56 protein-coding genes and 1 pseudogene (1 of these 57 running past the window's edge) are annotated in these 55,144 nt (G+C 69.3%); 21 read left to right on the forward strand and 36 right to left on the reverse strand.

The genetic code is table 11. From position 1 onward, the window contains the following. Together AC3EO7_RS06810 and glpK (AC3EO7_RS06815) are read right to left on the reverse strand one after the other, a co-directional pair. Positions 1-1,744, reverse strand: partial view of a glycerol-3-phosphate dehydrogenase/oxidase gene (locus AC3EO7_RS06810; RefSeq protein WP_431969702.1) — the 5' portion only. Its footprint begins 11 nt before the window's first position; only the first 1,744 of its 1,755 coding nucleotides appear in the window; its start codon is at positions 1,742-1,744; its stop codon lies beyond the left edge, outside the window. A gap of 65 nt (positions 1,745-1,809) precedes the next feature. Next, the gene (gene glpK, locus AC3EO7_RS06815) at positions 1,810-3,324 is read right to left on the reverse strand and encodes a glycerol kinase GlpK (RefSeq protein ID WP_431969701.1); all 1,515 of its coding nucleotides are present in this window, start codon (positions 3,322-3,324) and stop codon (positions 1,810-1,812) included. Between the two features lie 140 nt (positions 3,325-3,464). Between glpK (AC3EO7_RS06815) and AC3EO7_RS06820 the strand changes: the two genes are divergently transcribed. The 3 genes from AC3EO7_RS06820 (at position 3,465) to AC3EO7_RS06830 (ending at position 6,342) form a co-directional block, all read left to right on the forward strand. Further along, positions 3,465-4,238, forward strand: coding sequence for an IclR family transcriptional regulator (locus AC3EO7_RS06820; protein WP_431969700.1), 774 nt, complete (start codon positions 3,465-3,467; stop codon positions 4,236-4,238). 73 nt (positions 4,239-4,311) lie between these two features. After that, complete coding sequence (glpK, locus tag AC3EO7_RS06825; RefSeq protein ID WP_431969699.1) at positions 4,312-5,829, forward strand: glycerol kinase GlpK; 1,518 nt, start codon at positions 4,312-4,314, stop codon at positions 5,827-5,829. A 129-nt stretch (positions 5,830-5,958) separates the two neighbouring features. Then, positions 5,959-6,342, forward strand: a complete 384-nt coding sequence (locus AC3EO7_RS06830) for a DUF1304 domain-containing protein (RefSeq protein WP_431969698.1) — start codon at positions 5,959-5,961, stop codon at positions 6,340-6,342. A 45-nt stretch (positions 6,343-6,387) separates the two neighbouring features. Here AC3EO7_RS06830 and AC3EO7_RS06835 read toward each other — a convergent pair whose 3' ends face one another. Genes AC3EO7_RS06835 through AC3EO7_RS06860 form a run of 6 tightly spaced genes read right to left on the reverse strand, consistent with a single transcriptional unit; the run spans position 6,388 to position 11,619 of the window. Continuing rightward, positions 6,388-7,614, reverse strand: coding sequence for a cytochrome P450 family protein (locus AC3EO7_RS06835; RefSeq protein ID WP_431969697.1), 1,227 nt, complete (start codon positions 7,612-7,614; stop codon positions 6,388-6,390). 14 nt (positions 7,615-7,628) lie between these two features. Beyond that, complete coding sequence (locus AC3EO7_RS06840; RefSeq protein ID WP_431969696.1) at positions 7,629-8,885, reverse strand: cytochrome P450; 1,257 nt, start codon at positions 8,883-8,885, stop codon at positions 7,629-7,631. Further along, entirely contained in the window at positions 8,882-9,487 is a 606-nt protein-coding gene (locus AC3EO7_RS06845; RefSeq protein ID WP_431969695.1) for a GTP-binding protein, read from the reverse strand. Before AC3EO7_RS06845 ends, AC3EO7_RS06840 begins: the two co-directional genes overlap by 4 nt. After that, positions 9,462-9,812: a DUF742 domain-containing protein gene (locus AC3EO7_RS06850; RefSeq protein ID WP_431969694.1), complete on the reverse strand. Its 351-nt coding sequence runs from the start codon at positions 9,810-9,812 to the stop codon at positions 9,462-9,464. The genes AC3EO7_RS06845 and AC3EO7_RS06850 overlap by 26 nt, the downstream gene beginning before the upstream one ends. Beyond that, the gene (locus tag AC3EO7_RS06855) at positions 9,809-10,240 is read right to left on the reverse strand and encodes a roadblock/LC7 domain-containing protein (protein ID WP_431969693.1); all 432 of its coding nucleotides are present in this window, start codon (positions 10,238-10,240) and stop codon (positions 9,809-9,811) included. Before AC3EO7_RS06855 ends, AC3EO7_RS06850 begins: the two co-directional genes overlap by 4 nt. Further along, on the reverse strand, positions 10,240-11,619 hold the full coding sequence (locus AC3EO7_RS06860) for an ATP-binding protein (RefSeq protein WP_435590724.1): 1,380 nt from the start codon (positions 11,617-11,619) through the stop codon (positions 10,240-10,242). The genes AC3EO7_RS06855 and AC3EO7_RS06860 overlap by 1 nt, the downstream gene beginning before the upstream one ends. Positions 11,620-12,263: 644 nt before the next feature. On the opposite strand from AC3EO7_RS06860, the gene AC3EO7_RS06865 reads away from it, so the two are divergent. Further along, the gene (locus AC3EO7_RS06865; protein ID WP_435590725.1) at positions 12,264-13,136 is read left to right on the forward strand and encodes a hypothetical protein; all 873 of its coding nucleotides are present in this window, start codon (positions 12,264-12,266) and stop codon (positions 13,134-13,136) included. Between the two features lie 112 nt (positions 13,137-13,248). On the opposite strand, the gene AC3EO7_RS06870 is transcribed toward AC3EO7_RS06865, so the two are convergent. Continuing rightward, positions 13,249-13,797 carry a YceI family protein gene (locus AC3EO7_RS06870; RefSeq protein ID WP_431969690.1) on the reverse strand — a complete coding sequence of 183 codons (549 nt, stop codon included), beginning with the start codon at positions 13,795-13,797 and terminating at the stop codon, positions 13,249-13,251. Between the two features lie 176 nt (positions 13,798-13,973). Continuing rightward, a complete protein-coding gene (locus tag AC3EO7_RS06875) occupies positions 13,974-15,068 on the reverse strand; it encodes an LLM class flavin-dependent oxidoreductase (protein ID WP_435590726.1) in 1,095 nt (364 codons plus the stop codon). Between the two features lie 143 nt (positions 15,069-15,211). Between AC3EO7_RS06875 and AC3EO7_RS06880 the strand changes: the two genes are divergently transcribed. Next, complete coding sequence (locus AC3EO7_RS06880; protein WP_431969688.1) at positions 15,212-15,643, forward strand: type II toxin-antitoxin system Rv0910 family toxin; 432 nt, start codon at positions 15,212-15,214, stop codon at positions 15,641-15,643. 118 nt (positions 15,644-15,761) lie between these two features. On the opposite strand, the gene AC3EO7_RS06885 is transcribed toward AC3EO7_RS06880, so the two are convergent. Continuing rightward, complete coding sequence (locus AC3EO7_RS06885) at positions 15,762-17,297, reverse strand: DHA2 family efflux MFS transporter permease subunit (RefSeq protein WP_435590727.1); 1,536 nt, start codon at positions 17,295-17,297, stop codon at positions 15,762-15,764. A 145-nt stretch (positions 17,298-17,442) separates the two neighbouring features. Then, entirely contained in the window at positions 17,443-18,366 is a 924-nt protein-coding gene (locus tag AC3EO7_RS06890; RefSeq protein ID WP_431969686.1) for a LysR family transcriptional regulator, read from the reverse strand. 144 nt (positions 18,367-18,510) lie between these two features. Between AC3EO7_RS06890 and AC3EO7_RS06895 the strand changes: the two genes are divergently transcribed. After that, positions 18,511-19,053 (forward strand): YaeQ family protein, encoded by a 543-nt coding sequence (locus AC3EO7_RS06895; protein ID WP_435590728.1) that lies wholly within the window; start codon positions 18,511-18,513, stop codon positions 19,051-19,053. 87 nt (positions 19,054-19,140) lie between these two features. Here the strand turns inward: AC3EO7_RS06895 and AC3EO7_RS06900 are convergent, their stop codons facing one another. From AC3EO7_RS06900 to AC3EO7_RS06925, 6 genes and pseudogenes are all read right to left on the reverse strand, one after another. Then, positions 19,141-19,398: a hypothetical protein gene (locus tag AC3EO7_RS06900; protein WP_435590729.1), complete on the reverse strand. Its 258-nt coding sequence runs from the start codon at positions 19,396-19,398 to the stop codon at positions 19,141-19,143. 172 nt (positions 19,399-19,570) lie between these two features. Continuing rightward, positions 19,571-19,897, reverse strand: coding sequence for a hypothetical protein (locus AC3EO7_RS06905; RefSeq protein WP_431969683.1), 327 nt, complete (start codon positions 19,895-19,897; stop codon positions 19,571-19,573). A gap of 387 nt (positions 19,898-20,284) precedes the next feature. Then, positions 20,285-21,112, reverse strand: a complete 828-nt coding sequence (locus tag AC3EO7_RS06910; RefSeq protein ID WP_431969682.1) for an SDR family oxidoreductase — start codon at positions 21,110-21,112, stop codon at positions 20,285-20,287. Between the two features lie 39 nt (positions 21,113-21,151). After that, positions 21,152-21,460: pseudogene (locus tag AC3EO7_RS06915) on the reverse strand (hemerythrin domain-containing protein); the annotation flags it as partial. A 66-nt stretch (positions 21,461-21,526) separates the two neighbouring features. Continuing rightward, positions 21,527-22,501 carry an MBL fold metallo-hydrolase gene (locus tag AC3EO7_RS06920; RefSeq protein WP_431969681.1) on the reverse strand — a complete coding sequence of 325 codons (975 nt, stop codon included), beginning with the start codon at positions 22,499-22,501 and terminating at the stop codon, positions 21,527-21,529. A gap of 74 nt (positions 22,502-22,575) precedes the next feature. Continuing rightward, positions 22,576-23,469, reverse strand: coding sequence for a serine hydrolase (locus AC3EO7_RS06925; protein WP_435590730.1), 894 nt, complete (start codon positions 23,467-23,469; stop codon positions 22,576-22,578). A gap of 62 nt (positions 23,470-23,531) precedes the next feature. Here AC3EO7_RS06925 and AC3EO7_RS06930 point away from each other — a divergent pair, with 62 nt between their 5' ends. The 4 genes from AC3EO7_RS06930 (at position 23,532) to AC3EO7_RS06945 (ending at position 27,741) form a co-directional block, all read left to right on the forward strand. Beyond that, a complete protein-coding gene (locus tag AC3EO7_RS06930; RefSeq protein WP_435590731.1) occupies positions 23,532-24,527 on the forward strand; it encodes a LysR family transcriptional regulator in 996 nt (331 codons plus the stop codon). Between the two features lie 327 nt (positions 24,528-24,854). Continuing rightward, positions 24,855-25,415, forward strand: a complete 561-nt coding sequence (locus tag AC3EO7_RS06935; protein ID WP_431969678.1) for a DUF8020 domain-containing protein — start codon at positions 24,855-24,857, stop codon at positions 25,413-25,415. A 197-nt stretch (positions 25,416-25,612) separates the two neighbouring features. Then, on the forward strand, positions 25,613-26,023 hold the full coding sequence (locus tag AC3EO7_RS06940) for a DUF5360 family protein (protein ID WP_431969677.1): 411 nt from the start codon (positions 25,613-25,615) through the stop codon (positions 26,021-26,023). 512 nt (positions 26,024-26,535) lie between these two features. Further along, positions 26,536-27,741: a lipase family protein gene (locus AC3EO7_RS06945; protein WP_435590732.1), complete on the forward strand. Its 1,206-nt coding sequence runs from the start codon at positions 26,536-26,538 to the stop codon at positions 27,739-27,741. A gap of 75 nt (positions 27,742-27,816) precedes the next feature. Here the strand turns inward: AC3EO7_RS06945 and AC3EO7_RS06950 are convergent, their stop codons facing one another. After that, a complete protein-coding gene (locus tag AC3EO7_RS06950) occupies positions 27,817-28,995 on the reverse strand; it encodes an esterase/lipase family protein (RefSeq protein ID WP_431969676.1) in 1,179 nt (392 codons plus the stop codon). 116 nt (positions 28,996-29,111) lie between these two features. Between AC3EO7_RS06950 and AC3EO7_RS06955 the strand changes: the two genes are divergently transcribed. From AC3EO7_RS06955 to AC3EO7_RS06965, 3 genes are all read left to right on the forward strand, one after another. After that, positions 29,112-29,774 (forward strand): TetR/AcrR family transcriptional regulator, encoded by a 663-nt coding sequence (locus AC3EO7_RS06955; protein ID WP_431969675.1) that lies wholly within the window; start codon positions 29,112-29,114, stop codon positions 29,772-29,774. 72 nt (positions 29,775-29,846) lie between these two features. Continuing rightward, positions 29,847-30,326 (forward strand): cation:proton antiporter regulatory subunit, encoded by a 480-nt coding sequence (locus tag AC3EO7_RS06960; protein WP_431969674.1) that lies wholly within the window; start codon positions 29,847-29,849, stop codon positions 30,324-30,326. Between the two features lie 3 nt (positions 30,327-30,329). Then, positions 30,330-31,511, forward strand: a complete 1,182-nt coding sequence (locus AC3EO7_RS06965) for a cation:proton antiporter (RefSeq protein ID WP_431969673.1) — start codon at positions 30,330-30,332, stop codon at positions 31,509-31,511. Between the two features lie 43 nt (positions 31,512-31,554). Here AC3EO7_RS06965 and AC3EO7_RS06970 read toward each other — a convergent pair whose 3' ends face one another. Continuing rightward, on the reverse strand, positions 31,555-32,010 hold the full coding sequence (locus tag AC3EO7_RS06970; RefSeq protein WP_435590733.1) for a hypothetical protein: 456 nt from the start codon (positions 32,008-32,010) through the stop codon (positions 31,555-31,557). A gap of 342 nt (positions 32,011-32,352) precedes the next feature. On the opposite strand from AC3EO7_RS06970, the gene AC3EO7_RS06975 reads away from it, so the two are divergent. After that, complete coding sequence (locus tag AC3EO7_RS06975; RefSeq protein WP_435590734.1) at positions 32,353-32,943, forward strand: LppA family lipoprotein; 591 nt, start codon at positions 32,353-32,355, stop codon at positions 32,941-32,943. A 6-nt stretch (positions 32,944-32,949) separates the two neighbouring features. Here AC3EO7_RS06975 and AC3EO7_RS06980 read toward each other — a convergent pair whose 3' ends face one another. From AC3EO7_RS06980 to AC3EO7_RS07005, 6 genes are all read right to left on the reverse strand, one after another. After that, on the reverse strand, positions 32,950-33,783 hold the full coding sequence (locus AC3EO7_RS06980) for an RNA polymerase sigma factor SigF (RefSeq protein ID WP_435590735.1): 834 nt from the start codon (positions 33,781-33,783) through the stop codon (positions 32,950-32,952). Between the two features lie 174 nt (positions 33,784-33,957). Further along, on the reverse strand, positions 33,958-35,745 hold the full coding sequence (locus AC3EO7_RS06985) for a thiamine pyrophosphate-requiring protein (protein ID WP_435590736.1): 1,788 nt from the start codon (positions 35,743-35,745) through the stop codon (positions 33,958-33,960). 40 nt (positions 35,746-35,785) lie between these two features. Beyond that, positions 35,786-35,995 (reverse strand): CDGSH iron-sulfur domain-containing protein, encoded by a 210-nt coding sequence (locus AC3EO7_RS06990; RefSeq protein WP_431969668.1) that lies wholly within the window; start codon positions 35,993-35,995, stop codon positions 35,786-35,788. Continuing rightward, positions 35,973-36,623, reverse strand: coding sequence for a HemK2/MTQ2 family protein methyltransferase (locus AC3EO7_RS06995; RefSeq protein WP_431969667.1), 651 nt, complete (start codon positions 36,621-36,623; stop codon positions 35,973-35,975). The genes AC3EO7_RS06990 and AC3EO7_RS06995 overlap by 23 nt, the downstream gene beginning before the upstream one ends. A 31-nt stretch (positions 36,624-36,654) precedes the next feature. Then, complete coding sequence (locus AC3EO7_RS07000) at positions 36,655-37,671, reverse strand: iron-containing redox enzyme family protein (protein WP_431969666.1); 1,017 nt, start codon at positions 37,669-37,671, stop codon at positions 36,655-36,657. An 87-nt stretch (positions 37,672-37,758) separates the two neighbouring features. Beyond that, positions 37,759-38,760 carry a glycosyltransferase gene (locus tag AC3EO7_RS07005; RefSeq protein ID WP_435590822.1) on the reverse strand — a complete coding sequence of 334 codons (1,002 nt, stop codon included), beginning with the start codon at positions 38,758-38,760 and terminating at the stop codon, positions 37,759-37,761. A gap of 225 nt (positions 38,761-38,985) precedes the next feature. Here AC3EO7_RS07005 and AC3EO7_RS07010 point away from each other — a divergent pair, with 225 nt between their 5' ends. After that, positions 38,986-39,969 carry a TIGR03557 family F420-dependent LLM class oxidoreductase gene (locus AC3EO7_RS07010; RefSeq protein WP_431969665.1) on the forward strand — a complete coding sequence of 328 codons (984 nt, stop codon included), beginning with the start codon at positions 38,986-38,988 and terminating at the stop codon, positions 39,967-39,969. Here AC3EO7_RS07010 and AC3EO7_RS07015 read toward each other — a convergent pair. Continuing rightward, on the reverse strand, positions 39,956-41,362 hold the full coding sequence (locus AC3EO7_RS07015; RefSeq protein ID WP_435590737.1) for a hypothetical protein: 1,407 nt from the start codon (positions 41,360-41,362) through the stop codon (positions 39,956-39,958). The genes AC3EO7_RS07010 and AC3EO7_RS07015 overlap by 14 nt on opposite strands. A 264-nt stretch (positions 41,363-41,626) precedes the next feature. After that, positions 41,627-42,622 carry an aldo/keto reductase gene (locus AC3EO7_RS07020; protein WP_435590738.1) on the reverse strand — a complete coding sequence of 332 codons (996 nt, stop codon included), beginning with the start codon at positions 42,620-42,622 and terminating at the stop codon, positions 41,627-41,629. Positions 42,623-42,683: 61 nt separating this feature from the next. Between AC3EO7_RS07020 and AC3EO7_RS07025 the strand changes: the two genes are divergently transcribed. The 3 genes from AC3EO7_RS07025 (at position 42,684) to AC3EO7_RS07035 (ending at position 45,711) form a co-directional block, all read left to right on the forward strand. Next, positions 42,684-43,556, forward strand: a complete 873-nt coding sequence (locus AC3EO7_RS07025) for a LysR family transcriptional regulator (protein ID WP_435590739.1) — start codon at positions 42,684-42,686, stop codon at positions 43,554-43,556. 105 nt (positions 43,557-43,661) lie between these two features. After that, on the forward strand, positions 43,662-44,729 hold the full coding sequence (locus AC3EO7_RS07030) for an alpha/beta hydrolase (RefSeq protein WP_435590740.1): 1,068 nt from the start codon (positions 43,662-43,664) through the stop codon (positions 44,727-44,729). Positions 44,730-44,901: 172 nt separating this feature from the next. Next, on the forward strand, positions 44,902-45,711 hold the full coding sequence (locus AC3EO7_RS07035; protein WP_431969660.1) for a VOC family protein: 810 nt from the start codon (positions 44,902-44,904) through the stop codon (positions 45,709-45,711). Positions 45,712-45,795: 84 nt separating this feature from the next. Here the strand turns inward: AC3EO7_RS07035 and AC3EO7_RS07040 are convergent, their stop codons facing one another. The 3 genes from AC3EO7_RS07040 to AC3EO7_RS07050 all read right to left on the reverse strand — a co-directional run bounded on the left by AC3EO7_RS07040 (position 45,796) and on the right by AC3EO7_RS07050 (position 47,821). Next, on the reverse strand, positions 45,796-46,584 hold the full coding sequence (locus AC3EO7_RS07040; RefSeq protein ID WP_431969659.1) for a helix-turn-helix transcriptional regulator: 789 nt from the start codon (positions 46,582-46,584) through the stop codon (positions 45,796-45,798). Between the two features lie 432 nt (positions 46,585-47,016). Beyond that, entirely contained in the window at positions 47,017-47,280 is a 264-nt protein-coding gene (locus AC3EO7_RS07045; protein ID WP_431969658.1) for a cold shock domain-containing protein, read from the reverse strand. Positions 47,281-47,413: 133 nt separating this feature from the next. Continuing rightward, the gene (locus AC3EO7_RS07050; RefSeq protein ID WP_431969657.1) at positions 47,414-47,821 is read right to left on the reverse strand and encodes a RidA family protein; all 408 of its coding nucleotides are present in this window, start codon (positions 47,819-47,821) and stop codon (positions 47,414-47,416) included. Positions 47,822-47,895: 74 nt separating this feature from the next. Here AC3EO7_RS07050 and AC3EO7_RS07055 point away from each other — a divergent pair, with 74 nt between their 5' ends. Continuing rightward, positions 47,896-48,501 carry a TetR/AcrR family transcriptional regulator gene (locus AC3EO7_RS07055; RefSeq protein WP_435590741.1) on the forward strand — a complete coding sequence of 202 codons (606 nt, stop codon included), beginning with the start codon at positions 47,896-47,898 and terminating at the stop codon, positions 48,499-48,501. Between the two features lies 1 nt (position 48,502). Here AC3EO7_RS07055 and AC3EO7_RS07060 read toward each other — a convergent pair whose 3' ends face one another. After that, positions 48,503-48,994, reverse strand: a complete 492-nt coding sequence (locus tag AC3EO7_RS07060) for a VOC family protein (RefSeq protein ID WP_431969655.1) — start codon at positions 48,992-48,994, stop codon at positions 48,503-48,505. Between the two features lie 198 nt (positions 48,995-49,192). On the opposite strand from AC3EO7_RS07060, the gene AC3EO7_RS07065 reads away from it, so the two are divergent. Both AC3EO7_RS07065 and AC3EO7_RS07070 read left to right on the forward strand, forming a co-directional pair. Then, on the forward strand, positions 49,193-49,384 hold the full coding sequence (locus AC3EO7_RS07065; protein WP_431969654.1) for a hypothetical protein: 192 nt from the start codon (positions 49,193-49,195) through the stop codon (positions 49,382-49,384). Positions 49,385-49,535: 151 nt separating this feature from the next. After that, positions 49,536-50,489 carry a helix-turn-helix transcriptional regulator gene (locus tag AC3EO7_RS07070; protein ID WP_431969653.1) on the forward strand — a complete coding sequence of 318 codons (954 nt, stop codon included), beginning with the start codon at positions 49,536-49,538 and terminating at the stop codon, positions 50,487-50,489. A 4-nt stretch (positions 50,490-50,493) separates the two neighbouring features. Here AC3EO7_RS07070 and AC3EO7_RS07075 read toward each other — a convergent pair whose 3' ends face one another. From AC3EO7_RS07075 to AC3EO7_RS07090, 4 genes are all read right to left on the reverse strand, one after another. Then, positions 50,494-50,985 carry a hypothetical protein gene (locus AC3EO7_RS07075; protein WP_431969652.1) on the reverse strand — a complete coding sequence of 164 codons (492 nt, stop codon included), beginning with the start codon at positions 50,983-50,985 and terminating at the stop codon, positions 50,494-50,496. Positions 50,986-51,183: 198 nt separating this feature from the next. Further along, on the reverse strand, positions 51,184-51,585 hold the full coding sequence (locus AC3EO7_RS07080; protein ID WP_431969651.1) for an STAS domain-containing protein: 402 nt from the start codon (positions 51,583-51,585) through the stop codon (positions 51,184-51,186). A gap of 568 nt (positions 51,586-52,153) precedes the next feature. Continuing rightward, entirely contained in the window at positions 52,154-53,635 is a 1,482-nt protein-coding gene (locus AC3EO7_RS07085) for a long-chain-fatty-acid--CoA ligase (protein ID WP_435590742.1), read from the reverse strand. 79 nt (positions 53,636-53,714) lie between these two features. Beyond that, complete coding sequence (locus AC3EO7_RS07090; protein WP_435590743.1) at positions 53,715-54,998, reverse strand: PucR family transcriptional regulator; 1,284 nt, start codon at positions 54,996-54,998, stop codon at positions 53,715-53,717. Positions 54,999-55,144: the final 146 nt, after the last annotated feature.

Consider the following 55,144-nt stretch of genomic DNA (forward strand, 5'->3'; position numbering starts at 1 on the left):
CCCGGTCCTCTTCCGGCGCCCCCGCGATCCCGCGCGAGTCCGGCGCACTGAGCCGGACCACATCGGCCGACCGGTCGTCGGGCTGCTCGTTGGCGCGCAGTTCGGCCTCGACGCGGACCCGGTAGGTCTCGATCTCGCGCTCGACTCGCTCACCGCCCCAGCCCAGGTACGGGGCCACCAGCCGCGCGACCTCGGCCGCGACCAGGACCCCGCGGTCGCCGGTCTCCACCGACAGGTGGGTGCGGCGGGTGAGGATGTCGTCGAGGTGCAGGGCGCCCTCGTGGGTCACCGCGTAGACGATCTCGGCCCGCAGGTACCGGGAATTGCCCAGCGGGGCGCCGAGTTCCGGCTGCGCGGCGACGATCTCACGCAGTTCCGCCACGGCGCTGCCGTACCGGCCGAGCAGGTGCTCCACGGTCGCGAGGTCGACGCCGAACTCGTCGGCCAACCGGGCGCGGGAGAGCGAGAGCTCACGGTATCCGTTGGCGCCGACCAGCGGCACCCGCTCGGTGCACGACCGGGCCACCCGCCCTGGCAGATCCGCGACGGCGGCGTCGATGGCGTCCTTGGCCATCACGCGGTAGGTGGTGTACTTGCCGCCCGCGACGATCACCAGGCCGGGTACCGGCGTCGCCACGGTGTGCTCACGCGAGAGCGCGCTGGTCTGCTCGGAGGCGCCCGCGAGCAGGGGCCGCAGCCCGGCGTAGACGCCGACGATGTCGTCGTGGTCGATCGGCTGTTCCAGCAGCCGATTCACCTGGGCGAGAATGTAATCGATGTCGGCGCGGGTGGCGGCGGGGTGGGCCAGGTCGTGGTCCCATTCGGTGTCGGTGGTGCCGATGACCCAGTGGTCCTCGCTCCACGGGCACGGGATCACGAACAGCAGGCTCTTCTCGGTCTCGGTGATCAGGCCGGTCGCCGAGTCGATCCGGTCGCGCGGGACGACGATGTGCACGCCCTTGGAGGTGCGGATCCGGAAATCGCTCGTCCCGCCGAGCATCTCCTGGATCTCGTCGGTCCACGGACCGGCCGCGTTCACCGTGCGCTTGGCGCGAACGGGAATGTGCCTGCCGCTCTCCAGGTCGTGCACGAGCGCGCCGACGATCCGGCCGTCCTCGCGCAGGAAGTCGACGACCCTGGCGCTGGAGGCGACGAGCGCGCCGTGGCTCGCGGCGGTGCGCGCCAGCATCATGGTGTGGCGCGCGTCGTCGAGCTGGCCCTCGTAGAAGCTCACGCCGCCGCGCACCGTGCCGCGCTTGGCCCCGGGGAAGCGGGCCAGCGTGGCCCGCCTGCCCAGATGCCGATGATGCTGCGGCACACCACGTCCCGCGCCGAGCACGTCGTACACGCCGACGCCTGCGCCCACCCAGGCCCGGTCGAGGCCGGGGCGTTCCAGCGGGTAGACGAACTCCACCGGCTTGGCCAGATGTGGCGCCAGGGTCTCCAGGATCAGCGAACGCTCCCGCAGCGCCTCGAAGACCAGGGCGAAGTTGAGCTGCTTGAGGTAGCGCAGGCCGCCGTGGACCAGCTTCGACGACCGGCTCGAGGTGCCGGAGGCGTAGTCGCGCGCCTCCACCAGGCCGACGCTGAGGCCGCGGGTCACCGCGTCGAGCGCCGCGCCAGCGCCGACCACGCCCGCGCCGATGACCAGCACGTCCAGTTCGGTGCTCGCCATGGCGTCCAGGGCGCGGCTACGCTCGGCCGGGCTCATCGCGACCGGTGAAGTGAGAGAACGGTCGACCATGTCGGTCTCCTTCTGTGTTCGAAAAGTGGTGCGCGCGTGCGCAAGTGGTCGGTGAGTGGTGCCGCTCATCGCGTCGGCGCCCAGTCGAGGGTGCGGCCGATGGCCTTCTGCCAGCCCTCGTATCCGGCGGCCCGCTGTTCCTCGGTCCACTCCGGTCGCCAGCGCGCGGATTCGCGCCAGTTCTGTCGCAATTCGTCGGTGCCGCCCCAGAATCCGACGGCGAGGCCCGCGGCGTAGGCGGCGCCGAGCGCGGTGGTCTCCGACACCACCGGACGGCTCACCGGCACGCCGAGCACGTCGGCCTGGATCTGCATGCAGAGGTTGTTGGCGGTGACTCCGCCGTCCACCTTGAGGACCTCCAGCGCCACCCCGGAGTCCTTGAACATCGCGTCGGCGACGTCGCGGGTCTGGTAGCAGATCGCCTCGAGGGTGGCCCGCGCGATGTGCGCGTTGGTGGCGTACCTGGTCAGCCCGACGATCGCGCCGCGTGCGTCGGAGCGCCAGTGCGGCGCGAACAGTCCGGAGAACGCCGGGACGAAGTACACGCCGCCGTTGTCGGCGACCTCGCCCGCCAAAGTCTCGCTCTGCGAGGCGCCCTGGATGATGCCGAGCTGGTCGCGCAGCCACTGCACCGCCGAGCCGGTGACAGCGATGGAGCCCTCCAGCGCGTACACCGGGTCCTGTCCGGCGAACTGATAGCAGACCGTGGTGAGCAGCCCGTTCTTCGACCGCACCGGCGTGCCCCCGGTGTTGAGCAGGAGGAAATTGCCGGTGCCGTAGGTGTTCTTGGCCTCGCCCGCGGACAGGCACACCTGCCCGATCATCGCCGCCTGCTGATCGCCGACGGCCGCCGCGACCGGAACCTCGCCTGCCAGTGGGCCGCGCGCGGTGGCGCGACCGTAGCCCTCGGGCACGGCGGAGGGCCGGATGGTCGGCAGCATCGCGCGCGGAATGTCGAACAGGGCCAGCAGTTCGTCGTCCCAGTCCAGGGTTTCCAGGTCCATCAGCATGGTGCGGCTGGCATTGGTCACGTCGGTGACGTGCACGCCGCCGTGCACGCCGCCGGTCAGATTCCACAGCAGCCAGGAGTCGATGGTGCCGAACAGCGCCTCGCCGTGCTCGGCCGCGGCGCGCAGGCCGTCGACGTTCTCCAGCAGCCAGCGGATCTTGCCGCCCGCGAAGTAGGTGGCGGGCGGCAGCCCGGTGCGCTGCCGGATCAGTTCGCCCGCACGGGATTCCAGCTCGGCGGCGATCCGGTCGGTGCGGGTGTCCTGCCAGACGATGGCGTTGTGGTACGGCCGTCCGGTGCGCCGGTCCCAGACAACGGTGGTCTCACGCTGGTTGGTCACGCCGATCGCGGCCAGGTCGGCGGCGCGCAGGCCGTGCGAGTTCAGCGCCGTCTGGATGACGGCCGAGGTGCGCTCCCAGATCTCGACCGGGTTGTGCTCGACCCAGCCGGGACGCGGCAGGATCTGCTCGTGTTCGAGCTGGTGCTGGGCGACGACGGCGCCCGCGTGGTCGAAGACCATGAAGCGGGTGCTCGTGGTGCCCTGGTCGACCGCACCGATGAGGTCTGGCATGCGTCTCTCCATTTGTCCGTTGCCCGGCGCGCGTGGCAGCCGGTGCGCCATGCCGAAGGTAGGCAGGGGGCAGTGCCGCGACAACGGGGCACGTTCGACATTGTCGAACGTTGCTGATCCTCGGCTGTAGAGTCGACTCCGTGCCGGGACCGATCCAGTCCATCGAACGCGCCGCCGCCATCCTGCGCGTGGTGGCCGAGGCGCCCTTCGGCGTCGGCGTCGGCGAGCTCGCCGGCGCGCTCGGCCTGCCCAAGGCGACGGCGCACGGCCTGCTGCGCACCTTGCAACGCGTCGGCTACATCGAGCAGGACGACAGCACCGGCAAGTACCTGATCGGCGCCACTGCGCTCGGGCTCGCCGACGCCCGGCTCGACACCAACGTGTTGCGCTCCTACGCGATGAACTGGGCCGACACCCTGGCCGCGCGCTCCGGCGAATCGGTGCGGATCGGAGCCCTGCGGGGCGAGGGCGTGTCGGTCGTGCACCACGTGTTCCGGCCCGACGGCACCGAGCAGACCCTCCGCGTCGGCATCGAACTTCCCCTGCACGCGACCGCACTCGGCAAGGTGCTGCTCGCCTACACGCCCGGCCTGACCGAACGCGTCGCGGGCGCGCCGCTGCCCGCCTACACCCGGCGCACCGTGACGACGCCGCGCGCGGTGCAGGCCGAGATCGCGCGGGTGCGCGCCCAGGGCTATGCCGAGGACGTCGCCGAGTTCGCCTTCGAGCGTGCCTCGGTGGCGGCGCCGCTGCGCGACGCGGGTGGGCGCGTGGTGGGCGCGCTCGGCGTGGTGGGGGCCGTCGACCGGATCACCGATCCCGGCGTCCGGCCCCGGCTCGTCGAGCTGGTGCGCACCACCGCGGGCGCCGTCTCCCGCGATCTGAGCGCCGAACGGCCGCGGGTGGGCCGATGAGCGAACGCAGTGAGCGAACCATGTGCCAGCGCGCATCGCGCATGCCGGAGCCGAGCGCCAGCGAGGCGCGGGCATGAACGTCGAACGCGGCCGCGGCCGCTATGTGATGGCCATCGACCAGGGCACCACCTCCAGCCGGTCGATCCTGTACGACGCGGCGGGACAACTGGTTTCGATCGCCCAGCGCGAGCATCGGCAGCTGTATCCGGCAGCCGGACGGGTCGAGCACGACGCCGCCGAGATCCGCCGCCACGTCGCGACACTGGTCGACCGGGTCATCGCCAAGGCGGGCGTGGCCGCCGACCAAGTGGTGGCGATCGGCATCGCCAACCAGCGCGAGACCACCGTGCTGTGGGACCGCGAGACCGGCGCACCGATCGGCAACGCGATCGTCTGGCAGGACACCCGCACCGAGGAACTCGTCGCCCGGCTCGCCCGCCGCCCCGAGGCCGAGGAGGTGATCCGGCGCTGCGGCCTGCCGCTGCTGAGTTACTTTGCGGCGCCGCGCATCCGGTGGCTGCTGGACCGGGACGAGCGGCTGCGGGAACGCGCCGAGCGTGGCGCGGTGCTGTTCGGCACGATGGACAGCTGGCTGATCTGGAACCTCACCGGCGGTCCGCGCGGCGGCGTGCACGTCACCGATGTGACCAACGCCGGGCGCACCATGCTGATGAACCTCGGCACCCTGGATTGGGACGACCGGCTGCTCGACTTCTTCGACATCCCGCGCGCGATGCTGCCCGACATACGGTCCAACGCCGAGGTGTACGGCCGCACCGCCGCGGGCATCCCGATCGCGGCCGCGCTCGGCGATCAGCAGGCGGCCCTGTTCGGCCAGACCTGTTTCGCGGCGGGCGAGGCCAAATGCACTTACGGCACCGGCAGTTTCCTGCTCACCAACACCGGCACGACGCCGGTGCGCTCCACCCACGGACTGCTCACCACGGTGGCGTTCCAGATCGGCGGCGAACCCGCCCGGTACGCGCTGGAGGGTTCGATGGCCGCCACCGGGACGCTGGTGCAATGGTTGCGCGACCGGCTCGGGCTCATCGAGGCCGCACCCGAAATCGAAACTCTCGCAAGCACCGTCGAGGACAATGGTGGCTGCTACGTGGTGCCCGCCTTCTCCGGCCTGTTCGCGCCGCGCTGGCGGTCCGAGGCGCGCGGAGTGATCGCCGGGCTCACTTCCTACATCACCAAGGGGCATCTCGCCCGCGCGGTGCTCGAGGCCACCGCGTGGCAGACACGGGAGGTGGTCGACGCGATGAACGCCGACACCGGCTACGCGCTCGCCGAACTGCGCGTCGACGGTGGCATGACCTCCAACAACCTGCTCATGCAACAGATCTCGGACGCGCTCGGGGTGCCGGTGGAACGGCCGCTGTTCTCCGAGACGGTCTCGCTCGGCGCTGCCTACGCCGCGGGCCTCGCGGTCGGCCTGTGGCCCGATATGACTGGGCTGCGCCGCAATCGGAGCACCGCGAGCCGGTGGCTGCCGACGATGCCGGAGCAGCGCAGGGAGCGGGAGTACCGCCGCTGGTCTCGTGCCGCCGAGCTCACCTACAACTGGAACGAGCCCGGCGAGGCGTGATTCGCGCGCGTGGCGCGACGGCGCGTCGGCGAGCCGTTCGCCGCGCCGACGCTACGGTGCTGGAAGCAAAAGCTCGAATTCGTCCGGTACACCGCGTCGCCGCGTCGGCGCCCACCGAGGAGGGGCATCTTGCTCACGGTCGTCCAGATACTCGCTGTGCTCGCGGCGCTGCTGCACGGCTATGTCTTCGTGCTCGAATCGCTGCGATTCGCCGAGCCGAAGGTCTACGCGGCAACGTTCCACGTCGAGCGTGACGACTTGGCGGCCGTCCAGCCCTGGGCCTTCAACCAGGGCTGGTACAACCTGTTCCTCGCGATCGGCACGTTGATCGGCGCGCTGCTGCTGCCCACGCTTCCGCAGGCGGGTTGGGCGCTGCTGCTGATCGGTTGCGGGTCGATGATCGCCGCCGCGGGCGTCTTGGTGGCGACCGATCGGCGTTTCGTCAAGGCCGCCTTCATCCAGGGCACACTGCCCGCCCTCACGCTGCTCGCGGGCCTGATGTCCCAGATCTGAGCGCGGGGAGGGTCGCTCGCGCGGCCCTCCCCCGCGGACGACTCGTTACGGGTTCAGGTACACCGGCAGGCGGTGGTGACCGTTGGAGATGAAGCTGGGCACCGTGCCGAGTTCCTCCGGCTCGGCGGCCAGCCGCATGTTCGGGAACCGCGCGAAGATCGCGGGCAGCGAAACGGCGGCCTCCATGCGCGCCAGCGGAGCCCCGAGGCAGTGGTGGGCACCGTAGCCGAAAGCGAGGTGATCCTTGTTGGCGCGGTGGACGTCGAATTCGCCTGCGGTGTCGCCGTGCACCTTCGAGTCGCGATTGGCGGCCACGTAGGACGCCAGGATCGGCTCGCCCTTCGCGATGCGGCCGCCGCCGTCGAGTTCGATGTCGTCGACCGCGTAGCGCAGCGGCAGGTGCGCGACCGGAGCCTCGAACCGCAGCGCCTCCTCGATCAGATCGGACCACGCGGCCCGCTCCTCGATCAACTCGGCGCGCTGCTCGGGATGGGTCAGCAGCGCGTGAATTGCCTGGTCCAGCAGGTTCACCGTGGTCTCGTGGCCCGCGCTGATCACCAGCAGCAGGGTGTCGATCAACTCCTGATCGGTGAGCTGGGCGCCGTCCTCCTCGTCGTGGTGCGAGATGAGCAGGCTGGTCATGTCGTCGCCGGGATGCTCGCGCCGGTAGGCGACGAGCTCGCCGAGGATGCGGTACATCTCCATGTAGTTGGCCTGCGACTGCTCGGGGGTGAGCGAGGTGTCGAAGATGCCGTCCACACAGGTGCGCAGTCCCGCGTTCAGCGACTCCGGCACACCCATCAGCTCCGAGATCACCTGGATCGGCAGCGGATACGCGAAGCCCTCGCGCAGATCCACCGGCTCCCCGGCCGGGGCGGCGGCGAGTTCGTCGAGCAGGGCCGCGGTGATCGCCTCGATGCGCGGGCGCATGGCCTCGGTGCGGCGGTGCGTGAACGCGGGCGCCACCAGCTTGCGTAGTCGCCGGTGGTCGGTGCCGTAGGCGGTGAACATGTTGTTGACCGCCACCCACAGGAACAGCGGCCAGTCCTGCGGAATCTCGCCGTTGATGAACGCGGGCCAGTGCTGGCGCGCGTCCTTGGACACTCGAGGATCGACCAGCAGCTGCTTCAACAGTTCGGCATCGGTCACCGACCACGCACGCACACCGCCCGGCAGCTCGACGAGAACGACCGGTCCGCGTTCACGCAGGCGCGCGGACTCACCCTGAATATCGGCACCGGTGGGGTCGAGGACAAGGGGCTGACTGTCCATCGGGGCACTCTCCTTTAATACAGGTTCAGCGGGGGGGATTTCGGGAAGGTGACCGGAAGGGACACCAGAGCTCGATGGAAAGGCCCGGGCCGCCAGGTCAATTGATCGACGGGCACCGCGAGCCGCAACTCGGGCAGTGCGTCGAGCAGCTGATCGATGGCGTCCTGCGCGATCAGGTACGCTGCCGACTTCGCCGGGCAGGCGTGCGGGCCTGCGCTCCACGCCAGATGCGAACGGTTGTCGGTGTAGTCGCCCGCATCGATCGCCGGATCGTTGTTGCAGGCCGACATGCTGATGACCACGGGCTGATGCGCGGGCAGCCAGGCGCCGTCGATCAGGATGGGCTGCTTCGGGTACGAGACGCAGTAGTTCGCCATCGGCGGGTCGGTGAACAGCACCTCGTCCAGCGCGTCGCGGGTGGACAGGCTGCCGCCCAACAGGTTTCCGGCGAACCGGTCGTCGGTGAGCATGAGCAGCAGCGTGTTCACGATCAGGTTCTGTTCCGGCTCGATGCCCGCGCCGTACAGGGTGACCAGCTGGTGGATCATCTCCACGTCGTCCAGTCCGGCCCCGTGCCCGATCAGCCGGGAGACGATGTCGTCGCCCGGCTCCTTGCGCTTGCGGGTGGTCAGCTCGAGCAGCGCGTCGGTGAGCATCGCGTTGCCCTTGTCGGCGTTCACGCCCTCGAAGATGGCCGCCATGCCGGTGGCCACCTGCTGGCCGATATCGGATGGGCAACCGAGCATCTCGTTGAGCACGGCGAAGGCGAGCGGGAAGGCGTACTGACTGATCAGATCGGCCGCGCCGTCCTGGCAGAAGGCGTTGATCAGCGGGACCGCGACCCGCTCGATGGTCGCGTGCATGGCGTGCAGGTCGACCTCGGCGACCGCGGCGAGGTTGGCCTGCCGGTAGCGCAGGTGCTCGAGGCCCGCGCTGCGCAAAGCGTTGGGCCGCCATTCCAGCATCGGCAGGATCGGGCACTCGCCCGGCACGTTCTGCTGCCAGGTGCGCGGGTCGGCCGGAAAGTGCTCCGGATCGTTGAGGATTCGTAGCGCGGTGTGATAGCCGATCACCAGGGTGGCGGGCACGCCGGGCGACAGTTCGACCGGCACCAGCGAACCGTACTGGCGGCGCATCTGCCGATAGGCGCGGTGCGGGTCGGCGGCGAACTCCTCGGTGTAGAGCGGCACTCGCGGACCGTTGGTGTCGATCGGCGAGCCGTGCGGGACGGGGCAGACACCGGCGGGCGGCGCGTGCGGTGGCGTTGTCAAAGTCGGGACTCCAAACGGTGGAACAAGAATTCGACGAGCGTGATCAGCGATTGCAGGCACGTGCCGCGATGTCGTGCGTCCAGCATCGTCAGCGGCGTGCCCTCGGTGAGGTCCAGCGCGTCGCGGACCTCCTCCAGCGGATACTGCTTGGCGCCCTCGAACTGATTGACCGCCACCGAATACGGCACGCCGCGCTCCTCCAGCACCGAGAGCACCTCGTCGGCCTTCTCGATGCGCCGGGTGTCGACCAGCACCAGCGCGCCGAGCGCGCCGCGGGCCAGTTCCTCCCACAGCGGCACGAAGCGCTGCTGACCCGGCGTGCCGAAAAGGTACAGGGCCAGTTGCGGATTCAGCGTGATGCGGCCGAAGTCCATCGCGACGGTGGTCTGCGTCTTCCCCGGCAGGCCCGCCATGTCGTCGATGCCGATGCTGGCCTCGGTGATGGTCTCCTCGGTGCGCAGCGGCTTGATCTCGGAGATACTGCTGACGAACGTGGTCTTGCCGACGCCGAAATTGCCTGCCACCAGTAGCTTGACCGATCGGGTCACGGTCTCCGGCACATAGTCGACGACACGTTCAGGCCGAGAGAGCGCGGAGCCCATTCAGTACCTCCTCCAACAGGGCTATCTCCGGCAAGTTCTCGGCCGGGGTCGGTGTGGTCAAATGGCCGCCGTCCATGAGATCGGCTACGACGATCTTCACCACGGACGGCGGCAGGTCCAGGTACGCAGCGATCTCCGCGATGGACAGGACGCCGCGACCGCTGCACAGGTTCATTACGCGGCGGGCGTCCGGGCCCGCGCCGGGCGGTGGCGCCAGTGCCGCGACCACGAGCGTGACCAGATCCAGCTGGCGAGTGGGACGCGAACGCCCGCCGGTACGGACATAGGCCCTGACTAGGTCGGGGTCGCGGCGGGACCTGGTCATGACAAGCTGCTGTCTGTCCTCTGCCGAGACTGGCTGCCGAGCTCGTGCCCGACGCGACCGGCTAGCTCGTTCATCCGGTGCGCGATGAGGCTGACGTCGATGTCCGCGGTGGTGGAGACCCCGAGCAGCGCGCCCTCCCCCGCGGCGGTGATGAAGATCATCCCGTCGTCGTACTCGGTCATGTTCTGGCGCAAGCCCGTTTCCAGACCGCCGCAGAACTCGCCGAGCGCCTTGCCCAGGGACCGCAGTCCCGAGGCGGCCGCGGAGAAACGTTCGGCGTCGTCGCGAGCGATGCCTTTCGAGTGCGCGATGCGCAGTCCGTCGTCGGACAGCAGTACCGCGAACCGGACGCCTGGAATGTTGAGATCCTCGAGTAGCCAGCCGAGCTTGTTGCTGCTATCGGCCATGGCGGTAGTCGGTGTGCCCATCAAGGAGTCATCCCTTCCGTCTGTTCGGCGGCGGCGCGGCCGCTCTTGGAACCGGTGTGCCATGCGGCGGCGATATCGGGCCTGCCGAGCGCGGGCTCGGAGCCGGAATTCCTGGCTCGCGTTCCGATCGCGGGCGCCACCTCGCGGCGGCGCCGCTTCGGCAGGCCGCCCTCGGTGATCTCGTGCACCGCGAACCGGGTGTCCTCCGGCTCTTCCTGGCGCGGTGCGGGCGCCGGTTCGGGCGCGGGCGCGGGAGCCACGGCCGGGGTGGCCACGGCCGTCGCGTCGCTCCCGCTCGGCGCGGCGAGCAGGGCCTCGGGGATGTACACCATCGCGCGCATGCCTCCGTAGGCGTTGGGCCCGTCGATGTAGACCGTGAACCCGTAGCGACGCGCGAGCGCGGCCACACCGGGAAAACCGACCTTCGGCGACGGACCGAGCTGGTGGATGTCGACCGGGCGCTCGCTGGCGAGCACCTGCCTTGCCTCCTCCATCTGCTCGGCGTTCATCCGCACGCCCGCGTCGTCGATGATGACGGTGACGCCGTGGTGCCCCTCCTGGAAGCTGATGTCCACGAAGGAGGTCGGCGGCGAGTAGCGCAGCGCGTTGTCGAGCAGGGTGGCCAGGGTGTGCACGAGCGGTTCCACCGCTCGGCTGACGACCACGCGGTCCAGCTGCGTGGTGCGCACCCGCAGGTAGTCGCGCACGCGGCCGGTGGCGCCGCCGACCACGTCGGTGAGCGACTGGGCGGGCCAGCGCCTGCCCGGCAGGCCGCCACACACGATCACGTAGGACTGCGCCTGGCGGATCATCTGCTGAACCGTGTGGTCGATGCGGGTGAGGGTGGCGTACACGTCGTCGTTGCGGTGCGCGCGCAGCGCGGCGCTCACCACCTGGCTGGCGTCGGCGCCGAGGCTCACCACCGAGGTGCCGAAGGAGCGCACCGCGCCGCTGGTCGCGTCGCGCGCGGCGCCACCCACCTCGGCGCGCACCGCGTCCTCGGCAGCCTGAATCGCCTGCCTGGCATGCGCGTCGGCCTCGAGCCTGGCCCGGTCCCTCGCCTCGGTCTGCACCAGGCGCAGGTCATCGGCGTAGCGGTCGCCGATCCACTGCAGGCACTGGGCCAGCCGCGAATTCTGCAGTCCCGTCGGCACTTCGATCGTTCCGGTCGGTGCTTCGAAGCGCCGGACGGCGTCGGTGATCGAGGGGATCGTCTGTCCGGCGAAGCGCTCCAGCGCTTCGTCGCGTTTACGCTGGTCTTCCAGCAGGGACTCGGCTTTGCCCTGCGCTCCGCGTAGCGCGGTGATCAGATAAACGACCGCGGCGATCAGCAGCGCGGCGAGGATCCATGGAACAAGTACGGCGATATCCAGATTCATCAGTTCTCTCGTCGTTCACGGGATCGTGCCTCCCCCGATGCCCCGCCCCGCTACGGTCCGCGCCTGAACCAGCACCCTGTCACTACAGATCTCCGTCTTACCTTTATTCCTCACGACACCGATCGCATGACGCTCGATCGGATCCATTGCACGTCGGTGGATCCGGCACCCCGAAGACACCGACCGGAGGCTCACCGCACACCTCACAGTGCCTGCAGGACAGGCGATCAGCGAATAGACCGCCGGCTGACCGAAGCGACTCCGACCAGCCCGAACCCGACGACTCGCCCACCCTAGCAGCATCTCAACGAAGTCTCGACGTATCCCGGTGACCGGCTTCATTTTTCGGGGGCGCATGGATTTCCGACGTCGAAAAACGAAAGTAGCGCAGCCGATTGTGCCCGCAGACGAGCCATTGCGCCGGAAAGAGCGACCGGTGGAATCACGCGCTGTTCGGTGAATTCCGGCCCGCCGGTGGAACCGCGCGGACCGCCGCTGCGTCGGAGTAGACGAACACTCCGACCAGCACAACCGAACCGGGGGAAAGCAATCATGGATCCAGAACCGAGCACCGTGGACGCCCGTACGCCCGACAACGAAATCGCCGCGTCCGGCAGGCCGGGCCCGCGCCGATGTGTCCGGCGATGAGGTGCCGCCGACTGCTGATCGCGCTCGCGCTGGCCGCTCTGGCGACGGCCTGCGATCCTTACCGCCGCGGCCCCGACAACGCCGAGATCCTGCAGTCGACGGGTCTCACCGTCGAACAGGCGGAATACGCCCTGTTCGACAATCTGCTCGCCCTCTCACCCCATCCGGCCCGCTCCTACGGGGCGGAGGTGACGCGACACGGGTGCGCGACCAACGCGTCGGCGCGAACCGTCGGCCCGCCGTGGAAGCTGTCGGCGGGCGACCGTTTCACCGACCCGTCGCCGGAGCTGGTCGATGCGACGGAAACGGCACTGACGTCGATGGCCGAGCGTGGGTTCACCGCGCCCGTCGACAAGGCGCTCGCCGGCCGCCGCGGCGGGTATCGGCGCGACGGAAAGGGATTCGAGATCGGCTTCGAGGTGCGCGACACCGACGGCAAGCGCTATCTGTCGGTCGTCGCGACCACGCCATGCGCGGCCGAGAAATCGACTGGCGGCGGGCCGATTCCGCCGGTCGTGGACGCGGTCCGGCTGGCGACACGCAAGGCGGTCCACGCGTTCGGGGCCGCCGATCCTGCGGCGCTGCGCTCCGTCGCGTGCGGCAAGCTGGGCGAGCGCGTCGATTTCGCCGTTCCCGCCGACGAGCGGGAACGGCTGCGCCAGGCGATGGCCGCCGACGCCGAGACCCGCGGTGTCGGGCGGGTCGTGGAGATCGCGAGTTTCCGATGGCTCGGCGATCCGATGCTGCCGAGCGCGGCGAGCGCCGTGGTCACGGTGCGCTACCAGCGGCACCCCGACATCCGCTACCGGGCCGAGTACCGCGACTGGTCCGGCGGCTCCTGGCGGTTGTGCGCATTCGATCCGATCTGATCCGCGTCGTGGCGAAGGACCCGATAGGCTCGGCGGCCGAGGGCGATCGACGGGCCGCGCGCCGCGCTCGCGAGATGGCGCGCGCCCCGATCCCCCTCGGCCGGGCCCGACCTCAGCCCTGCAGGCCGGCCTCGATCTCCAGGGTCAGGGTGATCTTGTCACCGATGACCGCGCCGCCATCCGGCAGCGGCATGTCGATGTCGAGGCCGAACTCGCGACGGGAGACCACGGTCGTGGCCTCGAAACCGGCGACCGGGCCGTTGCCCATGCCCGCGTTCACGCCGAGGAATTCGACCTTCAGCGAGACCGGCTTGGTGTTCCCGCGCACGGTGAACTCGCCGTCGACGACGAATTCCGCACCGCTCGCCCGGAATCCGGTCGACTTGAAGGTCATCACCGGGAACTGTTCGGCGTGGAAGAAGTCGGCGGTGCGCAGGTGGGCGTCGCGCTGCTCGTTGTCGGTGGTCAGCGAGTTCACCCGGATCTCGGCCTCGGCCGACGCGGTGCCGTCCTCGGCGATGACGAGCGTGGCGCCGAAGTCGGTGAACCGGCCGCGGACCTTGCTCACCATCAGGTGGCGTACCGAGAAGCCGACGGTCGAGTGGGCGGGGTCGACGACCCAGGTGCCCGCGGTCAGTCCCTTGGCGATTCCGGTGGTCATGGTGCGCTCCTTGGAGTTGGTAGAACTTTCAATTACTACAATGATCGGGCGCGACATCCTCGGCGCCGCCCTGTTCTTGCGCACCGGGCCGGTGCGCAACGACTATCCCCGTCAGCTCGGCAGACGTCCCGCAAGCAGGTCCTCGAACGGCGTCGTGTCGCGATACGGATCGGTCGTCACGAGATCACCTCCTGCGCCGCGGTGCGCGCGGCCAGCAACGACGCGTGCGTCGGCGCGTCGGGCACGTGGGCGGGACGGCGGGCGGCGAACTCCTCGCGCAGCACCGGAACCACCTCCTCGCCGAGCAGATCCAGTTGCTCCAGCACGGTTTTCAGCGGCAGCCCGGCGTGATCGATCAGGAAGAGCTGGCGCTGGTAGTCGCCGAAGTGCTCGCGGAAGGTCAGCGTCTTGTCGATGACCTGCTGCGGGCTGCCGACGGTGAGCGGGGTCTGCTCGGTGAACTCCTCCAGCGAGGGACCGTGACCGTAGACCGGCGCGTTGTCGAAGTACGGGCGGAACTCCCGCACCGCGTCCTGGGAGTTCTTGCGCATGAACACCTGTCCGCCCAGACCGACGATCGCCTGGTCGGCGGCGCCGTGCCCGTAGTGCTCGTAGCGGCGGCGGTACAGCTCGATCAGCCGCTGGAAGTGCTCCTTGGGCCAGAAGATGTTGTTGGCGAAGAAGCCGTCGCCGTAATAGGCGGCCTGTTCGGCGATCTCGGGGCTGCGGATGGATCCGTGCCAGACGAACGGCGGCACATCGTCGAGCGGGCGCGGCGTGGCGGTGAAGGATTGCAGCGGCGTACGGAACTTGCCCTCCCAGTCCACCACGTCCTCGCGCCAGAGCCGGTGCAGCAGATGATAGTTCTCGATCGCGAGCGCGATGCCGTCGCGAATGTCCTTGCCGAACCAGGGGTAGACGGGTCCGGTGTTGCCGCGGCCGAGCATCAGGTCGACCCGTCCGTCGGCGAGGTGCTGCAGCATCGCGAAGTCTTCGGCGATCTTGACGGGGTCGTTGGTGGTGATCAGCGTGGTGGCGGTGGACAGCTGGATGCGGTCGGTGCGCCCGGCGATGTAGCCGAGCATGGTGGTCGGTGAGGACGGCACGAACGGCGGGTTGTGGTGCTCGCCCGTGGCGAACACGTCGAGTCCCACCTCCTCGGCCTTCTGCGCGATCGTCACCATCGCCTTGATCCGCTCGGCCTCGCTGGGGGTGCGGCCGTTCGTGGGATCCGCGGTGACGTCACCGACGGTGAAGATTCCGAACTGCACGAGGCCTCCTCGAGCTCATTTGGTTGACTTGGCAACCATAGTAACCGGAGTGCGCCGCAGCCTATTCCGCAGTGACAGGGCTCACAGCCGACGGCCGCGATCGACGATAGGCCGAACCGCCGGTACCGGATAACATGCGCGGCATGGCAAAGCTGAAGGTCTCCGTCGACGTCCCCATCAGCCCGGAAGCGGCGTGGACGCACACCGCCAATCTGTCCGAGCTGGACAAGTGGCTGACCATGCACGAGTCGTGGCGCGGCGAGGTCCCGGAGCAGCTGACCGTCGGGACCGAGCTGGTGGGTGTCGCGTCGGTGAAGGGTCTGCGCAACCGCGTGACATGGAAGGTCAAGACCGCCGAGCCGCCGCGCAAGCTGGTGCTGAACGGCTCGGGCAAGGGCGGCACCAAGTTCTCGCTGGGACTTCTGGTCGCCCCCAAGGGTTCCGGATCCGAGGTGACCGTCGACATCGAGCTCGGCGGGGCGCCGCTGTTCGGGCCGATCGGCGCGGGCGTGGCCCGCGCGGTGAAGGGCGATATCGAGCGTTCGCTGGAGAAGTTCGTCGCGCTCTACGGCTGAGGGCTTCGGCCGGGAAACGACTCGGGCCCACGGCGTATTCGCCGTGGGCCCGAATCGATTGGCAGCGCCGCGAACTCAGTGCGCCAGCGCCTGCACGCTCAATGCACCAGCCTCGCGCTCAATGCACTAGCACCTTCGCGTCGGCGTCCTGCGCGGTCGCCGGCTTGGTCCGCGGCAGGAAGAACGCCGGAACCAGGGTCAGCACGATGAGGACCAGCGCCACGATGTAGGTGTCACTGAACGCCTGCGCGGCCTGATCCAGACCCGTGGCGATGGCGTCGGGTCCGAGCTGCTGCGCGATGGCGGGATCGGAGTTCGCGACGATCGCGGGTCCGGCCAGGGGCTGGTCCTTCAGCAGGTTGGTCAGCACCACCGACATGGTGGCGGTGCCGATCGAGCCCGCGGTCTGGTTGATGATGTTCATCAGCGTCGAGCCGCGCGCCACCTGCTGGTGGGTCAGCGTCTGGATCGCGGCGGTCATGATCGGCATCATGGTGCAGCCCATGCCGAGACCCATCACCAGCAGCGCCAGGCACAGGACGACGTAGGACGTGTCCGCCTCGAGCTGGGTGAAGAAGGCGGTGCCCGCCGAGAGCAGCACGATGCCGATCATCACGATCTTGCCCGGACCGTACTTGTCGACGAAGCGGCCCGCGATCGGCATGGTGAGCATCGCGCCGAAGCCCTGCGGCGCGATCAGCAGACCGGCCGCCAGCGCCGACTCACCGCGCACCTGCTGCAGGTAGCTCGGCAGCAGCAGACCCGCGCCGAAGAACGCGATGGCGAACAGCACCATGGTGAGCACCGAGGCGGTCAGCGCCTTGTTGCGGAACAGGTGCAGGTCGATGAGCGGATGCTTGGCCCGCAGCGCGTGGAAGACGAACGCCACCAGCAGCACGAGACCGATCGCGGCCGGGATGAGAACCTTTCGCGCGGTGACGGTGCCCGCCTCCGGAATCGAGGAGACGCCGTACAGGAACAACGCCAGACCCGGCGAGGCCAGCAGCATGCCGAGGAAGTCGAACGACTCCGAGGGCTCCGGCTGGTCGGCCGGGAACACGAGGTAAGCCAGCACCAGCGCGACGATGCCGATCGGCAGGTTGATCAGGAAGATCCAGTGCCAGCTGAACGCGTCGATCAGCCAGCCGCCCAGGATCGGGCCGCCGATCGGACCGAGCAGCATCGGCACGCCCAGCACCGCCATCACGCGACCGACCCGCTGCGGTCCCGCCGCGTGGGTCATGATCGTCATGCCGAGCGGCATCAGCATGCCGCCGCCGATGCCCTGGATCACGCGGAACGCGATCAGCGACTCGATGTTCCACGCGGTGCTGCACAGCAGCGAACCGAGCACGAAGAAGGTCAGCGCCGCCATGTAGAGGCGCTTGGTGCCGAATCGGTCGGCCGCCCATCCGGTCAGCGGGATGACGGTCGCGAGCGCCAGCGTGTAGCCGGTCATCGTCCACGCGGCGATGGCGTAACTGGTGCCGAATTCGATCTGGAAGGTCGGCAGCGCGACGGTCACGACGGTGATGTCGAGGATCGACATGATCGCGCCGAGCACGACCACGCCCGCCACCTTGAACACCGCGGCGTCCAGTTTGTCCGAGGACGGATCTGGTCCCGCTGCCTGAATATCCGGAGGTTGGGTCACCGGTTAAGACTGACACTTCTTCGACGGAAGAACCAGCGGTTTCCCCGACTTACGGGGAAACTCGATGATTCCGGGCGGAACGATCCTCGCCGCTTGCCGGGTGAAGGATGCGACGGACCCCCAGCCCCGCACGACTGCGGCGGAATCACCACTCCTTGGCCGCGCCCAGCAGATGGCTGCGCACGAGATCGACGTGGCGGCGCGGGGAGCCGCCGGGGCGGCGAGCAAGGAAGGCGGTGTTGATCGGCGGATCGTCCGGTTCGAGCAGCGCCGTGATCGCGCCCGAGGCGAGTTCGCGCGCACACAGATAGCGTGGCACGACGCTGACGCCCGCGCCCGCGACCACCCCGGCGAGCACCGCGCGCAGGTCGCCGACGACGAGCGCCGGTTCGGCCACGAGGCGGGTGTCGAAGACGTGGCGCCAGTAGCGGCGCAGGATCGGCAGATCGGTGGCGTAGCTGAGCAGGGGCAGTGCGGACAGCGCCGACGGGTCGCCCGCGCGCAGCCGGGCCGTGTCGATGCGTCGCGCGATGTCCGGCGCGGCGACGAGGACGAATTCCTCGTCGGCGAGTGGCTCGGCGAGCACCGTGCGGCCGCGCGGGCGGGTGGTGGCCACGACGAGGTCGTAGGTTCCGGCGCGCAGACCGGCGAGCAGGTCGTCGGTGAGCCCCGCGGTGATCGTCAGCCGCACGCCGTCGGACACCAGCGGGGCCAGCGCGGGCACCACCCTGGTGGCCAGCAGCTCGGCGGGACCGGCCAGCAGCACCGGAGGTTCGGGTACGGCGGCCTCCGGCTCGGCGCCGCCCGCGATCGCCTCCAACGCGTCCATCGGCCCGGCCAGCCTGGCGGCCAGCTCGTGTGCGGCGGCCGTCGCCGCCACGCCGCGCGGCAGCCGATCGAACAGCGGACGCCCGAGCCGCCGCTCCAGCGTCTGCAACTGCGTGGTCACCGTCGGCTGCGACAACCCGACCTGCGCGGCGCCCGCGGTGATCGACCCCGCGCGGTACACCGCGAGAAAGGTCCGCAGGTGCGTCAGATCCGCCACCCCATTGGCCTGCCGATTCCCCATGAACAGAAGTCTATTGACTTACCAATGGCTACCCTTGCCCTGGATCTTTTCGAATGCCTTGTGGATGCGCTGCCGCTGCGCGGCGTGCGAAGCCGGGTGCGGCCGAGCATCGCCGGTCGGCGGGGCGATTAAGCTTCTGCTTCTATGGCCCTCAGCGCGACACTGCACACCTTCACCGTTCACCTGGCCGATGTCGATCGTGGCGTCTACCAGGAGCTGGAGTTGCGCGTCGCGCGTCACCCGTCCGAAACGGCGGAGTTCATGCTGACGCGACTGCTGGCCTACTGCCTGGAGTACGAGGAGGGCATCACCTTCAGCGACGGCGGCGTGTCGTCCACCGACGAGCCCGCGGTGCTGGTGCGCGACCTCACCGGCCGCCTGACCGCCTGGATCGAGGTCGGCGCACCCGACGCCGAGCGCCTGCACCGAGGCAGCAAGCTGGCCGAACGCGTCGCCGTCTACACCCATCGCGATCCCGCGAAGGTCCTCGCCCAGCTCACCGGCAAACGCATCCACCGCGCCGACGCGATCCCCGTCTACAGCTTCGACCGCGCCTTCATCGATTCCGCCGTCGCGGCCGTCGAACGCCGCAACACCGTCACCCTCTCGGTCACCGAGCGCCTGCTCTACCTCGACCTCAACGGAACGATCCTGAGCACTCCGGTCGAAGAGCACCGCCTCGCCTGACCGTCGGCGATCATGAAAGAAGACCGCCCGGTATTCAATTGTTACCTGCCGGGTGAACGGCCCGAGCCCCGACCGAGCCGCTGCGGGTCAGCGAATGTAATGCCCGGCGTCGCGCAGGGATTCGACCCGAGGGCAAGGCCAGCGGCGTCCGCAGCACGCGCAGGCGCTGCCGTATCCGCCGACGGGCACGTGCTGGGCGAAGACCAGCTGGTCGTCCTGGGCGAAGGCGGCTCGGTTCGAGGAGTTCTGGCTCACGGGAGAGTAGGCGAGCATCAGCTCCTGGAGTTGCAGCCGGACTGCCTTGGTTCGGCTGTCGTAGCGTCGTTCCGACGAACTGTTCGTCATAGAGCCGAAGGTAATCGTGGCGTCGAGCCCGGTGTGGGGATTTCACATTCTCCGTCGGCGAATTCGGGGTCGGCGCAGGCCGCGGGGCACCGTCTCCTCCGGCGGTTCCGAATACGACGACGGCCCTCCGTGCGCGCGGCAGCGGAGGGCCGTGTTCGGCGAGATCGGAAGATTACCGGCAGACGCCGTCGAAGGCGGTGCCCTCACGGGTGACGATGCCGTCCAGGATCGAGCACGCCGTCCCGTTCGCGACGGGCACCTGCACCACGGCCAGCGTGCGCGAGTCCACGCACGGCGCGGTCGCCGAGCGGAAGCCGGCGGCCGCCACGTTCGTGTTCAGCTGGAAGCCCGCCGACTCGCAGGCCTCCTTCGCCGCCTGGAGGTAGGCGTCCGTGGCCGGGTCCGCGGCGAACGCGTACCCGGCTCCCGCCATGGGGAGCGCGGCGGCGATGACGGCTCCGGCGAGGAAGGTGATCCGGCGGTGTGCGAGTTTTCTCATGGGCGAGATCATATGGTCTGAACCCGGTTTCACGAACAATTCGGGGCGCAATCCCGCATATCGAGTCCTGCAGAATGGGATGGCGACCGTCCCGCCGCCTCGCGGCCACGGAAGCACGCTGTCGCGGGTCGGCCGGAGAAGCTCGACAGTAGCCGATCGACTCCTCGGTTCCCCACGCGGCATCCCGAGTCGTCCAACCGACTTCGCCCGAGCACACCTCACCGAGCGCCCTCGACGCCCCGGCGCAGCGCCGTCACCGCAGCGACGAGGCGGGCGCCTTGCCCAATCACACCAAAAGCTCTGCGGTTCAACCCAGCTCGGCCCGCATACGCGACCCGTCGAGCTCGGCCCAGAAGGCAACGCAACCTGGCTTATCCACCCGCGGGTTCAGACCCGCCGCCACTTCTCGTCGCCGAGAAGCACACTGGCCTGCGGCCCCATGAGCAGCATCCCACCGTCCACCACGAACGACGCCCCCGTCACGTATCCCGCCGCGGGCGTCGTGAGAAACGCGACCACCGACGCGACTTCCCGCGCGTGTCCGGGACGGCCGAGCGGCACGCCGGGGCGGGGTTCCGAGCGCGGGTCCACATTTTCCTGACCGGTCATCGGCGTCGAAATCTCCCCCGGCGCAACGGAATTCACCGTGATGTCGTACTCGGCCAGTTCCAGGGCCAGCACCTTGGTCAAGGCGCCGAGACCCGCTTTCGCGGCACAGTACGGCGCGGCGCCGACCAGCGGCGCGTGCTCGTGCACGCTGGTGATGTTGACGATGCGGCCCCCGTGACCACCCTCGATCATGTGTTTGGCAGCGCGCTGAGCGCAGAGGAACGCGCCGTCCAAATCGACCGAGAGCACGTGACGCCAGGTGTCGAAATCCATGTCCATGGCCTTCTGCGCAGAGCCCGTACCCGCGCAGTTGACCAGAACGTCCAAGCCGCCGAGCTCGTCTGCCAGTTCATCGATGACAGCGGCCGAAGTAGGCAAGTCGCCGAGGTCGAGCCTGCGCACGACCGCCGAGACACCGCGCCCGCGCGCCTCCTCGGCCGTTCGCTCGGCGCCTTCGGCGTCGGTGTGGTAGGTGATGCCCACGTCGGCGCCGCCACCGGCCAGCGCGACCGCCACGGCCGCGCCGATGCCGGAGTCCGACCCGGTCACCACGGCGCGCAACGGCGCGCCGACACGTTCTTCGGGAAGCGGAGCTGTAGTAGCCATGCTCGCCGCATACCCCGGTCCCGCGGCGTCACACGCCGATCACGAGACGACGGCGTCGACGGCTTTCTTCAGCGCCGAGGGGTGGGCGGGCGACGTGGGCGCCTTCTTCCGCAGCTCGATCATCCGCGCGCCCATCTCTTGCAGCTGCTTACGGCCGAGATGCTCGCGCACCTGCGGGAACCATTCGTTCTCCTCTTCATCGATGTGGTGATCGACGTTCTCGATGAGCACGGTGGTCTTGGCGGTGAAGCGCTCGTCCTCGGGTTTCATGGCGGCCAGCTCCATGACGAGCAGATCGGCCACGTGATGCTCCTCGTAGGACTCGAGGATGTCGGCCTCGAGTTCGGGCTACGTGACTCGTTTGCCGTCATTCCCGTCCCCCAGGCCCCGAAACCGGGCGGCGTTCCGTGGGGCTCACCCGAATCGGTACGGCCTCAGGTACTCCGGCACGATCACCTCCGTCCGCGGGCTCTCCGCGCGCACCGCGGCGATCAGCGCGTCGCGTTGCCGCGCGCTCTTGTCGTCGGTGCGCGGCGGGTTCGCCAGCGGGGACTCGAAATCGTCCCAGTGCACCGGGACCACGGTGCGCGGGTGATCCAGTGCGCGTAGCAGCCGCGTGGCGTAGTCGTGGGTGGCGTTGCTGGAGTTGACCGCGACGACGGCGACGTCGGGCGCGGCGCCGGTGAGGTTGCGTTCGACGAAATCGCTTGCGCCCATGAAGAATACCGATGGTCCGCCGTCGACGCGGAGCAGGAACGCCAGGGTGTCGCCCTCGGGCAGGTCGGCGATGGTGGCGGGACGCGCGGGCGTGCTGGTCCGCACGCCGGGGAAGGTGACCGAGTACTGGCCGGTGCGGCTGTGCAGCGAGCCGACGACCTCCACGGTGTAGCCGCCGAAATCGAGCACCTCGCCGCCTTTCACCACGCTCAACTGCGCGGGCGGCAGGTCGTAGGACTGCGCCACGTGATAGGTCGTGAGGGTGCCGAAAACCCGTGCGCCGCTGCGCGCGGCGATGTGCGGCACGTCGTTGAAGTGATCCCAGTGGGTGTGCGTGACGAACACGTACTTCGGGTTGCCGACGTGCGGGTCGATGGCGGCGGGATCGACCCGCAGCGGGGCGTTCGCCTCGAAGGCGCCCGCGGCGAGGCCCACCGGGAAGCGGGTCAGATACGGGTCGATGAGCAGCGTGTCCCCGCCGATGTCGATGCGCCAACCGGAGACGCCCAGCCAGCGGAATTCCGCGTTCCCCGCGCCGGGTAGGCGAACTGGCTCGCCGGATTCCCGGCCCGAGAGCAGCACGCCCGCGCCCGCCGCGCCGACGGCCGCGACCCCCGCTCCCGCGGCGGCGGTGCGGAACATAGTGCGGCGGTTGATCCGTGGAGATGTCATGGCGACGAGACAAGCAGGCGACACGGGGACGCGTCCAAGATCGAAAAGCCGTTCGGCCGATAGGCGATCGAATATCAGGCCAGGTCGGAGCTACCGCGGAGGCTGTCCACTGCCAAGCGCGCCGACCCCGCCATGGCCAGGTCGACATCGATGCGACGGGTGCCGAGCTCGTCGCTGCGCGCGAACACCGCCACCGCGTAGCGCCCGCCGTCCGGGTACTCCACCACCCCCGCCTCCATGTGCAGGCCGGGCAGCGTGCCCGTCTTCGAGGCGACCAGCACCTCGTCCGGGAATCCGGCCGCCAGCCGGGTCCAGAACATCTGGCGCCGCAACAGGTCCCGGGTCGCGGCGCAGGCCGCGGGGCTGCCCGCTTCGTCGCGCCAGATCATGCCGAGCAGCCGGGTGATCTCCCGCGCGGTGCTGGAGGTGGTGTGCTCGGGCCGGAACACCCGCATGCTCGCCACCTGTTCGCGCGACAGGCTCGGGAAGATCGCGGCGAACTCGGCGGCGGTGCGTGCGCCGGCGTCGGCGAACATCGTCTCCAGCAGCTGGCGCGGTCCGCCGATCACTCGGGTGGCCGCGAGCCCGAGTTCGGCCGCGAGCAGCGCGGGCGTGTCCGGACCGATCCGGCGCAGCAGCAGATCGGCGGCGGTGTTGTCGCTGACCGACATCGTGAAGTAGGCCAGGTCGCGCAGCGACATCTCCACGTCGTCCGCGCAGCCCGCGGTCCCCCAGCCGCCGAGCCGGTCCGCGGCGCGCACCAGCACGCGTTCGGTCGGATCGAGCTGGCCCGCGTCGACCTGCCTGCCGAACTCCAGGATCAGCAGGATCTTGAAGATCGAGGCGATCACCACCTGATCATCGGCGCCGATGCCGAGCTCACGGCCGTCGGCCAAGTCGACAGCGTGCAACCGGCCGCGCACCGGCAGCTCGGCAAAGATCTCGCGGATGCGCTCCTCGGGTGACACAACGGCACACGGTAGTCGGCCCGCGCCGGAGTCCTCGATATCCGATCGCATATCGTCGAGCGATGGATCTCGCCCGGCACCTGCGTCATTTTCTGGCGGTGGCCGAGGAGAGGCATTTCGGCAGGGCGGCCGAGGCGCTCGGCATGGCCCAGCCGCCGTTGAGCCAGTCCATTCAGCGGCTCGAACGCGAGCTCGGCGTCGCGCTGTTCGACCGCTCGCGGCGAACCGTGCAGCTCACGACGGCGGGTCAGCTGCTCATCGCGGAGGCGCGGGCCGTGCTGGCGGCCGAGCAGCGGTTGCGCACGGTGGCCCGCAAGGCGGGCGACGGCAGCCTCGGGACACTGCGAGCGGGCGTCCCGCCGGACACGCCCGCCGCGGTGCTGCACCGACTGCTGCGCGAACTGGCCGAGCAATCCGCCGGGCTCACCGTGGATCTGCACGAACTCACCACCGCCGAACAGCTCCGCCTGCTCGCCACCGCGGAGCTCGACGTCGGGCTGGTGGAACATCCGATCGACGCGCCCGATCTACAGCACGGACCCAGCGCGGAACTGCCACTCGGTGTGGCGTTGCCCCGCACGTCTCCGCTGGCGCGCCTGCGCGAGGTGGGCCTCGCCGACCTCGCCGGACACGAGCTGATCCTCTTCCCCCGCGCCACCGCGCCGGGCAGGCACGACGAATTGCTCGAGGTGTGCCGCGCGCACGGATTCGTTCCCGATCGGGTCCGGCATGCCCGGAATCCCGAATTCCTGCTCGGGCTGGTCCTTTCGGGCAACGGCGTCGCCCTCACTCGGGAGGAGCCGGCCAGGCGCGAGCCACGGGTGGCCTGGCGTCCCCTCGCCGGACGACCGCTGCGTTTGCGCGTCGGCGCCGTATGGCCGGACACCTCGCCGCACCCGGCGGCGCCACGCTTTGCCCAGGTGGCCGCCGCGGTTCTGACCGAAGGAGCCGCGCCGCTCCCCGCGCCCGCCCCCGAAACTCCGGCCGGGCCGTGGTCGGTCGTCTACACCGTCCACCCGGCGCAGCGCACCGACCCCGTCTCGAATCCGGAGCCCTGAAGGCGGTTTCCGTTCCGACCGACCACGCCGATTTCCCAAGGTATTTCGATGCCGATATTCGGGCGGCGCCGCCGGTGCGCCTGTGCATAGCTGAAAGGCGTTCGCGGACAACAACACCGCCTACATTGTCGAACTCCGCATCGCATGCCCGCCGCGATGGCAGACGTCGCGAGGCAGACGAACGCGATACCCGGAATGCGTTTTCCCGGTGGAGATTTCGCAAAACGGCCCGTTTCGCACGTTCGGACGTAGGATGAAGACGGCCGATCACGGCCTCTTGGGGACGCATCGGCTGTCTTGCCCGAACGAAACACGTAGGGAAACACGATGAGAGTCAATCAATTCGCCGCTTCCGCCTTGCTCGCGATCGGGGCCATCGGAATATCCGCGGGCACGGCAGACGCCGCGCCCACCGACCCCGCCGCCGAGGTGTCCGTGCGCGGCGTCGACCACGGCATCGGCTACACCACCGGACCGACGTCGGACGGCAGCGGCATCGTCACCACCGTCGACGACGGCGCGTTCAGCCTGGCCGCCGACGCACGAACGGTCAGCCTCACCGACGCCACGGGCCGCATCGTCGCGACCCTGCCGACAGGCTTCACCGCCCAGGGCCAGACCTTCGGCCTGACACCGCGGATCACCGACGCGGGCCGGACGCTCACCCTCACACCTGCGGGCGCACCGGTGGCGGCCACCCAGCACCTGCGTCAACTCGTCGAATACGACGAGACCGTCGCGCGCAAGCAGCACAACGCCGCGGTCGGCGCGCTGATCGGCGCGGGCATCGGCGCGGTGATCGGCTTCTTCCTCGGCGGCGTCGGCGCCTTGGTCACCGTCCCGATCGGCGCGGGCATCGGCGCACTGATCGGCTTCGCCACTCCCTGATCGAGATCCGCCGCCGTCGCCGGATGCCGCTCCGGTGACGGCGCGCGGCGATCGGTAACGCCCGCGGTGCGACGGGCGTGTCCGCCTGCGTCGCAGCACGTTCGAGAGCGGCGCCGGTATGCCGTCTGCGCTAGGCTCGCCACCGGGCGCCCACCTGCGCGCGCCCGCTCGGATGGCCCGCCCAGGAGGCATGTCGCATGGCCGACGCCCGCTTCGCCCGCACCAAACGCATCATGCTGTGGACCGATCTCGGCTTCCTGGCCTACTGGGTCGCGACGGCGCTCGGCGCGGTCAGTGTCGGGACGGATCCCTTTCTGCGGCAATGGAACTGGTCGTTCCTCGGGCTCGATCTCGCCGCCATCGGCATAGGCCTCGCGAGTCTCGCTGTGGCGCGCAGGCAGCCGCCACTGGCCGAGCGGATGATGCTGGTCTCGCTGACCGCGACCGCCGCCGCCGGCCTGATGGCGCTGAACTTCTACGCGGTGCGCTGCGAATTCGATCCCGCATGGTGGATCCCGAACGCCTGGCTGCTCCTCTTCCCTTCCGTCGCCATGACCGTCATCATGGTCACCTCCGCCACTCGCCAGCAACTCCGCGATGCTGGATGATCGCTACCGCTCGTTCCGCGCGCGTAAACACCCCTTGTCGCGATGATCACCACTGATCACGGCGGGTTCGACGAGCTGCGCAACCAAGCTATGTTGGGTACGAATTCTCCTCGGGCACAACACTCTTCGGGCCGTACCCGCAGGCAACAGCAGCAAACGCCGACCGCGACAACCGTGTGACACGACACGGCCGACGCGCCGATTCGTTGTGAGAATCACTAAGTTCGGTGTGTCGTAATCATCGCTATGATCTTGGTTGCGATATGTTCGCCGAGAATTGGTGCCGCCGCCCGCGGCCCTGGGCAGCTACGGAGACGAAGGAGGTGTGCCAGCCTGCCACGACCATTCGCCACGACGGCGATGGCGTGGGTGCGTCTCCAGCGACCCGTCCCGATCGACAACTGTTCACGCGGTGACCGAAGTAGTTCCACCGCGTCGTTCCCACACTGCCAACCAGCCCACCGGTGGCCGCCGCGGACCCTCATCCCACGGTCGTCCATCGGCGATGCCCGATGCCGGAAAGAAAGACCGTGTCCAAAGTCGCGACTCGAATACTGATCCTCGTCTTGAGCATCCTGTCCCTAGGTGTGATGGGCGCGCCGGCGCAAGCCAGCCCCCTGTACCCCGAACCGGATCCGGATCCGTTCTACAGTCCGCCCGCCGAACTGGCCGCGCTGCAACCAGGCGACGTCGTCCGCACCCGCAGGATCGACACCACCCTCTACGGCGGGACCGAAGGCTGGCAGGTTGCCTTCCGCTCCACCAATTCCGGTGGCAAGCCGATCATGGCCATCACCACCGTCTTCCTGCCCGCGGGGGTGAGCAACCCACCGCTGGTCTCCTACCAAGCGCTGATCAATTCGCTCGGCTCCCGGTGCAACCCTTCGCGCTCGCTGTTCAACGGTGAACTGCAGGACGCGGTCGGCGCCATGCTGCCGATCGGCCGCGGCTGGGCCATCTCGATGCCCGACTACTTGGGGCCGACCGTCGCCTACGGCGCCGCCAAGCTCAGCGGGATGATCACGCTGGACAGCGTGAAGGCGGTACAGAAGGTCGCCGAACTCGGCCTCGGCAGTTCGCCGGTCGCGATCGCGGGCTACTCGGGCGGCGGCATGGCCACCGCGTGGGCGGCCGCGCTCCAGCCGACGTACGCCCCCGATCTGAAGCTGACCGCAGCCGTCGCGGGCGGCGTCCCGGCCGACCTCGAGGAGATGGCGCTCGGCCTCGGCTTCGAGCCACATCCGGGCTTCGGCCTCGCCTTCGCCGCGGCGATGGGCCTGGAACGGGAATACCCGGAGCGGCTGCCGATCTCGGATCAGCTCAACGAGAACGGCCTGTGGTTCCGCGAGTTCACCCACGACGCGTGCCGCCGCTTCCTGTTGTTCCACGGCGCCTTCCGCAGCGCGGAGCAGATGGCCGCGTCCAAGAGCCTGATGGACAGCCCCGAGGCGCGAGAAGTGCTGCACGAGAACAGCCTTCGCCTGTTCCCCGGCGTGCCGACGGTGCCGACCTACCTGTGGCAGGGTCGCTACGACACGCTGACGCCGTTCAACTCGCTGGCCGAGACCGCCGACCGGTACTGCAAGGCGGGTGCTCCGGTGAAACTGGTGCCCTACGATATCGCCGAGCACATGACCGCGGCGGTCGCCGGTTTCACCGACGCGTGGGACTATGTCGAGTCCCGCTTCCGCGGCGACCCGGTGCCCACCAGCTGCTGATCGACCGAACCCGAAGGGACGCCCCGCCTTGCGGCCGGGCGTCCCTTTCGTCTTTTCCGAGTGTCGCACCGGGCGTCAGAGCGAACCGCCGCCGCCGATCATCCACGGGTTGAACGTGCACGGCACGTCGACGGACGCCTGCGGGTCCAAGGCACGCAGCGCGATCGCGGCGGCGCGTGGCGAGTACATGAGCGTCAGGTGATCGGACATGTCCTGCTCGCAGCCGTCCTGCAGCGTGATGTTCTGCACGGGGGCGTCCGGACCGGGCTGCAGGAACGTCCATTCGAACGGGTTCGAGATCTGGTCGTGCCTGGTGCCGACCGCGGTGTACTCGACGCCGGGCACGGTGTCGCCGTCCGCGTTCAGCCTGGCGTAGAACTCCGAGCCGACGACCTGCTGGATGTTGGCCTGGCCGATCAGCGGCCGGTAGAAGCCGAGGATGTTGATGCCCAGGTTGGTGATGAGCCGCCCCAGGGTCGCCATGCCCATCAGCGAGGTGCCGTGGTTGGTGCCGCCGAAGGAGACGAGCTTGCCGACCTTGCCCGCACCGCCTTCGAATTTCAGGTACTGGCTGGAGACCGGGCCGCCCTGCGAGTGCGCGACCAGGTCGACCTGCTCGGCGCCGGTGGCGGCCAGCACGGTGTCGACGTACTCGCTCAGCTGACGGGCCGAATCCTCCATCGGACCGACACCGTAGCGGCCGGGCAGGAGCGGTCCGAGGCCGCCGCCCTCCAGCACGCCGACGCGGCCGAAGTTGAAGGTGAAGACGCAGTATCCCGCGCGCGCGAGCCGCGGCGAGAAGTACGCGAAAGTGTCGTAGGCGTTGAGCCAGGTGCCGTGCACCAGCACCACCGGACGCGGATGTTCCGCGCTGGGACGACAATTCGGCTGATTCGCGCCGGGGGGCGCCGCATCGGGATGGGACAGTCCGTTGACGAACGCCGCGAGGTAGGCCGACACCTCGGGCCCCTCGCCTGCCACCCGGGTCGCCTGGCTGCGCCCGGCCGAGCCCGAGCCGCTACCGGTGTCCACGATGGGCTGCACCTGCCTGCCGTCCGGCGCGGGCAGCAGCCCCGCACCGACCAGATCCGCGAGCTGTTGTTCGGTCGAGGCGGGCTCGGGCGCGGCCGACGCGGGACCGACGACGTGGGTCGTGCCGAGCACCGTCACACCCGCGACGATCGTCGCCGCGAGCACGCCGCGTAGTCGTTCGGTGGGTCTGTGCCTGGCTCGGGCCAGAGAGACAACCCGCATGAATCACGCTCCAAAACTAGCGATGAAAGTTTCCGATTCACCGTAAGGGCGATAAACTAGCAGTGCAAGTTTTTGTCTCCTGCGACAATGCTGCGACAGGACAAGGAGGCAAACTCGTGGCCCGACCCCGCCACCCGCTGCTCACGCGCGCGCGCATCGTGGCCACCGCGCTGGCACTACTCGACGCCGAGGGCATGGCGGCGGTGTCTACCAGGCGAATCGCCGCCGAGCTCGGCGTACAAGGCCCCTCGCTCTACAACCACGTGGGCACCAAGGACGAACTCATCGATGCGGTTGCCGACGCGGTGCTCGGCGAGGTCGACACCGGCATGTTCGCCGCGCTCGGCGTGGAGAATCCGGATTGGCGTACGGCGCTGTGGGATTGGGCCCACTCGTACCGCGCCGCCATGGCCGCCCATCCGAACATCGTCCCGGCGCTGGCGGGCGGGCCGGGACACCGCCCCAATGCGCTGCGGATCGCCGACGCGGTGTTCGGCGGCCTCGTCGCGGCCGGCTGGCCGCGCCGCGAGGCGACCACCGTCGGCGCGCTGATGCGCTACTTCGTCACCGGCTCCGCGCTCGCCTCGTTCGCCGCGGGGTTCCCGGCCGACGCCACCGTCTACGGCGGCGACTATCCGCACCTGAGCGAGGCCCACCTGCTCGCCGACCGGCAACACCGCATCGACGAGGATGCCTTCGAGGTCGGGCTCCGAGCCCTGCTGGACGGACTCACCGACCGCTACCGCGCCGTCCGCGCCGCACAGCCCGATCGCCACTGATTCGCCACCGCGCGCGGGGTATGCGTCCGACGACGGCGAAGCGAGTCCGAATTGTCCGGATAGGGTGGAGCCGTGAACGTAGAGGTAACACCCTTGCCGGGTATTGGTGTACGCAAAGACTTTCCCTTGAAGAACAACCGGCGCGTCGGCGTGATCGACCACCGCGACGGCACTTTGGACCTGATCATCGGCAAGCCCGACAACCCCGACGTCACCGACCAGATAGCGCTCACCCAGCGCGAAGCGGCATTGCTCGCCACCCTGCTCGGCGCGCCGCAACTGGAGGCGCAATTGCAGGAGGAGCACCGCGAATTCGACGGTGTCACCACCCGCCAGCTCACCGTGCGCGGCGGATCCCCTTACGACGGCAGGCCACTCGGCGACACCCAGATGCGTACTCGCACGAAGACGTCCATCGTCGCGGTCGTGCGCGCCGGGCACGCGATCGCCTCGCCCGGACCGGATTTCGTGTTCAACGCCTTCGACGTCCTGATCGTCGTCGGCACCGCGGACGGCCTAACCGCCGCCGCCGGTATCCTCACGGACGGCTGAGGCATGGTGGCACACGAAACCGCGCTCGCGTTGATTCAGCTGGGCGCGGTCTTTTTCGGTCTCGGTCTGCTCGGGCGCGTCGCCGCCCGCATCGGCATGTCGCCGATTCCCTTCTATCTGGTCGGCGGCCTGCTGTTCGGCACCGGCGGTCTCGTCGAACTCGACCACGTCGATTCGTTCATTCACCTGGCCAGCGAGATCGGCGTCGTCCTGCTCCTGCTGCTGCTCGGCCTGGAGTACAGCGCCGCCGAGCTCGTCACGGGCATGCGCCGATCCTGGGCCGCCGGTGTGATGGACCTCGCGCTCAACGCCACCCCCGGCGTCCTGGTCGCCCTCTTCCTCGGCTGGGGCCTCGCCGGCGCCATCGCGATGGCGGGCGTCACCTACATCTCCTCCTCGGGCATCGTCGCCAAGGTGCTCAACGATCTCGGCAGGCTGGGCAACCGGGAGACGCCGACGATCCTGTCCATCCTGGTGTTCGAGGATCTGGTGATGGCGGGCTATCTGCCGGTGCTGACGGCGGTGCTGGCGGGCGCCGGATTCGTGGCCGGTCTCACCACGCTGGGGATCGCGCTGCTCGCCGTCACCGTGGTGCTCGTGGTCGCGCTGCGCTACGGACGATACGTCTCGATGATCGTGGACAGCGACGATCGCGAGATCTTCCTGCTCAAGCTGCTCGGTTCCGCCCTGCTGGTCGCCGGACTCGCCTCCGCGCTTCAGGTCTCGGCGGCGGTGGGGGCGTTCCTGCTCGGCATCGCGATCTCGGATTCGACGGCGCACAACGCCACCAAGATCCTGGAGCCACTGCGTGATCTGTTCGCCGCGCTGTTCTTCGTGCTGTTCGGGCTGAGCACCGATCCGGCGACCATCCCGCCGGTGCTCGGCTGGGCCTGCCTGCTCGCCGCGGTCACCACGGCCACCAAGGTCGCCACCGGCTGGTGGGCCGCCAAACGTGCGGGGAGCTCGCGCTACGGCCGGGCGCGCGCGGGCACCGCACTGGTCGCGCACGGCGAGTTCTCCATCGTCATCGCGGGATTGGCGGTCACCGCGGGCGCGGTGCCGACCGAGTTCGCGGCGCTGGCCACCACTTATGTGCTGCTCATGGCCGTGCTCGGTCCGATCGCGGCGCGCGTGGTCGAGCCCGTCCTGGTGTGGCGCGACCGCCGAGCGGCCCGTCCCGCCTGACCGGCGCTCGCCCGCGCACCACCCGGCTCCGACACCCGGCCCCTCAGCGCAGCGGGGCCGTTTGGGTGTTCGATCGGCCCACGTACTCGTCGTTGAGCAGGTGATAGGCCTGCCCGAGATCGGTCAGCGCACGCCGCCAACGGGATTCGGCCTCGCCGCCCACGGGGCTGCGGCTGAGTTCGAGCAGCGCGGCGGTGGCGTCGGCCGACCGGACCGCGGCGGCGAGCAGCGCAGGCGCGGGCTCGGCGGTGGCGTCGGCGGCCATCGCGTCGATGCGGTCGTGCAATTCGACGGCGTCGGCGCACATTCGCTCGGCCGCGTCCTCGTGTGCGGTGTTCACCTGACCCGATTCACCACCGACCACGTGTTGCAGGAGACCGACCAGCAGCGCGCGCTCGGCGGTGGCATCCCGCGGCCCGTCGAAGGGCGGGTCCAGGTTGTTGTCCGGGTCGACGTGCAGTATCGCCAAGACGGCCCGCAACTGCGCGATGGTCACCACTTTCTCGGTCCCTCCCTGCCCTGCGCCGGGCTCCCGATATGTTCGCCCGCCTCGGATTTCCCCGTCACCGCCCATCCCTTCCTAGTCGGCCGCGCGGCGCGCGAAACTCCGTCGCCACCGGGCCGGGGATAGTGTTTGCCAGATCTTCACTGAACGAGGGTCAAACTATCCAAAACATCGGCGGATGTCTCGGGAATCGACATCTACGACGGGTCGCTACGGGGTGGCGGACCCGCGCCCACGGCGCGTCGCGATCTTGCTCGCGCACTGCCGATCGCGAATAGGATTGCCGGAGAAGCGCGCTCACGATCCGTGCGGCCGCGGGGAACGTGGGAGACGACAATGACCGGACCGCGACGGCCGACCGCCGCCTTGCGCCGGCTCGCCGCACTCGCGGTAGTGGTATTGACAACCGGTGGCTGCGCGACCTTGCTCGGTGAGCCCGCGCCGCCGCCCTCGGCCGACGAGATCGCGGCCGCCACAGCCGAATTGACCGATTTGCCGTCTTCCGAGGTGGCCGAGCGGCAGCTCACGGCCGTCGTCGACCAGATCGCGGCGGCCGCCTCGGCGATCGCTCCCGCACTGCGCTGGAGCCGAACCGAGGACCGCGCGCTCGGCCCCTGCTACGGACCATACGAACACACCGGCGGCAGGCGCGTCGTCCTGCCGCACTACCGAGCCGACGGTTCGCTGCCCAACGGGGCGTGGCCCGGGTTCCAGGAGACGGCCCGCGCGCTGGCCGCGTCCGTCGGCGCGACGGACATGCTGCCCGGCGCAGACTCGTCGCCGGACCGGTACGTCACCTTCGAGGGCTGGGACGGCGCGAAGTGGGACAGCAACACCGAGCTGTCGATCTACGCCGACGCGCGGTCGATGACGATCGCCGCGACCGTGGGCTGCCGGTTGCCCGACGGCCACCCGGCAGGCGGGTGAGGGTGATCAGGCCGCCAGGTGCGCGCTCTCCTCGCCGAGCACCCGTTCGCGCAGCGTCTTCAGCGTCTTGGCGAGAATGCGCGAGATCTGCATCTGTGACACCCCGAGTCGCTCCGCGATCTGCGTCTGAGTCTTGTTCTCGAAGAACCGCATCACCAGCACCTGCCGCTCCCGCTCCGGCAGGTCGGCGATGAGCGGGCGCACCGCCATCGCTTCCTCCAGCAGCCGGTAGCAGGGTTCCTCGGCGCCGAGAGCGTCCACGGCGGCCCGCGCGGAACCGTCGTCGTCGCCGTCGCGGTACGCCGCGTCCAGCGAGCTCGACTGATAGCCGTTGCTCGCGACCAGCGCCTGGGTGATCTCGCTCAGCTCCACGTCCAGCTCGGCCGCGAGTTCGCGCGCGGTGGGCATACGGCCGAGCCGCTGCGCCAAGACGTCGGTCGCGGGCCCGATCGATTGCTGAATCTCCTTGAGCCGCCGCGGAACCCGCACCGACCAGGTGCGGTCGCGGAAATGCCGCCGCACCTCCCCCATCACGGTCGGCACCGCGAACGACAGGAACGAGCTGCCGCGGGAGACGTCGAAGCGGTCCACGGCCTGCACCAACCCGAGCCGGGCGATTTGGTGCAGGTCGTCGAACGCCTCGCCGCGGCCTGCGAAACGACGCGCGATGTGTTCGGCCAGCGGCAGGCACATCCGCACGATGTCCTCCCGCACCCGCTGCCGGTTCGGGTCGTTCTCGTCCAGGCTCGCCAGCTTCTCGAACCATGGCTCGACGTTGTCGTAGGTGTCCGTCCGGGCGACGTCGTCGTCCGCGGCGCGCACCGTCGATTCCTGTTTCATCCGATGTACCTCGTTTCCAACCGAATTCGACTACTGATCGGGTACCCGCCTCTCCGTTATCGAAACGTGATGGCGCACAATCGCCGATCACCTGCGCCGACGATCTCCCGCCACGGCATCAGAGGATGGGCCGCCCGCCCGTCACCGCGAGCCGCGCACCGGAGATGTAGCTGCTCAACTCCTCCTCATGAATTCCTGCGCTTTGGCTTTCACACCCTGGGCGATGAGGTGCATGGCATCGGGATCGCCGCGCAGCACGGCTTCGGCGGTGTCCTTCAACTGCTCCCAGGTGGTGTGCGGCGGGATGGGCGGCATCTCGGGATCGCATTTCACGTCGAGCAGCACCGGGCCGTCGGCGCTCAACGCGCGGTCCCAGGCGGGTCCGAGCTCGTCGGCGGAGTCGACCGTGATCGCGGCGAGCCCCATGACCCGGGCGACGTCCGCGTAGGACACATCGGGAAGCGACTGGGATTCCTCGAATTTCGGCGCGCCGCCCATCGCGCGCAGCTCCCAGGTCACCTGATTCAGATCGTTGTTGTGAAAGACGCAGACCACCAGCCGCGGATCCGACCACCGGTGCCGGTAGCGAGCGATGGTGAGCAGTTCGGCGAGCCCGTTCATCTGCATGGCGCCGTCGCCGACCAGCGCGATCGCCGGCCTGCCCGGATGGGCGAACTTGGCGCCGATGGCGTACGGGACACCCGGCCCCATCGTCGCCAGCGTGCCGGAGAGCGAACCGCGCATCTGGCCGCGGAAGCGCAGGCACCGGGCGTACCAGTTGGTAGAAGAGCCCGAATCAGCGGTGACGATGGCGTTGTCGGGAATGCGCTCGGACAGCTCCCAGACCACCCGCATCGGATTCAGTGGCCGCGCGTCCAGCATGGACTGCCGTTCCAGCGTCTCCCACCAGCGGGCCACGTTCTTCTCCACCGTCTCCCGCCACGACCGATCGGTCTTGCGCTGAACCAGCGGAATCAGCTCGGCCAGTGTGGATTTGGCGTCCCCGACCAGATTGACCTCGGTCGGGTACCGCATCCCGATCATGGTGCCGTCGATATCGATCTGCACCGCCCGTGCCTGACCGAACTCGGGCAGGAACTGCGAGTACGGGAAGTTGGAGCCGACGATGAGCAGGGTGTCGCAGTCGCGCATCAGCTCGTAGCTCGGCTTGCTGCCGAGCAGGCCGATCGGCCCGGTGACGAAGGGAAGATCGTCCGGAAGCACATCCTTGCCCAGCAATGCCTTCGCCACGCCTGCCCCCGTGCGGTCGGCGATCTCGAGCACTTCCTCGGCGGCCGAGCGAGCGCCCTGGCCGATCAGGATTGCGACGCGCGAACCGGCGTCCAGTATCTCCGCGGCGCGGCGGATCTGGTCCCGCGCGGGAATCACCTGTGCGGGCGGCACCGCACCCGGCGGGCTGGACGGCACCTGTTTGAACGCGTGCCCGGGTGGCTCGTACTCCTCCTCCTGTAGATCGGAGGGAATGATCACCGCCGTGGGCGCGCGCCGCGAAATGGCAACGCGGAATGCGCGATCGAGCGCGTTGGGCAACTGACTGGCGACGTTCACCTCGACCACGTAGTCGGCGACGTCCTGAAACAGGTTCTGTAGGTTCACTTCCTGCTGGTAGCTGCCGCCCATCGCGCTGCGCGCGGTCTGCCCGACGATCGCCACCACCGGCACGTGATCGAGTTTCGCGTCGTAGAGGCCGTTCAGCAGATGGATCGCGCCCGGCCCCGAGGTCGCGGTGCAGACGCCCGCGTTGCCGCTGAATTTGGCGTAGCCGGTGGCCTCGAACGCCGACATCTCCTCGTGCCTGGCCTGGATGAAGGCGGGATCGTCGTCGGCCCGCCCGAAAGCGGCGACCAAGCCGTTGATGCCGTCACCTGGATAGCCGAAGACCTGCTCGACACCCCATTCTCGCAGTCGCCGCACGACGTAGTCGCCGACCTGTTGGGCCATGGTTCCTCCCTGTCCGTGCGTCACTGGGCTGCCCGGCCTCCTAAGCGGTGGCGCGGCGATGTTTTCGGTGGCTGGTATCGCATAGGGGGTAGTTCTTCGAACGGCGGCACAGGCAGATCGCGACTTGGAAGCGGTCACAGCGGATGGTCTTCCCGTCGGCAGTCACGAGTTCGACCGGCCCCTCGACGAGGGCGGGACCGTCGGCGGTGAAAGTGACTCGCCTCGGCTCATTTTCGGATGCGGTCGGCACGGATCACCACCAGATCTTCCCTGTCCTGCCCCGGTTCGATGAGCCCGACCGAGGCGAGCCAATCGGCGCGCCCGCGCAACACGGGTCCAAACGGCACGGTGTGACGGGCCACGATCGCGGCTTTCAAGCCTGCGTCCCGCAATTGACACAGCGTGCTGTCCGGATCGGACAGCATCGAGTGCACGACCAGCGCCGCGCCGCGCGGATTCAGCAGACCCGGCATCATCCGGCACAGCCGGTCGAGGGCGTTGCGACCGTGCTCGCCCGCATCCCAGGCCCGCGCCGCACCGCGGCGCTCCCGCTGCGGCGCGGGGACGTAGGGCGGATTGGCCAGCACGAGATCGAAGCGGCGTCCACCCAGCACCGACGCGAAGTCGCCCCGGATCACCTCCGCCCCTATCCCCCGCACACGGCAGTTCAACCACGCGGATACCGCGGCGGAGCGCGAGATGTCCACGGCGGTGACCGCCGCGGCTCCGCTACGCACAGCGGCGATCGCCAGCGCCCCGCTGCCCGTGCACACGTCGAGCACGTGCCCACCGCGCGGGACGCCCGCTTCGCTCAGCGCCCTGGCCAGCAGCCAGGTGTCCGATTGCGGGCGGTACACCCAGGGCGGTCGAATCAACATCACGTACAGCGGGTAGCCGGATCGCGCCGACCTAATCGGCCCGCGTCGCCGAAACCCGCTCACTGTCGCGCAGCGAACTGCGCCCCGCCTCCCAACAGTCGAGCACATGATCGGCGAACTGGTCCTCCAGCAGGTTCGTCGCCTGGATGCCGAACACCACCGATTCGGTCAACGCGGGCTCCTGGGCGAGCAGATCGCCGATCACGTCGCGGCGCATGACCTGTTCGTGCACCGCGTCGGCTTCCACGTGCTCGCGGTAGAACAGGGTGCACGCCGGGTCGGCGTCGAGGCGGCGCAGTGCCTGCACCATCCGCTGCGCGCCCGGCGGCGAGCTGATCTCCACGGTCGCGAAATGCCCGACCAAGGCCCCGCGCAGGGACCGGTGCAGACCGAACAACGAGATCGTGTCCATCAGTGCGAACATCGGCGCGGGGATGACGTTCAGGTAGTGCAGATAGTCCGGATTCAGGCCCGCCGCGGCCATCAGGTCCGCGTACAGCCGGGCGTGTACCCGTTCGCCGCGCCCGCCGCCGAACTCGTCGAACTCGACCGCGACCAGCGACGCTTTCGCCTGGCCGCGCAGGCGGGGAATCGCCCAGGCGTACGGGTCCGCCTCCTTGTGGTGATAGAGCGAGCGGTGTACCAGGTACTCCCGCATCTGCCACCATTCGCCGCGATCGAGCAGGAACTGGCTGGGCCCGCGCGCTTCCACCGGCGTGACGAGCAGCTGTTCGAGTTCTGCTTCGAGATCCGTCCCGCCGGGGACCGCGTCGCGCAGCGCGTTCAGGAGTCGCTGTTCCATCGCCGCACGCAACGCCAGCAGGGCCGTATCCCACTCCCAGCCGGGATCGACCTCCGCGAAACCGTAGTAGTGCAGCTCGTAGCAGGTGTGCAGCGCGAGGAGCAGATCCTCGCCGAACGGATCGACCGGCCCCGGCCGCGGTGCGGCCCGCCCCGGCGCACCGCGCAGTAGATCGACCACCGCCGCGGACAGATCACCGCGCGGGTCGGGCAGAGGGAGGGCTTCCGGGGCCACGATCGCTGTCATGCTGGTCGCTTACCCGGCTCGGGCGGCGGTTATCGCCCAGTAGTGACGCTGCCTGGACCCTTCAGACATCACGAGACGCAGCGGTTGTCACGAGACGCAGCGCAGCCGCTCGGCGGCGACTTCGGCGATCGTCGTGGCGGCCCGCACGGCCGCGCCACGCGTCTGCCACGCACGCCAGCGGCCGGTGTCCAGGTCGCGCGCCCGTGCCAGCAGGGCGGGCCAGTCGTCGAGATCCGGCCAGCCGTCCACCGTGATCGCCATCCCGGCCGAGGCGAGCGTGTGCGCAATGGCTTCCTGTTCGCCGAACGGGCGCGGCGCGGGCACCACGACGGCGGGTTTGGCGGCGGCGGCGACATCGGCGACCGCGCCCTGCCCCGCGTGCGTCACGATAACGTCGGCCCGGCACAGCTCCGGCCACGGATCGTCCACCAGATCACCCAATCCGACACTGCGCCAATGGTATTCGTGGTGCCGCAGGGCGCAGGCGCGCACCTTCGCCGCGGTGAACGCCCCGCCGCACGCACCGCCGACGACCAGCACGGTCGGCCGCCCGTCGGGTGGCGGGAACGCCGGGGGGCGGCCGTCGAATCGGGTGATGCCGCCGACATAGCGGGTCTTGTCCGCGTAGGGGCGCAGCCACAGCGGATCGTAGAGATCGCGCGTCCACCCGGCGATCAACCGGTCGGCGACGCGGTACATCAGCTGGTGGGCGGGATCACCGCGGGCGCCGGGCAGCGCCATGCAGACGACAGGCACGCCGTGCAGCCGGGCCAGCAGCGCGACCTCGACGGACGCGTCCACCACCACCGCATCCGGCCGGGTGTCGGCGAGCCACGCCGCGATCGTCGCCATCCGCTCGACGAGCCCCCGGTCGTGGCGGGGTGCCCAGTGCAGAACCCCGGCGGCAGTGGGGTCGGCGGGCACCGCGGCGGGGTTGTCGGCGGGCAGGTGGACGACGTCGTCGAAGACCTCGTCGCCGGACAAGGTCAGCGCGGACAGCGCGGTCACCGGCTGGGCGAGGCAGGCGCGGATACGGCGAGCGCGGAGCAGATGACCCGAGCCGTGATGGTGGATGTAGTAGCCGATCACGTGGCCCTCCACTGTCCGGTGGGCCACGCGCCGGTTTCCGTTGTGGCCATCGGACCTCCCGGCGGAACTGCTGTTACCTGCGATGATGCGGATCTACCCGGCTGCGGGCGGGACAAACCTAGATCACGTTCGCCCCCGCTGACCTCGGCGCTTCGTTTGCCGAAAGCGGACGAGGGTAGGCGGTCGGTGGTCCACCAGCGACACCACCGAGCCGAGGAGGCAGCGATGCAGATCGGATACAAGCTGGCGGCAGAGGGATTCGGCCCCGCCGAGCTGATCCGCCAGGCCGTGCAGGCCGAGCGCGCCGGCTTCGATTTCGTCGAGATCAGCGACCACTTCCACCCCTGGCTCGACAATCAGGGCCACTCCCCGTTCGCCTGGACGGTGCTCGGCGCCATCGCGGCGCGGACCGACCGCATCGGCATGGCCACCGGCGTGACCTGTCCGATCCTGCGTTACCACCCGGCGATCGTGGCGCAGGCCGCCGCCACCATGGCGCTGGTGTCCGACGGACGCTTCACCCTCGGCGTCGGTTCGGGCGAACGGCTCAACGAGCACATCGTCGGCCTGGAGTTCCCCGACTCGGTGCGGGTGCGCCACGACATGCTGCGCGAGGCGCTCGACATCATCCGGCTGCTCTGGAGCGGCGGCTATCGGTCCTACGAGGGCCAGTACCTGCATCTCTCGGACGCGCGGATCTTCGATCTGCCCGACGAGCCGCCGCGGATCGCGGTCGCGGCGGGCGGCTCGTCGTCCGCCAAGCTCGCGGCCGAACTCGGCGACGGCCTTTTCGCGACCACCGCCGACCCCGGGATCGTCCGGCACTACCGCGAGAACGGCGGCACGGGGCCGCGCTACGCCGAGGTGCCGCTGGCCTGGGCCCCCGACGAGCACACCGGCGCGCAGGCCGCGCTGGAGACGACCCGCTGGGCGCTGTCCGGCTGGAAGGTCATGAGCGAACTACCCAATCCGGTCAACTTCGCCGCCGCCAGCGCCACCGTGCGCGAAGAGGACATTCGCGACCACTTCACCTGCGGCTCCGATCCGGAGCGCTACGTCGAAGCCGTCCGTGCCTACACCGACGCCGGATTCGACCATCTCGTCCTCCAGAACGCCGGACCGGACCCGGACGGCTTCCTCGAGTTCTATCGCGACGAACTCGACGAGAAGCTGCGCCGCTCGCTCACCCCCGCCGCTAGTCCGAGCTGAGCGCCGAGCGCCTGGCGGTTGCGCGCGCCCGCCGCCGTGCCTCCTGCATCTCGGCGAGCTCCTGTTCGAGCGCCTCGGCGATGCGGAACTGGCCGGTGTCGTAGATGCCCGACGAGCGAACCACCTCGTGGAGGGCGCCGTCCGGATCCGGCGGCGCCGCGTTGCGCTCCTTCGCGCTCGCCTTCTCCTTGACCGGGCGCGCCGCGGCCGGCTTGTCGATCTCGATCGGCTTGGTCGGCGGCGGCGGAGTCTGCCGGACGACCACCTTGGCGGCCACCGGCTCCGGCGTCCGCGCCGGGGTGGGCTCGGCCACCGGCTTGGTCACCTTCGCTGCCGCGGCGGGCTTTTCGACCTTCTTCGGCTCGGGCTTCTTCGGGGTCAGGGCCGGGGCTGCCACCCCGTTGACCGATACCTTCCCGTTGCCGCTCGCGGCCCGCGGGGCTTCGGCGAAGGCGTCCTCGACATCGGGCACGATCTGCTCGACGTCGACCTCGGGCTGCGCGTACTGCTCCTCGACGATCTCCCGCTCGGCGACGTGCACCACGGGAGCACCCGCTGCCGCGGCCGCCGCAGCCGCCCGCAGATTGACGACCGCGGGCAAGCTGCGCCGAATCTGCTCGGCCGGATCGGGCAGTTCGCGGACCTGTTCGGTGGCCCGATGGATGGCGAGGCCGTACCGCGCGCTGGCGGCGTCGTGAATCAGCAGAGCCACACCGATCATCACCGGGGCGATCGCGTGCACGGCCACCTCGTACCACTGGCCGCCCCGCAGGTACGGGTAGGTGTTGAGACCGACGGTCAGTGTCAGCAGCGCCATCTCGGCGGCGGCGACCTGACGCCGGTTGTCGATGACGCCCCACTCGGCCACCTTGTTGGTGCCGATCATGATGATGATCAGACAGACGCTGATCATCCCTTCCAGCAGATAACTGAACCAGTAGAGCGGATCCTTCGCTCCGCCCGGCGCGATATTGTGCTGCACGTTGACCGCGGACCACAGCATGCCCGCACCGACCACACCGGCCAGCGCGCGCAGCGACCAGGCGCGGTGTCGGTACAGCGAGGCGAGCTTCGCGTGCGGACTGGATTCGCGCCGCTGCGCGGCGATCGCCTTGCGGGCGAGCAACAGATCTCGCATATCGGCCTTCGCGATTTCCTCCGCCGTGTGCCTGGCGCGGTCGGAGGCGACCGCGGCGGCCTGTACCTCTTTCCACCGCTGTCCACGGTCCTGTTCGCGAATTCGCTCGGCGAGGTCGCGTTCGGCGTGTAGTTCGTCTTCGGACAACGCCTCGGTCAGAGCCGGGTCGAACTGATAGGCAAGCCGTCCGCGGGCCTTTTCGACCCGTCGCGCCAGCTGCGTGACCTCGTCCTCGATGGGGTGCTCTATGGTCAAATCGACCTCCGACCGTGGAGATCCGATGGCAGGCAAGTGATCACGAGTGTGAACAACACCCCACATTCATAGTCGATGCGTCGTTGCCAGCAAAACTATAGATTTGCCGCGTCGCGAATCCAGTCGGCGCGCCGGGTCCGACACGACGGGGATAAGGATGTCCCATCGAATCATGGACGGCGCGTTCGCGCTCGCGCTGACGCGGAACCGCCACCGAGATGTCCGCGGGCGCGCGGTCCACGAAGATCGACCGCTCTGCCGAGATCAGTTCTCCAGCAGCGTCGCACCCACCGCTTGCACGCCGCCGAGGACCTCGTCGACGCGACGCAGCGTATCGGCGTGCAGGCCGATGTTCGCCGCGAACAGATTGTCCTCGATATGGGAGGGAGTGCGGCTGCCCGGAATCGGGACCACGTGCGGATCCTGGTGCAGCAGCCAGGCGAGCGCCAACTGACTCCGGCTGATGCCGAGCTCGGTCGCGATCGCGTGCAGCGCGGCGTAGGAATCGTTGTTCGCGGCGAGATTGGCCGCGTCGAACCGGGGCAGATTGGCGCGGAAATCGTCGTCGCCGACACGATCCACCGTGCCGGTGAGGAATCCGGCGCCCAACGGGCTCCACGCGACCACACCGACACCCAATTCCCGTGCGGTCGCGAGCAATTCGGGATCGACCGGACGCCACATGGACCATTCCGCCTGCACCGCCTGGACCGGATGCGCGGCGTGCGCGCGGCGCAACTGCTCGGCGGTGACGTTGGACAGGCCGAGATAGCGCACGAGGCCGTCGGCCACCAGCTCACCGACCGCGCCCGCGGTGTCCTCGATCGGCACCTCGGGATCGGGGAAGTGCGGGTAGTACAGGTCGATCACGTCGGTGCCGAGATTGCGCAAGCTCTGCTCGGCGTAGCCGCGCACGTAGCGTGGCTCGGCGTTGACGGCCAGCTCGCCGAACGCGAAGCCGACCGGAAATTTGTGCGCCGCGGCGCCTTCGGGGATGCGGAAGCCGAACTTGGTGGCGACGGTGACCTCGTCGCGGCGGCCGCGGAGCGCGCGACCGATCAGTTGTTCGTTGTGGCCGTCGGCGCCGTAGCCGTCGCTGGTGTCGACGAGCGTGGCGCCCTGGTCGCAGGCGTGCCGGAGCGCGGTGCGGCCGCGGTCGTCGTCGACGGCTCCGTACATGCCCGGCGAGAGCACCATTGCGCCGAAACCGACTGCGGATACCGGGATTTCGCCGAGGTGGCGCACGGGGATCTTGGTCATGACACCACTCTCGCCGACGACGCACCGCGCCGTCCAAGTCATGTTGGTATAACCAACCGTTATGGACGTCGATCTGCGGGACCTGCGCTACCTCGTCGTGGTGGCGGAGGAGGCCAACTTCACCAGGGCCGCGGCACGCGTCTTCGTCTCGCAACCCGCGCTGTCCAAGCAGATCCGGGCACTGGAACGCCGCCTCGGCTTCGACCTCTTCGACCGCACGCCGCGCGGCGTCACGCTCACCGCGCAGGGCGCCGAACTCCTGCCTGCCGCGCGCGAGATCCTCGAACGATGGGACCGCGCCTACCCGCGCGCCCAGGCGATCGGCCGCCCGCGGACCCTCGTGGTCGGCATGCAGACCGCGGTGGGACGGGACTTGCAGCGCCGCGCGATCACCCGGTTCCGCGCGACCGCGCCGGACTGGACCGTCTCGCTGCGCCTGGTCGGCTGGTCGGATCCGACGGCCGGGCTCGCCGACGCCTCCAGTGATGTCGGCATCGTCTGGCTGCCCATCCCGCTCGACGGGCTGAGCACCCGAATCCTGCGTCGCGAATCCCGCGGCGTGATGCTGCCCGAGGGTCACCCCCTCGCCGACCTCGCCACGATCGCGTTCACCGATCTGCTCGACGAACCGTTCGTCGCGCTGCCGAGCGCAGCCGGGTCGCTGCGCGATCACTGGCTGGAGATCGAGGCACGCGGCGGGCATCCGGTCCGCATCGGCGCCGAAACCACCGGGGCGGACGAGACGTTCGAGGCCATCGCCTCGGGGCTCGGCGTCGCCTTGGTCGCGGCGGGCAACGCCGACCTGTATCGACGGCCCGGCCTGGTGTATCGCCCGGTGGACGGTCTCGATCCGGCCGAGCTGGCCGTCGCGTGGCGCCGCGACGACACGCGACCGGCCACCGCTCTGTTCGTCGACTGCCTCACCGAGCACTGAGACGGTGCGGCACGCCGCGCGGAGATAGCCGAGTGGTTACTCGATAGCCAGTACGGTGTGCCTGAACGTGTGCGACGGACCACCGACGAGTCACGGAGGTACACCATGGCGCGGCGAGCGCTCGGCAGGCCCGCGATCGTGCTTGCGGCGGTCGCCGCGGCGACGGTCGGCACGCTCGTCCCCGGCACTGCGCACGCCCAGAACACCGATCCGATCACGGCGAACCACGTCTTGTTCGCGCACCCGGTGGCGGCGGGCGGTTCGCGCATAGTGGATTACACCGTCGTGGACGACCGGCACCTGACGCTGAGCGTGTACTCCGCGGCCATGGACAAGCCGGTCACCATCACCGTGCAGCGACCGGCCGACACGTCCGTACCGCGCCCGACGCTGTATCTGCTCTCCGGCGCGGACGGCGGCGAGGGCACCGCGAACTGGGATCACCGCACACCGCAGGCGCTGGAATTCCTCGGCACCAAGGACGTCAACGTCGTGCAGCCCATCGGTGGCGCGTGGAGCTACTACGCCGATTGGCGGGAGCCGGATCCGAAGCTCGGTGTGAACAGATGGCAGACCTTCTTCACCCAGGAACTGCCGCCGCTGATCGACGGCGCGCTGGGCACCAACGGTCTCAATGCGATTGCGGGACTGTCGACTTCGGGTACCTCGGTGCTGCAACTGCCGATCGCGGCGCCCGGTCTCTTTCGCGCGGCGGCGGCCTACAGCGGATGCGCGCAGATCAGCGATCCGATCGGGTACTCGTTCGTCAACCTGTCCGTCGGGGTGTGGGGCGGCGGCAACACCGACAACATGTACGGCCCGGAGGGCGATCCGATGTGGGCGGCCAACGACCCGTACGTGAACGCCGAGAAATTGCGCGGGGTGGAGTTGTTCATCTCCAGCGGCAGCGGGCTGCCCGGCCCTTACGAGACGCTCGACGGCCCGTTCGCGCTGCCCGGCGTGGGCGGACTGGCGAACCAGGTGCTCCTCGGCGGCCTGATCGAGGCGGGCGTCAACTACTGCAGCCACAATCTGCAAGCCAAGCTGAATTCGCTCGGCATCCCGGCGACCTACGACTTCCCGCCGACCGGAACACATTCCTGGGGTTACTGGCTCGACGCGCTGAAGCTGTCCTGGCCGGTACTGGCGCGTGGCCTGGAGCTGCCTGCCTGATCCAGCTGGGTATGGATTCGGTTCGCGGCGAGAGTCCGGCCGCTCCCGGCGATTCCTCCCCCGGCATTCGCGCCAGCCGGCGCGACGGATCGGTTTACGCTGGGTGACTGACCGGTTGCCAAGGCAATGCTGACATCCACTCATTGATCTTCGATCAGTAGGAGGAACGGATATGCCTACTCGTGACACCGCTTGGCCGCAGGGCACGCCGTGCTGGGTCGACTGCCAGGTCGACGACCCCGCTCGGGCCAAGGAGTTCTACTCAGCGCTGTTCGGCTGGGAGATCGACGAGGGCCCGCCGGAAGCGGGTGGTTATCTGATGGCGATGCGCAACGGATCCGCGGCGGCGGGCATCGGACCCAAGCCGGAGAACATGGCGATGCCCTCGGTGTGGACGACTTACTTCGCCGCCGATCGCGCCGACGATGTGGCGCAGAAGGTGACCGCCGCGGGCGGCACCGTCCTGATGCCGCCGTTCGACGTGCTCGATGTCGGCCGCATGTTCGTCGCCACCGACCCGACCGGCGCGGCCTTCGGCGTGTGGGAAGCCAAGCAGCACACCGGCGCGCGGATCTACAACGAGCACGGCGCGTACTGCTGGAACGAGCTGCACACCCCCGGCTACCAGCAGGCGCAGCAGTTCTACTCCTCGGTGTTCGGCTACACCTACCAGGAGATCGGCGACGGCCAGAACTTCGTCTACTCGACGTTCACCGTGCCGTCGGGCAGCGACGTCGCGGGCGGCATCAACGACGACACCAAGGGGCGGCAGACCGAAGCGCCCCCGCACTGGCTGGCCTGGTTCCAGGTGGACGACACCGACGCCGCGCTCGCCAAGGCGGCCGAGCTCGGCGCCGCCGTGCTGGCGGGACCCGACGACAGTCCCTTCGGCAGGATGGGCGTGCTCCGGGGACAGCAGGGCGAGGTGTTCGCGGTCATCGATCCGACTCGCGCCGTCGGCCAGCCGCCGACGCCGAGCTGACCGACAGCCTCGCACCGGAAAGCGCCACTGGCGTAGCTCCGCCCGCGCACCCACAGTGCGCGGGCGGACTCGGTCCGCCGCCCGTCAGGCCGCGCGGCGCAGGCCGACGAAGAAGCGAACCCACCCCGGATAGCCTCCGGTGTCCACCTCGTACATCTGGAAGTCGACGACGATCGGCCGGCGGGTCACGCGCTCACGCAGACGCAGGACCGCCGAGGCGTCGGCGAAATCCACCACGCCGTCGCCCCACATGCGGCGGAAGTCCGGATACCTGCCGAGCTCGTCGAGCAGCGCGGCCGACCATTCGCCGGGCGGTGTGCGGCCCATGCGCGCCCGCAGCGTCGCGACCGACAGTCGCGCGGCTTGTTCCCAGTCGACGAGGACGTCTTCGGCCACCGGGTCGCCGAAGATCCAGTGCAGCAGATTGGCGCCCTCGGGCAGGTCGTGCAGCATGGCGGAGGCGACGGCGTTGCAGGCCAACAGATTGCAGCGGGAGTCGACATAGCCCGCCGGATTGGGGTCGTGCAGCTCCAGCCCGCGCCGCATCGCCGGGGTGATGTCGGCGCGCAACTGGGCCACCGTGGGAATCACGGTGTCGGCCAGCCCCGCCAGATCGAACAGATGCCTGCGCTCGGCTCGGCTCAGGGCACACACGCCGTCCAGCGAGCGGGCCAGCGCCTCGACGACCGACCGCGTCGGGTGATCGCGCTCGCCCTTCTCCAGGTGGGTGACGTAGCTGGCGCTCATGCCGGTGACGGTGGCGAGCTTCTCCCGGGAGATGCGGCGATCGTCGCGCAGCTGCCGAAGCCATCCACCGAATGTCGGCGGGCGCACCGTATGCCGGTCGCCGTCTCCGCTCGGCCGTTCGACCACAGCAATCCTCCCGGGCACGTCGGGCACCGCGGTGCACCGGCGTCGAACCGGCTGGGCGACCGATTGCCTCGCAGAATAACGGGCAGCGACGGCAATGATCGAGCTAATCGGAGCCCGCCCGCAAGCGCGGCGTGTCGGCCCGGTTCGCCACTCGATTGCCGAGTGCTATCCCCGACGCTACAGCCGCTACCAGGGGAAATACGGGAACGGCGATGTCGAGAGTTGGTCGGCCGCATCGAAATCAGCGACCGGGTTCGCGTCCCGGCCGCCGAGGCGTCGGAGTCACCGAGCGGTCGAACCGGCTGTTCGACAGCGCCCGCCCGCCGGGATACCGGCGGCGCTACAGCAACGCGCAGGTAGCGCGAGCCTGACCGCACACGCGAACGCTCGGACGGGCCGGCCACTGCCGCCGGCCCGTCCGAGCGCTCGCGTTCAGGCCGCCACTCGCCCTTTGCGGACGCCCTCGGCCAGCACACGCACGACAACGGCCTCGGGCCGTTCCCGCGATCGGATGAACGCGACCGGCTGCCCCTCCACGAGGGTGCGATAGCCGACCATCTCGATACTCGAATAGTCCACGTACACCAATGCGCGTGGGTCCGACGCGGGTTCGATGAAACCGAACCCTTTCGGCGCGTCGAACCACGCCACCGTCCCGCGCGACCAGCTCGCAGTTCCCGACCGTGCAGGCGTCATGGGCATCACCTCCGGGTCCTAGCCGCCCCCTACGAGCAGCCGGTGCCCGCGGATTTCCCGATTCGCCGTGATCGAAACAGTGCCCGGGGTCGATGTTGCCGGACGCGCGCGCCGATGTGGCGCGCACGGCGGGTCAGTCGAGGACGGCGGTCGCCTCGACCTCGACCATCAGGTCGGGCTCGCCCAGCGCGGCGACACCGAGCAGCGTGATCGGCTTGACCGGGTCGATACCCAGTTTCGCCGCCGCCCGCGCCACGCCCTCGCCGAGCAGCGGGTATTTCTCCTCATTCCAGTCGACCACGTAGATGGTCAGCTTCGCGACGTCGTCGAACGAGCCGCCGATCTCGGTGAGCGCGATGGCCACATTGAGGTAGGCCTGCTCGACCTGCGCCGCGAAATCCCCCTCTCCCACTTTGTTGCCCTCGGCGTCTCGGGCCACCTGCCCGGCCAGGAACACCAGCCTGCTGCCCTGGGCGATCGAAAGCTGGCGGTACACCTCGGGTTTGGGCAACCCCTCGGGATTGACCAGCGTCACGGCCATGGCTACTCCTCCACGTCGTTCGGTTCCGCGGCTGCGGCCGACCAAACCATAACAATGCTATGTATTGTTGCGCCATGGCGCGCACCAAGAATCCGCACGTGCGGTCGATGCTGCTCGAGCGCGCCGCGCAGATGCTGCGCAGGCGGGAGCCGGTCACCTTGCGCGGGTTGGTGGCGGGCACGAGCGTGTCGACCATGGCCGTCTACACCTATTTCGACGGCATGGACGGCCTGTGGCGCGCGCTGCGGCAGGAGGGCTTCACCCGACTCTCGGCCACCCTCGCCGAGGTGGCCGAGACATCGGATCCGGTACGGGATCTCGCGGCGCTCGGCGCCGCCTATGTCGTGAACGCCCTGGAGAATCCCGACCTCTATCGCGTCATGTTCGACGCCGGCTTCGAACTGGAGGATTCGGCCGCCGCCGACGAGACGCTGCATCGCCTGGTGGTCACCGTGGACCGCGCGAAAGACGTGGGCCGCCTCCGATCCGGCGTCGACTCGCTGGAGCTGGCCACCCAGAGCTGGACCATAGGCCACGGCCTCGCTTCGCTCGTCGCCACCGGCCCGCTCCCGCGCGCGACCCTGGCGAACGGCGTTCCCCTGCTGACCGCCCTGTTCGTCGCGGCCGGCGACGAGCGGACGCACTGCCGCCGATCGGTGCGCGCGGGCTGGCGGCTCTGAGTCAGGACGCCGAGCGCTTCACCTCGTCGAAGAACGCGCGCATGCCGTCTCCGATGGCGGCCAGTTCTATATACGGCACGCCCTCGGAGGCGCCGTCGATGTAGGCGAAACGCATGTCCCCGCCCATGTCGCCGCTCTGCAACACCGGGAGGCCGTCGCGGGCAGCCGCGTCCACGGCGGCGTCGAAGTCGTCCGGCTCGAAGCACACGTGGTGCAGGCCGGGACCGCAGCGGGCGAGGAAGTCGGCGTAGATGCTCTCCCCGCGTACCGGTTCGATCAATTCGAGCTGCATGTCGTCGAGATACGACAGCGCGATGTGCGCGGTGAAATCGGCGGGACGGTCCCGGTAGGTGCACGTGCGCGGGCCGAATTCGACGCCGGGGATGCGTGTCCATTTCCGCACGCCGAAATGCGTGACGAAGAAGCGTTCCGCCTTCTCGATATCGGCGGTCACCCACGCGATCTGGGTGATCGGTCCCTCACTGAAACCCATACCGGGTCCTGTGTTCGATCGTCGGGTCGGCTCGTGAATACCTGTCGTTCATGAACCGACGTTAAGCGACTTCGCTTAATCCATCAATTCGAACGACTTAGATCGCCGGGATCCGGTCCGCCGGATTCGCTGCCGCGACGCTGGGTAACCGGCGAAGTACCGCTGCGGCACCATCGGCCAGCGCGAGAGGAGGACACGATGGAACGCGGAAACAGCAAGCACGGACCCAAGCGCGATGACGAACTCGTCCGCGAGCTACACGGCGCATTGCACGCCAGCCCGTCGAACCACGCCGACGAATGGCGCGATCCCGAACCGTCCGACGAGGACGTCCTGACCCCTCGCCCCAAACTCCCGCGCCCGGCCCCACCGGACAACCCGCAACCCTGACACATCCGCCGACCCGTCCACGCTTCGGCACGGCCGCACCAGAATCGGACTACATTGGTGGGTCTCACCCCGGTGCGATCGCGCGACGACCCGCTGCGGGCGATGATTCGACGCAGTCGCCCCCAGCGGGCACGGCCGAGGCGGAGCAGCGATGGACACGTTCGTTTTCGACAGCGAGGATCTCGCCGCGACCGAAGCCATGCTGAACGCGGCCTACACGAAGATGCGGATCGGCAGCAGTCAGGAGCGGACGCGCGCGCAGCTGGCCCGTGACGTGCTCGGCACGATCAGCGTCGACCAGCTGGAGCTGGGATTCGACATGGCCTACCGTGCCGATCCGCTCGGGCGCGTGTGCCTGTGCGACATGGAAAGCGGCGCCATCGAGGAAACCTTCGCCGACGGCGCGACCGACACCTTCGTGCCCGGCGACTTCGCGCTGATCGCGCCGCCGGACGAACCGTATTCCGGCGTGGTGCGCCGGGCGCGCTACCGGCTCACCATGTTCGACCCGAAACTGCTCGCCCAGGTGGCCGCGGCGATCCCCGGCCGCGGCGCCGAGCCGGTGCGCTTGCTGCACCATCGTCCGGTCTCGGACACCGCGGTCGCCCAATTGCGCCAGGTGATCCGGTGGCTGCACCAGCACGTCCTCACCGTGCCCGAGGCGCGGGAATCGCCGCTCATCGCTGCCTCGGCCGATCAGTGCCTAGCCGCGAGCGTGCTGCAAGCCTTCCCGAACAACGCGTCGCCGGATCCGACCATCGTCGATCGCAGGGATGCCCACCCGGACACCCTGCGCCGCGCCATCGCCTACATCGATGCGCACGCCACCGAGCCGATCACCGTGGCCGACATCGCGGCGGGCGCGCACGTGACGATCCGTGCCGTCCAGCTCGCCTTCCGCAGGCACCTGGACTCGACGCCCATGGCGTATCTGCGAATGGTGCGGTTGGCGGGCGCGCACGAGCAATTGCTCGCGGCCGCGCCCGGCAGCGGGCACACCGTCACGAGCGTCGCCGCCGACTGGGGTTTCGCGCATCCCGGCCGGTTCGCGAGCACCTACCGCCAGACCTACGGCGTCTCGCCGCAGACGACGTTGCACAACTGAGGGGTCACGCGCCGCCGTCCAGCATTGCCGCGATCTCGCGGCAGGCGCGCTCCACCGCGTCGTCCAGGTCTCCGTCGAGGACGTTCACCCGGTCGGCGTAGAGCGCGAGCACCGCGACCCGGCCGTTCGCTCCCGGCACCCTGCGGCAGTGCAGCGACCGCAGACCGAGCAGCCGCAACTGCGCACGGCACTCGCTCCAGCGGGTCTCGGCCTCCAGATCGGCGACGATCACGGCGGATTCCTCGTTCAGCGCCAGCCGATTCGGCGCGGACTCGCTGATGAGCTGCGCTTCTTCGGCCAGCTTCGCCCGCGGTGACGACCACGCCCTGACCCCGATCTCGCCACCCGAGCGGACGGTGAGCCCGGCGAGTACACCCGCGGGAAAGGCCTTGGCCAGTTCCCGGACAACCGCATGCAGATCCCGCACCGCCGCCGTGGGCTGCTCGACGGGCTGCGCGGCGGTGGGCTCGGACGCCCACAAGCTCGTCTCGAGCATGGCAACTCCTTCGCACGCCCGAGCGTTGGGCCGCGCGGGATCGACTGTCGGCGACCACCGCGCCGACGACGCGGCTCGACCACCGAAGTCAAGCCTGTCAATGCGTGATCGGAGCCCACAACACAGAGAACGAAGTCGCGGCGGGACGCTGTCCAGAAAACGAAGCGCATGCGCCCGGAGGGATTCAGCGCGGGCGACTCACGATCCGAGTGCTTCGTCCAAACTGACGTAGTAGCAGAACAGCGCGCGCACTCCGACCAGGTCGAGCACCCGGTCGATCTCGGCGTGACCCGACACCAGGCGCAGGTCGATGCCCTGTTCGGCGAGCTGTCGCTTGTACTCCCCCAACGCGAGGGCGGCGCGTATCCCGACGAAACGAGTGGCACGGAAGTCGACTACGACCGCGCTACAGCCACGCTCGGGAATGGCGTCGAGCGCGGCGCACAGTTCGGGAAGCCCGGCGAGATCCAGTTCGCCGTCCACCACCATCACCACGCAATTGCCGCGCATGGCCACCGAGCGTCCCCCAGGCCGCCGCTTGTCGCGCATGTGGTGGTGCGTTCGCCCGACGCCGGACCGCACAACGATTTTCGTCGACATCGCAGAACCTCCCAACGGGATGGTGTCCCACCTGTCGACCGAACGGCGCCGTCGAACGGCGTCACCTGGTCGGTGCGATTCGCCCGAGAACCGCGTGGAACTGTGCTCGTCTGAAGATCTCAGCCTGCGGCCGGTCCTGTCCTTCGATCCTCGGCGTCGCGCGATCGTAGCCACGATCCGCGGCCCCGGCCGCCCTCCTTTGTTGTGCTCCAAGCATAGGCCGGTAGCCGATCGACTTTCACCTGTTGCGGCGAAGGACCTGTCTACCTGCGCTTGCTCGCCGGGGCCGTTGCTGGAAACCCCCTGGGATCCCCCTGCGGTTCGGCTGCCAACCCGTCATGAACCCCCTTCTTCGTCATGGACCCCCTTCTTCGACGCTGCGTCACATCATCATCGGCATGCCGGGGAACATGTCGGTCCACAATCCGCGCAGCATCTCGATCAGCTGCCCGAACATGTCCATCATCACGGCGAACACCTCCTCTCCGGCGTCATCCTCCACCCGCTCCTCGCCTACCCGGATCGGTAACGGACATGCCTTCGGATGACATCCGGCTACCAGGGGGTTTCAGCCGTAGCGACGCACGAGTTCGCGCTTGAGAACCTTGTGACTCGGGCCGAGGGGCAACTGGTCGACGAACTCCACGCGGCGCGGATATTTGTGCTTGGCCAGGCGCTCGCGGCCGAAGGCGACGACCTCCTCCGCGGTCAGCGGTCCGCCTGCGACGACGACCGCGCAGATCTCCTCGCCGTAGGTCTCGTCGGGCAGGCCGATCACCGCGACCGCCTCGACCGCGGGGTGGTACAGCAGCGCCTCTTCCACCTCGCTGGGGTACACGTTGAAGCCGCCGCGAATGATCATGTCCTTGATCCGGTCGGCGATGGTCACGTACCCGTCGGCGTCCTTCACGCCGAGATCGCCGGTCCGGAACCAGCCCTGCACCACGGCGCGGGCGGTGGCGCCCGGGTTGCCGATGTATCCGTTGAACACGTTGTGCCCGCGGATCACGATCTCGCCGAGTTCTCCGCTGGGCAGCAGGACGATCTCGTCCGGCACTCCGGGGTCGGCGATCTCCACCTCCACGCCCCACACCGCGTGCCCGACGGTGCCCGCGCGCGGACCGAAGTCCGGCTGGTTCACCGCGGCGGTCGGCGAGGTCTCCGAGAGCCCGTATCCCTCCAGAATCCGGGTGCCGAACAGGTCGTGAAAGGTCTCCAGCACCGGCTGCGGCAGCGACGCACCGCCCGAGATGCACAAACGCAGGTGCGGCGCACCGAGTTTCGTGGCGGCGGTGATCAACCGGACGTACATCGTCGGCACGCCGTGAAAGGTGTTGACGCCCTCGGCGTGCATCAGCCGGATCGCCGCGTCGGGGTCGAAGCGGGGCTGCAACACCAGCGTCGCGCCCGCGCGCCAGGTGGAGTTCATGGAGACGGTCTGGCCGAAGATATGGAACAGCGGGAGCGCGCCGAGCGCCACATCGTCGCTCCGCACATCGTTCGCGTCGAAGGCGTTCACCGTCGCGTTCATGACCATGTTCAGATGGCTGAGCTCGGCGCCCTTCGGCTTGCCTGTGGTGCCGCTGGTGTAGAACACCACGGCCGGGTCGCCAGGTGCGCGCGAGACGAACGAGCCGATCGGTTCCGCCACAAGGGTATTCGGATCGTGACAGCCGATGCCCGCCGCGGCCGCCGCAACCTGCCCGACACCGGCGAACTGCTCGTGGCACACCAGCAGCGTCGCCCCGCTGTCGCGCAGCACGTGCGCGGTCTCGTCGGCCGTCAGGAGCAGATGCACCGGGATCACCACCGCGCCCGCGGCGAGGATGGCGTAGTAGGCGCGGGGGAACTCGGCGGTGTTGGGGCACATGAGCGCGACGCGATCGCCGGGGCGTACCCCGAGTTCGACAAGAGCGCCGGCCTGTTCGCGGGCCTGCGCCCACAATTCGGCGAATGTGATGCGCTGCGGGCCCTCGATCAACGCGATCCGGTCCGGGCGGCGGCGCGCCTGCTCGGCCAGAATGCTCGCCAACGACAGCGTGGCGTTCATGCCACCTCCAAAACTAACGATGCAAGTTTCTGCCACCGTAGAGCAGTGAAACTAGCGGTGCAAGTTTCTCTTTGGCGCGTTACTTCGGGGCGGCGTGCAGCTCGATCGCGACGAGCAACTCGACCAGATCGTGCACGCTGCGGACGTTGCGGCCGGTGAGTTCCTGGATCCGCCGCAGGCGGTACTTGGCGGTGTTGTGATGGATGCGCAGCGCGTCGGCGGCTTCGCGCAGGTTCATGTCGGCGGCGGCGAAGGCACGGATGGTGTCGGCCAGCATCCCGCCCCGCATCCGGTCCTCGGCCAGCGCGGCGGCGATCCGCGGATCCACCAGCTGACAGACGGTGTCGTCGGCGCGCAGCATGAGGTATCGGAACGGCGACAGATGCGGCAGGGCCAGCACGCCGCCGCCCTCGGGCAGCAGGTCCAGCGCGGAGCGGGCCTGCTGGTAGGCCCGCGGTAGCTGGGCGACCTCGGTGAACGCGGTGCTGATGCCGATGGCCAGGGTGATGCCCTCGGCGTGCAGTTTGTCGCGGGTCCGCCGCAACCGCGCGCACAGCTCGTCGGCGGCGCCGTCGCGACCGAGCGCGGGAATCGCGACGATCTCCGGCCCGCGCACCACAGACAGGGTGCGCAGCCCGTTGACCCCGGTGCGCGCCAGCGCGGCCGAGGCGATGTGCCTGGCCGCCGCTTCGGAATCACCCGGCTGCCCGCGATCCGCCGTCCGCAACACGACCGCCGTCACCGCCACCATGGCCGTGTTCCGCTCCGTGCCGAGGCCGTGCGCGTGCGCGGTGGCCAGCTGCGGACCCCGGTCGGGCAGGACGCCGTCCAGCAGGCACTCGACCAGCTCCCGGCTGTCGCGACCGGCCTCGGCGGAAAGGTACTGCTGGAATTCGAGGTAGGCGTTGGCCGCCTGGGTGCTGATCAAATCGCAGTAGCGGGTGAGCGGAACGACCATCGAGAGCGCGGCGTCGCGCCCGGCCTCCGAATCGCCCGCGTGCGCGACCAGCGATTTCCAGATCGCCTGCTGTCCGAGCCGGAACGCGGAGATGTAGTCGACCAGCGTCAGCCCCGACTGCGCCCGGCGCGCCGCGGCCCGCCTGGCGTAGGCGATGTCGGCGGCTGTGACGCGGCGCTTGTCCAGCAGCGCGCCGAGCCCGGTCCGGCACAGGCGGGTCAGCTGGTCGTGCACGTCGGCGTGGAAGGCGGTGTCGCGCGCCGCGTAGCCGGGGACCTGCGCCAGGATCGCGGACATGCCCGCGTCGGCGATGTCGTGCGCGTGCTCGAAGACGCTGCCGACGATCCGCGTGCGCTCGGCGTGGACCGGTGCGGAAACCCCGATCGAATGTGATCCAGCTGACATAACCCGGCATACTCCACGGCCCTCGTCGGGGGTGTCAACCGGCCCGAACGAGACATCCACCCCTGTCCACGCCGGACAAACCGGACGGCCGAGATTGGGCCTCCGCGTCCGATGTGCGCCCTGACCAGCGTCTTTACGCTGACCAC

The organism is Nocardia sp. bgisy118, from assembly GCF_057708605.1.

Bases quoted from the DNA above. Each gene is read 5' to 3' on its own strand.
- AC3EO7_RS07065 (WP_431969654.1), top strand. From the start codon at position 49,193: ATGGAACGCGGAAACAGCAAGCACGGACCCAAGCGCGATGACGAACTC.
- AC3EO7_RS07070 (WP_431969653.1), top strand. From the start codon at position 49,536: ATGGACACGTTCGTTTTCGACAGCGAGGATCTCGCCGCGACCGAAGCC.
- AC3EO7_RS06975 (WP_435590734.1), top strand. From the start codon at position 32,353: ATGACCGGACCGCGACGGCCGACCGCCGCCTTGCGCCGGCTCGCCGCA.
- AC3EO7_RS06980 (WP_435590735.1), bottom strand. From the start codon at position 33,783: ATGAAACAGGAATCGACGGTGCGCGCCGCGGACGACGACGTCGCCCGG.
- AC3EO7_RS06920 (WP_431969681.1), bottom strand. From the start codon at position 22,501: ATGACATCTCCACGGATCAACCGCCGCACTATGTTCCGCACCGCCGCC.
- AC3EO7_RS07025 (WP_435590739.1), top strand. From the start codon at position 42,684: ATGGACGTCGATCTGCGGGACCTGCGCTACCTCGTCGTGGTGGCGGAG.
- AC3EO7_RS06950 (WP_431969676.1), bottom strand. From the start codon at position 28,995: ATGCGGGTTGTCTCTCTGGCCCGAGCCAGGCACAGACCCACCGAACGA.
- AC3EO7_RS06985 (WP_435590736.1), bottom strand. From the start codon at position 35,745: ATGGCCCAACAGGTCGGCGACTACGTCGTGCGGCGACTGCGAGAATGG.
- AC3EO7_RS07010 (WP_431969665.1), top strand. From the start codon at position 38,986: ATGCAGATCGGATACAAGCTGGCGGCAGAGGGATTCGGCCCCGCCGAG.
- AC3EO7_RS06940 (WP_431969677.1), top strand. From the start codon at position 25,613: ATGGCCGACGCCCGCTTCGCCCGCACCAAACGCATCATGCTGTGGACC.
- AC3EO7_RS06890 (WP_431969686.1), bottom strand. From the start codon at position 18,366: ATGGGGAATCGGCAGGCCAATGGGGTGGCGGATCTGACGCACCTGCGG.
- AC3EO7_RS06845 (WP_431969695.1), bottom strand. From the start codon at position 9,487: ATGGGCTCCGCGCTCTCTCGGCCTGAACGTGTCGTCGACTATGTGCCG.
- AC3EO7_RS06865 (WP_435590725.1), top strand. From the start codon at position 12,264: ATGAGGTGCCGCCGACTGCTGATCGCGCTCGCGCTGGCCGCTCTGGCG.
- AC3EO7_RS07085 (WP_435590742.1), bottom strand. From the start codon at position 53,635: ATGAACGCCACGCTGTCGTTGGCGAGCATTCTGGCCGAGCAGGCGCGC.
- AC3EO7_RS06945 (WP_435590732.1), top strand. From the start codon at position 26,536: ATGCCGGAAAGAAAGACCGTGTCCAAAGTCGCGACTCGAATACTGATC.
- AC3EO7_RS06965 (WP_431969673.1), top strand. From the start codon at position 30,330: ATGGTGGCACACGAAACCGCGCTCGCGTTGATTCAGCTGGGCGCGGTC.
- AC3EO7_RS07030 (WP_435590740.1), top strand. From the start codon at position 43,662: ATGGCGCGGCGAGCGCTCGGCAGGCCCGCGATCGTGCTTGCGGCGGTC.
- AC3EO7_RS06880 (WP_431969688.1), top strand. From the start codon at position 15,212: ATGGCAAAGCTGAAGGTCTCCGTCGACGTCCCCATCAGCCCGGAAGCG.
- AC3EO7_RS07020 (WP_435590738.1), bottom strand. From the start codon at position 42,622: ATGACCAAGATCCCCGTGCGCCACCTCGGCGAAATCCCGGTATCCGCA.
- AC3EO7_RS06900 (WP_435590729.1), bottom strand. From the start codon at position 19,398: ATGACGAACAGTTCGTCGGAACGACGCTACGACAGCCGAACCAAGGCA.
- AC3EO7_RS06895 (WP_435590728.1), top strand. From the start codon at position 18,511: ATGGCCCTCAGCGCGACACTGCACACCTTCACCGTTCACCTGGCCGAT.
- AC3EO7_RS07000 (WP_431969666.1), bottom strand. From the start codon at position 37,671: ATGACAGCGATCGTGGCCCCGGAAGCCCTCCCTCTGCCCGACCCGCGC.
- AC3EO7_RS06935 (WP_431969678.1), top strand. From the start codon at position 24,855: ATGAGAGTCAATCAATTCGCCGCTTCCGCCTTGCTCGCGATCGGGGCC.
- glpK (WP_431969701.1), bottom strand. From the start codon at position 3,324: ATGCCAGACCTCATCGGTGCGGTCGACCAGGGCACCACGAGCACCCGC.
- AC3EO7_RS07055 (WP_435590741.1), top strand. From the start codon at position 47,896: ATGGCGCGCACCAAGAATCCGCACGTGCGGTCGATGCTGCTCGAGCGC.
- AC3EO7_RS06930 (WP_435590731.1), top strand. From the start codon at position 23,532: ATGGATCTCGCCCGGCACCTGCGTCATTTTCTGGCGGTGGCCGAGGAG.
- AC3EO7_RS06860 (WP_435590724.1), bottom strand. From the start codon at position 11,619: ATGAATCTGGATATCGCCGTACTTGTTCCATGGATCCTCGCCGCGCTG.
- AC3EO7_RS06835 (WP_431969697.1), bottom strand. From the start codon at position 7,614: ATGGACAGTCAGCCCCTTGTCCTCGACCCCACCGGTGCCGATATTCAG.
- AC3EO7_RS07045 (WP_431969658.1), bottom strand. From the start codon at position 47,280: ATGACGCCTGCACGGTCGGGAACTGCGAGCTGGTCGCGCGGGACGGTG.
- AC3EO7_RS06855 (WP_431969693.1), bottom strand. From the start codon at position 10,240: ATGGGCACACCGACTACCGCCATGGCCGATAGCAGCAACAAGCTCGGC.
- AC3EO7_RS06870 (WP_431969690.1), bottom strand. From the start codon at position 13,797: ATGACCACCGGAATCGCCAAGGGACTGACCGCGGGCACCTGGGTCGTC.
- AC3EO7_RS07060 (WP_431969655.1), bottom strand. From the start codon at position 48,994: ATGGGTTTCAGTGAGGGACCGATCACCCAGATCGCGTGGGTGACCGCC.
- AC3EO7_RS07075 (WP_431969652.1), bottom strand. From the start codon at position 50,985: ATGCTCGAGACGAGCTTGTGGGCGTCCGAGCCCACCGCCGCGCAGCCC.
- glpK (WP_431969699.1), top strand. From the start codon at position 4,312: ATGAACGTCGAACGCGGCCGCGGCCGCTATGTGATGGCCATCGACCAG.
- AC3EO7_RS06850 (WP_431969694.1), bottom strand. From the start codon at position 9,812: ATGACCAGGTCCCGCCGCGACCCCGACCTAGTCAGGGCCTATGTCCGT.
- AC3EO7_RS06995 (WP_431969667.1), bottom strand. From the start codon at position 36,623: ATGTTGATTCGACCGCCCTGGGTGTACCGCCCGCAATCGGACACCTGG.
- AC3EO7_RS07050 (WP_431969657.1), bottom strand. From the start codon at position 47,821: ATGGCCGTGACGCTGGTCAATCCCGAGGGGTTGCCCAAACCCGAGGTG.
- AC3EO7_RS06905 (WP_431969683.1), bottom strand. From the start codon at position 19,897: ATGAGAAAACTCGCACACCGCCGGATCACCTTCCTCGCCGGAGCCGTC.
- AC3EO7_RS07090 (WP_435590743.1), bottom strand. From the start codon at position 54,998: ATGTCAGCTGGATCACATTCGATCGGGGTTTCCGCACCGGTCCACGCC.
- AC3EO7_RS06910 (WP_431969682.1), bottom strand. From the start codon at position 21,112: ATGGCTACTACAGCTCCGCTTCCCGAAGAACGTGTCGGCGCGCCGTTG.
- AC3EO7_RS07035 (WP_431969660.1), top strand. From the start codon at position 44,902: ATGCCTACTCGTGACACCGCTTGGCCGCAGGGCACGCCGTGCTGGGTC.
- AC3EO7_RS07080 (WP_431969651.1), bottom strand. From the start codon at position 51,585: ATGTCGACGAAAATCGTTGTGCGGTCCGGCGTCGGGCGAACGCACCAC.